General features: G+C 31.2%; 53 protein-coding genes, 1 other RNA gene and 2 pseudogenes. 36 read left to right on the forward strand and 20 right to left on the reverse strand.

What is annotated here, in order from left to right; all coding sequences use genetic code 11:
- Positions 1-851, forward strand: a pseudogene (gene prfC, locus O9267_RS04450) (peptide chain release factor 3); the annotation flags it as partial.
- A 191-nt stretch (positions 852-1,042) separates the two neighbouring features.
- The gene (locus tag O9267_RS04455; protein WP_298176489.1) at positions 1,043-1,198 is read left to right on the forward strand and encodes a hypothetical protein; all 156 of its coding nucleotides are present in this window, start codon (positions 1,043-1,045) and stop codon (positions 1,196-1,198) included.
- Between the two features lie 82 nt (positions 1,199-1,280).
- Here O9267_RS04455 and O9267_RS04460 read toward each other — a convergent pair whose 3' ends face one another.
- From O9267_RS04460 to O9267_RS04490, 7 genes are all read right to left on the reverse strand, one after another.
- The gene (locus tag O9267_RS04460) at positions 1,281-2,351 is read right to left on the reverse strand and encodes an endonuclease (RefSeq protein ID WP_298176491.1); all 1,071 of its coding nucleotides are present in this window, start codon (positions 2,349-2,351) and stop codon (positions 1,281-1,283) included.
- A 2-nt stretch (positions 2,352-2,353) separates the two neighbouring features.
- Entirely contained in the window at positions 2,354-3,553 is a 1,200-nt protein-coding gene (locus O9267_RS04465; RefSeq protein ID WP_298176494.1) for an endonuclease, read from the reverse strand.
- A 3-nt stretch (positions 3,554-3,556) separates the two neighbouring features.
- A complete protein-coding gene (locus tag O9267_RS04470) occupies positions 3,557-4,660 on the reverse strand; it encodes an endonuclease (RefSeq protein WP_298176497.1) in 1,104 nt (367 codons plus the stop codon).
- 6 nt (positions 4,661-4,666) lie between these two features.
- Positions 4,667-5,881: a methyltransferase domain-containing protein gene (locus O9267_RS04475; RefSeq protein WP_298176499.1), complete on the reverse strand. Its 1,215-nt coding sequence runs from the start codon at positions 5,879-5,881 to the stop codon at positions 4,667-4,669.
- Positions 5,882-5,988: 107 nt separating this feature from the next.
- Positions 5,989-7,959, reverse strand: coding sequence for a KUP/HAK/KT family potassium transporter (locus tag O9267_RS04480; protein WP_298176501.1), 1,971 nt, complete (start codon positions 7,957-7,959; stop codon positions 5,989-5,991).
- A gap of 99 nt (positions 7,960-8,058) precedes the next feature.
- A complete protein-coding gene (locus tag O9267_RS04485; RefSeq protein ID WP_298176504.1) occupies positions 8,059-8,970 on the reverse strand; it encodes a metallophosphatase in 912 nt (303 codons plus the stop codon).
- A 10-nt stretch (positions 8,971-8,980) separates the two neighbouring features.
- Positions 8,981-9,757, reverse strand: coding sequence for a 5'-nucleotidase (locus O9267_RS04490; protein WP_298176506.1), 777 nt, complete (start codon positions 9,755-9,757; stop codon positions 8,981-8,983).
- A gap of 47 nt (positions 9,758-9,804) precedes the next feature.
- Between O9267_RS04490 and O9267_RS04495 the strand changes: the two genes are divergently transcribed.
- The 14 genes and pseudogenes from O9267_RS04495 (at position 9,805) to O9267_RS04560 (ending at position 25,127) form a co-directional block, all read left to right on the forward strand.
- On the forward strand, positions 9,805-10,323 hold the full coding sequence (locus O9267_RS04495; RefSeq protein WP_298176508.1) for a hypothetical protein: 519 nt from the start codon (positions 9,805-9,807) through the stop codon (positions 10,321-10,323).
- Position 10,324: 1 nt separating this feature from the next.
- Positions 10,325-11,206 (forward strand): 4-hydroxy-tetrahydrodipicolinate synthase, encoded by an 882-nt coding sequence (gene dapA, locus O9267_RS04500; protein WP_298176510.1) that lies wholly within the window; start codon positions 10,325-10,327, stop codon positions 11,204-11,206.
- A 126-nt stretch (positions 11,207-11,332) separates the two neighbouring features.
- Positions 11,333-12,127: an outer membrane protein assembly factor BamD gene (gene bamD, locus O9267_RS04505; protein ID WP_298176513.1), complete on the forward strand. Its 795-nt coding sequence runs from the start codon at positions 11,333-11,335 to the stop codon at positions 12,125-12,127.
- Between the two features lie 9 nt (positions 12,128-12,136).
- The gene (locus O9267_RS04510) at positions 12,137-12,454 is read left to right on the forward strand and encodes a DNA-directed RNA polymerase subunit omega (protein WP_298176515.1); all 318 of its coding nucleotides are present in this window, start codon (positions 12,137-12,139) and stop codon (positions 12,452-12,454) included.
- Positions 12,455-12,458: 4 nt separating this feature from the next.
- On the forward strand, positions 12,459-13,670 hold the full coding sequence (coaBC, locus tag O9267_RS04515) for a bifunctional phosphopantothenoylcysteine decarboxylase/phosphopantothenate--cysteine ligase CoaBC (RefSeq protein ID WP_298176517.1): 1,212 nt from the start codon (positions 12,459-12,461) through the stop codon (positions 13,668-13,670).
- The gene (locus O9267_RS04520; protein ID WP_298176520.1) at positions 13,660-14,547 is read left to right on the forward strand and encodes a DUF4835 family protein; all 888 of its coding nucleotides are present in this window, start codon (positions 13,660-13,662) and stop codon (positions 14,545-14,547) included. The genes coaBC and O9267_RS04520 overlap by 11 nt, the downstream gene beginning before the upstream one ends.
- Positions 14,548-14,563: 16 nt before the next feature.
- The gene (recN, locus tag O9267_RS04525; protein ID WP_298176523.1) at positions 14,564-16,216 is read left to right on the forward strand and encodes a DNA repair protein RecN; all 1,653 of its coding nucleotides are present in this window, start codon (positions 14,564-14,566) and stop codon (positions 16,214-16,216) included.
- A 69-nt stretch (positions 16,217-16,285) separates the two neighbouring features.
- A complete protein-coding gene (gene fabV, locus O9267_RS04530; protein ID WP_298176525.1) occupies positions 16,286-17,476 on the forward strand; it encodes an enoyl-ACP reductase FabV in 1,191 nt (396 codons plus the stop codon).
- A 216-nt stretch (positions 17,477-17,692) separates the two neighbouring features.
- A complete protein-coding gene (locus O9267_RS04535; RefSeq protein ID WP_298176528.1) occupies positions 17,693-20,497 on the forward strand; it encodes a T9SS type A sorting domain-containing protein in 2,805 nt (934 codons plus the stop codon).
- Positions 20,498-20,597: 100 nt separating this feature from the next.
- Positions 20,598-21,587 (forward strand): annotated as a pseudogene (locus O9267_RS04540) (glycosyltransferase); the annotation flags it as partial.
- A 27-nt stretch (positions 21,588-21,614) separates the two neighbouring features.
- Positions 21,615-22,190, forward strand: a complete 576-nt coding sequence (gene coaE, locus O9267_RS04545) for a dephospho-CoA kinase (RefSeq protein ID WP_298176773.1) — start codon at positions 21,615-21,617, stop codon at positions 22,188-22,190.
- Between the two features lie 71 nt (positions 22,191-22,261).
- A complete protein-coding gene (locus O9267_RS04550) occupies positions 22,262-23,845 on the forward strand; it encodes a HAMP domain-containing sensor histidine kinase (protein ID WP_298176531.1) in 1,584 nt (527 codons plus the stop codon).
- Positions 23,846-23,852: 7 nt separating this feature from the next.
- Positions 23,853-24,557, forward strand: coding sequence for a response regulator transcription factor (locus tag O9267_RS04555; RefSeq protein ID WP_298176533.1), 705 nt, complete (start codon positions 23,853-23,855; stop codon positions 24,555-24,557).
- Between the two features lie 210 nt (positions 24,558-24,767).
- Positions 24,768-25,127, forward strand: a complete 360-nt coding sequence (locus O9267_RS04560; protein ID WP_298176535.1) for a hypothetical protein — start codon at positions 24,768-24,770, stop codon at positions 25,125-25,127.
- Here the strand turns inward: O9267_RS04560 and O9267_RS04565 are convergent.
- On the reverse strand, positions 25,119-26,078 hold the full coding sequence (locus tag O9267_RS04565; RefSeq protein ID WP_298176538.1) for an ion channel: 960 nt from the start codon (positions 26,076-26,078) through the stop codon (positions 25,119-25,121). The two genes, O9267_RS04560 and O9267_RS04565, sit on opposite strands and share 9 nt — an antisense overlap.
- A gap of 55 nt (positions 26,079-26,133) precedes the next feature.
- Here O9267_RS04565 and nhaA point away from each other — a divergent pair, with 55 nt between their 5' ends.
- The 3 genes from nhaA (at position 26,134) to O9267_RS04580 (ending at position 28,551) form a co-directional block, all read left to right on the forward strand.
- The gene (gene nhaA, locus O9267_RS04570; protein WP_298176543.1) at positions 26,134-27,285 is read left to right on the forward strand and encodes a Na+/H+ antiporter NhaA; all 1,152 of its coding nucleotides are present in this window, start codon (positions 26,134-26,136) and stop codon (positions 27,283-27,285) included.
- Positions 27,286-27,405: 120 nt separating this feature from the next.
- On the forward strand, positions 27,406-27,777 hold the full coding sequence (locus tag O9267_RS04575) for a hypothetical protein (protein ID WP_298176545.1): 372 nt from the start codon (positions 27,406-27,408) through the stop codon (positions 27,775-27,777).
- A gap of 165 nt (positions 27,778-27,942) precedes the next feature.
- Positions 27,943-28,551 (forward strand): YkgJ family cysteine cluster protein, encoded by a 609-nt coding sequence (locus tag O9267_RS04580; RefSeq protein WP_298176548.1) that lies wholly within the window; start codon positions 27,943-27,945, stop codon positions 28,549-28,551.
- 37 nt (positions 28,552-28,588) lie between these two features.
- Here O9267_RS04580 and carB read toward each other — a convergent pair whose 3' ends face one another.
- Positions 28,589-31,441, reverse strand: a complete 2,853-nt coding sequence (carB, locus tag O9267_RS04585) for a carbamoyl-phosphate synthase large subunit (protein ID WP_298176551.1) — start codon at positions 31,439-31,441, stop codon at positions 28,589-28,591.
- A 239-nt stretch (positions 31,442-31,680) separates the two neighbouring features.
- Positions 31,681-31,842, reverse strand: a complete 162-nt coding sequence (gene rpmH / locus O9267_RS04590) for a 50S ribosomal protein L34 (protein ID WP_008464848.1) — start codon at positions 31,840-31,842, stop codon at positions 31,681-31,683.
- Between the two features lie 168 nt (positions 31,843-32,010).
- Between rpmH and O9267_RS04595 the strand changes: the two genes are divergently transcribed.
- Entirely contained in the window at positions 32,011-32,526 is a 516-nt protein-coding gene (locus O9267_RS04595; RefSeq protein WP_298176554.1) for a DUF2892 domain-containing protein, read from the forward strand.
- Between the two features lie 72 nt (positions 32,527-32,598).
- Here O9267_RS04595 and O9267_RS04600 read toward each other — a convergent pair whose 3' ends face one another.
- Both O9267_RS04600 and O9267_RS04605 read right to left on the reverse strand, forming a co-directional pair.
- Entirely contained in the window at positions 32,599-33,492 is an 894-nt protein-coding gene (locus tag O9267_RS04600) for a lytic transglycosylase domain-containing protein (protein ID WP_298176558.1), read from the reverse strand.
- Between the two features lie 53 nt (positions 33,493-33,545).
- Positions 33,546-34,205 (reverse strand): alpha/beta hydrolase, encoded by a 660-nt coding sequence (locus tag O9267_RS04605; RefSeq protein WP_298176561.1) that lies wholly within the window; start codon positions 34,203-34,205, stop codon positions 33,546-33,548.
- A gap of 79 nt (positions 34,206-34,284) precedes the next feature.
- Between O9267_RS04605 and O9267_RS04610 the strand changes: the two genes are divergently transcribed.
- Positions 34,285-34,596, forward strand: coding sequence for an N-acetyltransferase (locus tag O9267_RS04610; protein ID WP_298176564.1), 312 nt, complete (start codon positions 34,285-34,287; stop codon positions 34,594-34,596).
- 94 nt (positions 34,597-34,690) lie between these two features.
- Entirely contained in the window at positions 34,691-35,032 is a 342-nt protein-coding gene (locus O9267_RS04615) for a hypothetical protein (protein ID WP_298176567.1), read from the forward strand.
- Between the two features lie 55 nt (positions 35,033-35,087).
- Here the strand turns inward: O9267_RS04615 and O9267_RS04620 are convergent, their stop codons facing one another.
- On the reverse strand, positions 35,088-35,960 hold the full coding sequence (locus O9267_RS04620) for an SDR family oxidoreductase (RefSeq protein ID WP_298176569.1): 873 nt from the start codon (positions 35,958-35,960) through the stop codon (positions 35,088-35,090).
- A gap of 159 nt (positions 35,961-36,119) precedes the next feature.
- Between O9267_RS04620 and O9267_RS04625 the strand changes: the two genes are divergently transcribed.
- Entirely contained in the window at positions 36,120-36,497 is a 378-nt protein-coding gene (locus O9267_RS04625) for a helix-turn-helix domain-containing protein (protein WP_298176572.1), read from the forward strand.
- A gap of 41 nt (positions 36,498-36,538) precedes the next feature.
- On the opposite strand, the gene mtaB is transcribed toward O9267_RS04625, so the two are convergent.
- The 3 genes from mtaB to O9267_RS04640 all read right to left on the reverse strand — a co-directional run bounded on the left by mtaB (position 36,539) and on the right by O9267_RS04640 (position 39,553).
- Positions 36,539-37,867, reverse strand: coding sequence for a tRNA (N(6)-L-threonylcarbamoyladenosine(37)-C(2))-methylthiotransferase MtaB (mtaB, locus tag O9267_RS04630; protein WP_298176574.1), 1,329 nt, complete (start codon positions 37,865-37,867; stop codon positions 36,539-36,541).
- A 123-nt stretch (positions 37,868-37,990) separates the two neighbouring features.
- Positions 37,991-39,166 carry a GlmU family protein gene (locus O9267_RS04635; RefSeq protein ID WP_298176577.1) on the reverse strand — a complete coding sequence of 392 codons (1,176 nt, stop codon included), beginning with the start codon at positions 39,164-39,166 and terminating at the stop codon, positions 37,991-37,993.
- Between the two features lie 135 nt (positions 39,167-39,301).
- Complete coding sequence (locus O9267_RS04640; RefSeq protein WP_091477071.1) at positions 39,302-39,553, reverse strand: type B 50S ribosomal protein L31; 252 nt, start codon at positions 39,551-39,553, stop codon at positions 39,302-39,304.
- A gap of 226 nt (positions 39,554-39,779) precedes the next feature.
- On the opposite strand from O9267_RS04640, the gene O9267_RS04645 reads away from it, so the two are divergent.
- The 9 genes from O9267_RS04645 to O9267_RS04685 all read left to right on the forward strand — a co-directional run bounded on the left by O9267_RS04645 (position 39,780) and on the right by O9267_RS04685 (position 48,462).
- Entirely contained in the window at positions 39,780-40,310 is a 531-nt protein-coding gene (locus O9267_RS04645; RefSeq protein ID WP_298176582.1) for a DUF4199 domain-containing protein, read from the forward strand.
- Positions 40,310-41,263: a glycosyltransferase family 2 protein gene (locus O9267_RS04650; RefSeq protein ID WP_298176584.1), complete on the forward strand. Its 954-nt coding sequence runs from the start codon at positions 40,310-40,312 to the stop codon at positions 41,261-41,263. The genes O9267_RS04645 and O9267_RS04650 overlap by 1 nt, the downstream gene beginning before the upstream one ends.
- Positions 41,264-41,382: 119 nt before the next feature.
- Positions 41,383-41,880: an ORF6N domain-containing protein gene (locus O9267_RS04655; RefSeq protein ID WP_298176587.1), complete on the forward strand. Its 498-nt coding sequence runs from the start codon at positions 41,383-41,385 to the stop codon at positions 41,878-41,880.
- 128 nt (positions 41,881-42,008) lie between these two features.
- On the forward strand, positions 42,009-43,736 hold the full coding sequence (locus O9267_RS04660) for a phospho-sugar mutase (protein ID WP_298176589.1): 1,728 nt from the start codon (positions 42,009-42,011) through the stop codon (positions 43,734-43,736).
- Between the two features lie 26 nt (positions 43,737-43,762).
- Positions 43,763-44,248, forward strand: coding sequence for a tetratricopeptide repeat protein (locus tag O9267_RS04665; protein ID WP_298176591.1), 486 nt, complete (start codon positions 43,763-43,765; stop codon positions 44,246-44,248).
- Positions 44,249-44,297: 49 nt separating this feature from the next.
- Positions 44,298-46,127: an ABC transporter ATP-binding protein gene (locus O9267_RS04670; RefSeq protein WP_298176593.1), complete on the forward strand. Its 1,830-nt coding sequence runs from the start codon at positions 44,298-44,300 to the stop codon at positions 46,125-46,127.
- Positions 46,128-46,164: 37 nt separating this feature from the next.
- On the forward strand, positions 46,165-46,866 hold the full coding sequence (locus tag O9267_RS04675) for a hypothetical protein (RefSeq protein ID WP_298176596.1): 702 nt from the start codon (positions 46,165-46,167) through the stop codon (positions 46,864-46,866).
- An 80-nt stretch (positions 46,867-46,946) separates the two neighbouring features.
- Positions 46,947-47,777: a helix-turn-helix domain-containing protein gene (locus O9267_RS04680; protein ID WP_298176599.1), complete on the forward strand. Its 831-nt coding sequence runs from the start codon at positions 46,947-46,949 to the stop codon at positions 47,775-47,777.
- A gap of 310 nt (positions 47,778-48,087) precedes the next feature.
- A complete protein-coding gene (locus O9267_RS04685; protein ID WP_298176602.1) occupies positions 48,088-48,462 on the forward strand; it encodes a nuclear transport factor 2 family protein in 375 nt (124 codons plus the stop codon).
- Positions 48,463-48,594: 132 nt separating this feature from the next.
- Here O9267_RS04685 and O9267_RS04690 read toward each other — a convergent pair whose 3' ends face one another.
- The 3 genes from O9267_RS04690 to O9267_RS04700 are packed head-to-tail and all read right to left on the reverse strand — an operon-like array spanning position 48,595 to position 53,554.
- Positions 48,595-49,308, reverse strand: a complete 714-nt coding sequence (locus tag O9267_RS04690; protein ID WP_298176604.1) for a hypothetical protein — start codon at positions 49,306-49,308, stop codon at positions 48,595-48,597.
- A 40-nt stretch (positions 49,309-49,348) separates the two neighbouring features.
- The gene (locus tag O9267_RS04695) at positions 49,349-51,859 is read right to left on the reverse strand and encodes a carboxypeptidase-like regulatory domain-containing protein (protein ID WP_298176607.1); all 2,511 of its coding nucleotides are present in this window, start codon (positions 51,857-51,859) and stop codon (positions 49,349-49,351) included.
- 6 nt (positions 51,860-51,865) lie between these two features.
- A complete protein-coding gene (locus O9267_RS04700; RefSeq protein WP_298176610.1) occupies positions 51,866-53,554 on the reverse strand; it encodes a M23 family metallopeptidase in 1,689 nt (562 codons plus the stop codon).
- A 190-nt stretch (positions 53,555-53,744) separates the two neighbouring features.
- Between O9267_RS04700 and O9267_RS04705 the strand changes: the two genes are divergently transcribed.
- From O9267_RS04705 to rny, 4 genes are all read left to right on the forward strand, one after another.
- On the forward strand, positions 53,745-54,035 hold the full coding sequence (locus O9267_RS04705; RefSeq protein ID WP_298176613.1) for a hypothetical protein: 291 nt from the start codon (positions 53,745-53,747) through the stop codon (positions 54,033-54,035).
- Positions 54,036-54,039: 4 nt separating this feature from the next.
- Positions 54,040-54,333, forward strand: a complete 294-nt coding sequence (locus O9267_RS04710; protein WP_298176615.1) for a cell division protein ZapA — start codon at positions 54,040-54,042, stop codon at positions 54,331-54,333.
- Positions 54,334-54,384: 51 nt separating this feature from the next.
- A non-coding RNA gene (ssrS, locus tag O9267_RS04715) (6S RNA) lies at positions 54,385-54,491 on the forward strand.
- Between the two features lie 49 nt (positions 54,492-54,540).
- A complete protein-coding gene (gene rny, locus O9267_RS04720; protein ID WP_298176617.1) occupies positions 54,541-56,103 on the forward strand; it encodes a ribonuclease Y in 1,563 nt (520 codons plus the stop codon).
- A gap of 58 nt (positions 56,104-56,161) precedes the next feature.
- On the opposite strand, the gene O9267_RS04725 is transcribed toward rny, so the two are convergent.
- Entirely contained in the window at positions 56,162-57,649 is a 1,488-nt protein-coding gene (locus tag O9267_RS04725; RefSeq protein ID WP_298176620.1) for a PAS domain-containing protein, read from the reverse strand.
- Positions 57,650-57,671 lie beyond the last annotated feature (22 nt).

A 57,671-nucleotide genomic window follows, 5' to 3' on the forward strand; every position in this document is an offset into this window, starting at 1 on the left:
CTCTTCAACCTGTTTTCTTTGGTTCAGCTTTGAATAATTTTGGAGTTAGAGAATTGCTTGACTGTTTTGTAGAAATTGCTCCATCGCCACGACCAAAAGAATCTGAAACAAGATTGGTAAATCCTGAGGAAGAAAAAATGACAGGATTTGTGTTCAAAATCCATGCAAATATGGATCCCAAACATAGAGATAGATTGGCTTTTGTGAAAATTGTTTCGGGAACATTTGAAAGAAACAAACCTTATTTACACGTGCGTCAGAATAAGAATTTGAAATTTTCGAGTCCAAATGCATTTTTTGCTGAAAAGAAAGAAATTGTAGACATCTCCTACCCTGGTGATATTGTAGGATTGCACGATACAGGAAATTTTAAAATTGGTGATACGCTAACAGAAGGTGAAATTATGAGTTTTAAAGGAATTCCGAGTTTTTCTCCTGAGCATTTTAGATACATCAATAATGCGGATCCATTAAAAGCTAAACAACTAGATAAAGGAGTTGACCAGTTGATGGATGAAGGTGTTGCGCAGTTATTTACACTCGAAATGAACAATCGAAAAGTTATTGGAACGGTTGGAGCATTGCAATATGAAGTAATTCAATATCGTTTAGAACATGAATATGGTGCCAAATGTACTTACGAAAATTTCCCTGTTCACAAAGCTTGTTGGGTAAAACCTGATGATGCAAAAAATGAAGAATTCAGAGAATTTGTTAGAATAAAACAAAAATTCTTAGCAAAAGATAAATACAATCAATTGGTGTTTTTAGCCGATTCTGATTTTACTATTCAAATGACACAGAGTAAATTTCCAACAGTAAAATTATTTTTTACTTCAGAATTTGATTAATATCGGCATAGATTTTGTAAGAAATCATTAGTTTTTTGTTACTAAATTATTAGATTTTAATTAAATAACAAAAAATATTTCGCGAATTAAAAAAATGATTAGTACATTTACACCCAAATAAAACAATTAAGACAATGAAAAACAATTTATTCAAGCTATATATCCTTGGTTTTTTTATACTAACTGATTTTATGGTATTTGCACAGCCAGGAGATGATACTGTTGATGGAGGCTTAGAAGGAGATGATACTCCTCCTGTTCCTGTAAATGGAAAATTAATATATTTAGGAATAGCAGGACTTTTGTTTGCTGTTTATACTTATAGAAGAAATAAGAAAGTTGCCTAACTAGTATCTTTTTAAGCATAAAAAAAACGCTTCAATTAATTGAAGCGTTTTTTTTATGTAAAACTATTTTGCGTTTCTTGATTTAATTTACAATCACTTTCTTAACAATCGACTCATTTTCAGAAGAAAGTTTTAGTAAGTAAAATCCTTTTGGTAAGTTTTCTAATGTATAAGCATTATCGATTAAAACTGGATTCTCAATTTTTTGGATTAATTGACCGTTAACAGAAATCAATTCAATATCATCGATTGATGATTTAGTTGAAATTGAGATTTTATTATTATTTGTTGGGTTAGGAAAAACAGCAATATCAGAAGTCCAATCAAATTGTTCGTTTAAAAGATATATGTTTGGCCATCTGTTTTGAGCAACTGGTCCACCCCAAATTAATGTTGCCAAATATGGATTATCAATAAACGGATTTCTATTTCCTTGTCCATAAGTATTTGAAGAATTTCCTAAATAAGTATTTCTAACATCTTCATATTGAGAAACTGGATCTTCTGCGTTCCATTGTAACAATAAACTTGTCATATTAGAATCAGTACCAACAGTAGAACCCGTTGAAACAAAAGTAGGCAAACATTGACTTCCATATCTTAAGTACATATACATAACAATTCTTGCTGCATCACCTTTCCATTCATCTCCAGGGTACCAATTTGCTCCAACTGTAGCAGAATTTCCACTTCCAGCAGCATACAATTTGTTTCCTCTTTCACCATTTCTTTGAACATCACAAGCACGTAACATTTGAGCATCAGCTCCAGGACCAGATTGCCCCAAATCTGGATTACCTAGTGATTGCGCAAACATGTGTTCTCTATTCCAATCACCAACAGCTCCACCATTACTATTTTTGCTTCTAGTTCTATCATTAGTGACATTTGCATCTGTTCCATTCTCATAACCATATACTAGTAGAACATTTGAAGAATTTGTTGGATCTAAATCAACAATCTTAAGTGCATTCCAAACTTCAGAATAAGATAATTGGTTGGTATGAGTACTTGTTATCTTGGTTGCAAGAGCATTTTTTAAAGCAGTTCCAGTTTGATTCCAATTGAAGCTATTGTAATAAGGTGATGCTGGAGCACCATTTTGAGCAAATGAGCTTATTGTAATTAATAAAAGTGCAATTATTTTTTTCATAATTAATTAATTATAATTTTTTTAGTTATTGATTCATTATTTGAAGACAATTTCAAGAAGTAAAATCCTTGAGGTAAATTTTCTAATGAATAAGTATTATTATTTGAACTAGGATTTTTAATTTGTTGCATCAATTGTCCATTTATACTAATCAAATCAATTTCATCTAAAACAGTTTCCGATTCTATAATAATTCTATTATCAACGGCTGGATTAGGATAAACTGAAACAGCAGAAAGTAATTCGAAAGTTTCTGTTTGTAATGGAGAACCCCAAATTGTAGCAACCCATTCTGGATGGTCAACAAAAGGATTTCTGTTGCTTTGATGGGTATATATTCTATTGTTTATTGCTATTTCTCTTGCGCTAACAGGATCATTTTGATGCCAAGTTTTCATGATGCTTAGAAAAGTAGGATTCAAACCTTGACTTGCACTACCGTCAAACATAGCTTTAGCTGTAGTATTTGAACAAGTTGAATACATTAGTGGCAAAACGTCTTCGTAACGCGTTACAAAATATAAAACAGCTCTTGCAACATCACCTTTAAACTCATCAATTGGTTCAAATACATTACCAGAATAGCCTGCCGAATAACCACTGTTATTGTTAAATCCTATTTTAGAAATATTAGAAGTATAACATGGTAAATTTGTTGGAGAATATGAAGGTCCATCACCTCCAGCACATGGATTCAAGTTAGTTGCATATATTCTGCCAAAAGGTAAATTTCCTCTCCAAGCATTTACTCTTATATCTGTTGGAGGAATAAAATGTGCATCGTTTTTAGCATAATATGCCACACTATTAATCGAGGTATTAATTCCAATACTAATAAAGTAAGGTTCAAAAAAACTTTCTGGTATTAAATGCTCTCTATTATAACAAAGTCCTTCATAGGAAGTAGTAGTAGAACCACATTCTAGTAACGTAGAATTATAATTGGTAAAATCAATTTCGTCAATTTTTTCAGAATAAATATCTAAAAGAGAGCCATCATTTTCATAGTAATTATCTCGGTAAGCTGAATGAGAATATAAACTCCACAATGAATTATATGATTTTGGAATATAATTTTTTAAGATAATATGCAATTGAGATTTTAATGCAAAACCAGTACCTGTAGCAGAATCATAATATCCATTAGGAATTTGGGCTATTGCACTTGTTGAAAACAATAAAAAAATGATTATTCTTTTCATAATTTAGTTGACAATTACTTTTTTAGTTATTGATTCATTATTTGAAGACAATTTTAAGAAATAAAATCCTTGAGGTAAATTTTCTAATGTATAAGTATTATTATTTGAAGTAGGATATTTAATTTGTTGCATCAATTGTCCATTTATACTTATCAAATCAATTTCATCTAAAACAGTTTCTGATTCAATTGTAATTCTGTTATCAACTGCTGGATTAGGATAAACTGAAATAGCAGAAAGCAATTCGAAAGTTTCTGTTTGTAATGGAGAACCCCAAATAGCTGTAACCCATTCTGGATGGTCTATAAATGGGTTTCTATTGTGTTGTCTTGCACTAATGGCATTATTTCTATCAATTTCTCTTTGATTTACAGGGTCTTGATTATGCCAAGTCAATAAAATATTTTTGAAAGTTGGTGTAAATACTTGAGTTGACGAACCGCTTTGAAACATTGCATAGGAATTTCCCCAAGTAGTTATAACGTTCTCATATCTAGTGGCAAAATAGAAATACATTCTAGCAATATCTCCTTTGAATTCATCTATTGGTTCAAAAACAGTTCCTGAATAACCTGCTGCGTATCCTGTATTAGAAGCAGAACCAAGCTTTGAACCGTTTTGAGTTGTTGTCGATGCAGTTCCTACTTTTCCATGAGGATAGTTACTTCTCCAACCATTGACTTTACCATCAGTTGGTGTGACAGAATGTGCATCAGAAACCATCGGAGAATTTGAATTAAAAACGGATTGTGGAATGATATGCTCACGGTTATAACAATCACCTTCAACAGCATAATTACCACATCTATCGCCTGAATTTGTAGCTGAATAATTATATGAATCTGTACCACTAGGCTTTTCAGAATACATATCTAATACAGTTCCGTCATTTTCATAATAATAATCTCTATCAGAAGTTAAATAAGTTGTATACAAACCATCATATCCTCCACTAGAAATTGTCGATTTAATTATATTATACAGTTGTGTTTTTAATGTATAGCCAGTTCCTGTAGCCGTATTATAATAAGTTGCAGGATAATAAGGTGTTTGAGCAAAACCAATTGTAACGCTCAAAAATAAAATTAATGAGAAGATTTTTTTCATAAAAAACTATAATTTTCTTTCTAATAATGCCATATAAAACCCATCAAAACCAGATTCAGAGGCTAATACTTTAGAATCTTTTACAAATGTAAAGTTTTTTCCATTATCCGTACTTAAGAATTTCTTAATTTGTTCCTGATTTTCAGATGGTAAAATAGAACAAGTTGCATAAACTAATTTTCCGCCTGGCTTTACAATTCTAGAATAACTTTCTAAAACTTCAGCTTGCACTTTTTTGATGTTATCTATAAATTCTGGTTGTAGTTTCCATTTACTATCAGGATTTCTTTTTAGAACTCCTAATCCACTGCATGGTGCGTCAATTAAGACTCTATCGGCTTTTTCGCAAAGCTTTTTGATAACTTTAGTTGAATCAATTATTCTATATTCAATATTAAAAGCTCCGTTTCTTTTTGCTCTTAACTTTAATTGCTTTAGTTTGCTTTCATACAAATCCATTGCGATTAATTGTCCTTTATTTTCCATCAATGATGCCATGTGAAGTGTTTTTCCACCTGCTCCAGCACAAGTGTCAACTACTCGCATTCCGGGTTGTACATCAAGAAAACGAGCTACTAACTGTGAAGAAGCATCTTGAACTTCAAAAAAACCTTCTTTGAAAGCATCTGTCAAAAATACATTGGCTCTTTCTTTCAACACCAAAGCATCTGGTTGATCTTTTAGAAATTCTGTTTCAATGTTTAAATCCATTAGGATTGCACGAAGCTTTTCCTTAGTGGTTTTCAAAGTATTTACTCTTAAAATAACTTGTGCTTGTTTGTTTTGTGCAGCCAATTCTTTTGTCCAAAGTTCTTCGCCCAATTCTTTTACACCCAATTCATCCATCCAATCTGGAATAGATTCACGGAAAGTTCGGATTTTTGACAATTCATCAAATTTTCCTTTTATTTTTCTTTCAGGAGTTCCTTCTAATTGTCTCCAATCGGGAATAGGATAACCACGCAAAACTGCCCAGGTGGCGAACATTCTCCATAAATCATCTCTGTCATAAGGCTCTTTCACAGCAGCAATTTCGGCATACAAACGTTTCCAACGAACAACTTCGTAGATGGTTTCTGCCACAAATTTTCTATCGGAACTTCCCCAACGTTTGTCTTTTTTCAAAGATCTTGCTACTACTTTATCGGCATATTCTCCTTCATTGAAAATCGCGTTCAATGCATCAATTGTAGTGTAAACTAAATTTCGGTGTAATCTCATTATTTTTTAATCAGCCTGTAAAGGTATTGCTTTTTTCTAGAAACAAAAAAAGTATTCTTTAAAACCATTTTGATATTAAAGAATACTTTTTACTATTTTATCATTTATTAGTGAGTCTCAATTCTTCTCATCTCAATTTTTTCGGGAGCATGAAGCACTAAAGGAAATTGTTCAACTTTTACAGAACTACTGTCTAATCCGAAGCCTTTCTCTTCAGACAAACTGAATTTTTTTAAGAAAAAATATGCACTCATTACTGTATTTTCAAAGAAAGTTAAATCGCTATCGTTTGACAAGAATTTCTCAGAAAGTACAAATTTGAAATCTCCAATAATATTATTCTTGTTCAATGATTCATAACGACTTGTAATATCTACCTCGCCACGTTGCACCATTTCTTTCAAGACTTGTTTGAACATTAAATTGATTTTAGTAGCTTCTCTAAAACCAAGGTAAAAATCAATTCTATAAATATCATCAGGAACAATTTCTGTTACTTTATATTCTTTTTTATAAGGCTCACTCAAAATATTAACGTGAACAAACCAATATAAATCGGCTCTTTTGGGTCTTTTTTGCAATATAGAATACATTACTTTTTCTTCTATTTCGTCGCTTCGCATTGAGTTGGTCATATAAACTAAATGTGTTGCATATTTTGGAATTGATAAATCAACACTTAATTCAGCTAATACTTTTTTGTAAGTGTCAATTTTAACTATTTTGGTATAATTTTTACTAATTTGTTTAGCTAAAAACCAAGTAGCCATTATTGAAATTAAAATTACGGCAATAATTAAAGTAACAAAACCACCATGCAAGAATTTAGTAACGTTGGCATATAAAAAGCTAAATTCAATCAACATATAAAGTGTTATCAAAGGAATGATATAGTACATTTTTACACGCTTCATTATTAAATAGAAATTCAGTAAAATAGTAGTCATAATCATTGTTAGAACAATTGCTAAACCATAAGCATGTTCCATATTACTTGATTCTTTGAAATACAAAACGATACCAATACAACCAACTAATAATAACCAGTTTATTGAAGGAATATATAGTTGTCCTTTTTCTTCAGTTGGGTATTTGATTTTTGCTTTAGGCCAAAAATTTAATCTTATTGCTTCATTTATTAAAGTAAAAGAACCACTAATTAAGGCTTGAGAAGCAATAACTGCGGCAAGCGTTGCAATCACGACTCCGATTGGTTGAAACCATGTTTCCATTATTAAATAAAATGGATTTCCGTTTTGTCCACCAAGTTCCTGAAGTGTTTTTCCTTCATGAGAGATAAGGTAAGCACCTTGTCCAAAGTAATTCAAAAGCAACATTATTTTCACAAAAATCCAACTAACACGTATGTTTTTTCTTCCACAGTGACCCATGTCTGAATATAAAGCCTCTGCTCCTGTTGTACAAAGAAAAACGGCTCCTAGAACAAAAAATCCCTCTGGATGTACTGATAATAATTTGTAAGCATAATATGGATTAACCGCTTTTAAAACTTCAAAATTTCCAAAAATTTGAATACTTCCTAGTATACCAAGCATAGCAAACCAAACCAACATCATTGGTGCAAAAAACTTACCTACTAACTTGGTTCCATATTGTTGAATTATAAATAGTATTATCAAAATAACTATAACAATCGGAATTGTATTAAGTTCAGGTTTGAATATTTTTAAACCTTCAACCGCGGAGGAAACCGAAATTGGTGGTGTTATTATTCCATCGGCCAACAGTGTACTTCCACCAATAATTGCTGGAACTATCAACCATTTTATCTTTGTTTTTTTGACCAATGCATAAAGAGCGAAAATTCCACCTTCTCCATGATTATCTGCACTTAATGTAATAATAACATATTTTAGTGTTGTTTGAAGTGTTAATGTCCAAAAAATACAGGAAATTCCACCTAAAACAATATCGGCAGTTATAGCATACTGTCCTAAAATGGCTTTCATTACATATAAAGGAGAAGTTCCGATATCGCCAAAAATAATTCCTAAAGTTACTAATAATCCAGCAGTAGAAAGCTTGCTATGAATGTTTTGTTGGCCGTGTGAGCTCATATTATCTATTTAAAAAAGAATGCAAAGTTATTCATTTTAACAATTTGTTATAAAAAAAGCACCGAAAATTTCGATGCTTCTCGTTAAACTATTTTTATTTTAAACAATTATCGATTTTCCTGAAGAAGATTTTGACTTATCTGTATCAAAATAAAAGTCAATTCTTCCTAAATTTATTCCGTAACAACCAACCTGATTTACTAATACATCTTGGTTATCAAGGTTTTTAACAATAGTTGGTTTGTCTAAAAATGTATGAGTATGACCACCAATAATCAAATCAATATCTTTTGTCAAGGCTGCCAATTTCAAATCCGAAATTTTATCTGGTTCATTTTTATATTGGTAACCTAAATGCGACAAACAAATTACTAAATCACATTTTTCTTTTTTTCTCAAAGTCGAAACTATGTCTTGTGTAATTTCTAGTGGATTATTGTAAACCGTTTCTTTGTAGTTTTTTTTGTCAACTAGACCGTCAAGCTCTACTCCTAACCCGAAAACGCCAACTTTTATTCCGTTTTTAATGAAAATTTTATAAGGTTTTACGATTCCGTCAAGAACAGTATTTTTAAAATCATAATTAGCCGAAACAAAATCGAAATTGGCATTGTGTAATTGTGAATAAAAACCATCTATTCCGTTATCAAAATCATGATTTCCCATGGTTGCCAAGTCGTATTTCATCATACTCATCAGCTTAAATTCTAATTCGCCACCATAATAATTAAAATAAGGTGTTCCTTGAAAAATATCGCCGGCATCAAGCAATAATACATTGTCGTTTTCTTTACGAATACTTTCAATTATAGCAGCTCGTCGAGAAACGCCACCCATATTTGGATTTCTTGGATGATCAGCAGGAAATGGATCAATGTAACTATGAACATCGTTAGTATGCAATATCGTCAAATGCTTTATTTCGTTAGATTTGAAACTACTAATGGATAATCCCAACCCTAATAAAGTTGCGCTTGCAGCCGTTTTTTCTATAAATTCTCTTCTTTTCATAGTTTTGGATTTATTCTTTAGTAATTCTAATGTCATTTACAACCGGAATTGTATCAACGTCTTTAAAATAATCAATTAATACATTTCTGAGTTTGTAATCTAAATCATAACGAGCAACTCCTTTTTTGAAGAAAACCATATTGTCACCACCATTTGCAAGATAATCGTTAGTTCCAACATAATAAGTTGTCTCTTTTGAAAGCGGTTTTCCATTTACAAGTATGTTTTTTGCTTTCTTATCAACTGTTATTGTAAAAGTCATTCCCGATAATGGATGCGGTTTTTTTTCAGCAATAAAATAATCAACCATTTCTTGTACTTGTTCGCCTTTTAAAGCTACAACAACCAAGCTATTTTCAAAAGGCATAATTTCGTATGCTGTTCGTGTTGTCACGTTTCCTTTTGGCAAAATGGAACGAATACCACCATTGTTTAATAAAACAAAGTCAATTGATTTATTTTCTCTTTTGTTAAAAACAAAATTTCCTTTGTCTTTGGTAACATCTGCAAATAAATTCCCAAAAGTTGATTGCCATTCGCCAGATTTATCTAAAGTTTCTGGAGCATAAGCTAAAACGGCACTTAAATCTTTTTCGATATTATCTCTGTAAGGTTTTATATAAGCTTCAATTTCAGTAGATTGACCTAAACTTTCGGTTACTGGAATTTTCTTTCCTTCTATTTTGGTTACGAACTCTTTTTGCGGTTGGCAAGAAAATAGAAATAAAAATGTTAAGAATAAAACAAAATTCTTTACTACCACGTTATAGTTTTTTAGATTTACCATCTGAAATGAGACTTATTTAATTAAATTTGTAGCTCAACAAAAATACTATGTTTTTAAATCAATTAAAGGATTTTTTAATAAAAAATAAAGTTAAGAAAAGGTTATCAAATGTAACACCTGATTTTAACTCAAATCCTATTAAAACAGTCGGAATTATTTTTGATGAGACCCATTTTGAAAAAAAAGTTGCGATATTAAATGAGTTACTAAAAAAAGGAATTCCTTTAGAAAAAATTAGCGTTTTGATATTCAATACAATTGCTAAAAAAAATCAAGCATTTGAACATCCAACATTCAGTCCAAATGATTTTACACTGGGTGCTAATTTTAAAAACCCTGATGTAAATGAATTTATTTCAAAGAAATTTGATTTGTTAATTAATTATTATAACATTGAAAAAGCACCTTTATTGCAAGTTTCTAATCTTTCAAAAGCAAGTTTTAAAGTAGGTTTTTCTGCTGTTGACAAACGAATCAATCATTTTATGATAAATACAACAACCGATAATTACAAAGTTTTTATCGATGAATTATTCAAATATTTAAAAATACTTAACAAAATATAATATGCAATCATTAGTAGGAACAGGTGTTGCACTAGTTACGCCGTTCAAAAAAGATTTTTCAGTTGATGTGGAAGCTTTACAACGCATCGTAAATTTTCAAATTGATAACGGAATTGATTATCTAGTCGTACTTGGAACCACAGCTGAATCGGCAACCTTGAGTCAAGATGAAAAAGAATTAGTTATCAAAACTATCGTTGAAACCAACAACAAAAGACTTCCATTAGTTCTTGGTGTTGGTGGAAATAATACAGCAAAAGTTGTAGAAGAGTTGAAAACAAGAGATTTATCCGATTTTGTCGCGATACTTTCAGTTTCTCCTTATTATAACAAGCCAACGCAAGAAGGAATTTACCAACATTTCAAAATGATTGCCGAAACTTCACCAATTCCAGTAATTTTATATAATGTTCCTGGAAGAACAGCTAGTAATATGTTGCCATCGACCGTTATAAGATTGGCAAATGATTTCAAAAATATCGTTGCCATTAAAGAAGCTGCTGGTGATATTGTGCAAGCTATGAAGTTAATTCAAAATAAACCAAAAGATTTTCATGTAATTTCAGGAGATGACATGATTACTTTACCAATGGTTTTGGCTGGTGGAAGTGGCGTTATTTCTGTTATTGGCGAAGGTTTTCCAAGACAATTTTCAGACATGGTAAGACTTGGATTGCAACGTAAAACAGACGAAGCTTATCAATTGCATTACCTATTAGCAGATAGCATCGATATGATTTTTGAACAAGGAAATCCAGCCGGAATTAAAGAGATTTTTCGTTCATTAGGATTATCTGAAAACACAGTTCGTTTACCGTTAGTTAATGTAAATGAAGATTTAGCAAATCGATTGGCTTCATTCGTAACTAAAATAGGAAAATAAGAACAAAATTAAATTAAAAATTGGTGCTTCAAAAATATATTTTGAAGTAGAAAAATTAATGTCTAAATTTGCAGTTGATTTTGAAATAGCTGTAAGTGCCTAAAATCAAGAAATCTAAACAAAATAATGAAGAAATTTTTATCAATATTGATCATTTTAGTTGTATTCAGCTCATGTAGCGAATATCAAAAAGCATTGAAAAACGAAGATGTCGGTGCTAAATTTGAAGCTGCAACTAAACAATATGAAAAAGGGAAATACGCCAAAGCGATTAGACTTTTTGAGCAAATAGCACCAGCTTACAGAGGAAAACCGCAAGCAGAGAAAATGTTTTATATGTATTCACAATCGTATTATAAAACAGAACAATATTATTTAGCAGGTTATCAATTTGAAAGTTTTGCATCAAGTTATCCAAAAAGTGAAAAGTTAGAAGAAGCAGCTTTTTTAGGAGCAAAAAGTTATTCAATGTTGTCTCCAGTTTACAGTATTGATCAAACTGATACAACTAAAGCTATCGAGAAATTACAATCATTTATTGATACTTACCCAAATTCAACCTATTTAGAAGAAGCAAATGCAGTTTTGAAAACGTTAACTGGTAAAATTGAGAAAAAAGTTTTTGAAAACGCAAAACAATATAACACCATTTCAGATTACAAATCAGCAATAATTGCACTTGATAATTTTATTGCAGATTTCCCTGGAACACCTTATAAAGAAGAAGCATTATATTATAAATTAGATTCAGCTTACAATTTGGCAATAAACAGTGTTCCGTCAAAAATGCAAGAACGCCTTGAAAATGCTAGATTAGCTTATTCTGGTTTAATGAAATTTAATGCCAACACGACAAGAAAAGCTAAAGCAGATAATATGTTAGCCGAAATAGAAAAGAATTTACAACAATTTCAAAAATAAATTAAAGTCATGGATTTAAAAAAGACGAATGCTCCAGTAAACACAATCACTTATAATAAAACAACGATTGAAGAGCCTACTGGAAATGTGTATGAAGCAATCACAATTATGGCTAAAAGAGCAAACCAAATTAACTCTGAAATTAAAAAAGAATTGACAGAGAAATTGGAAGAATTTGCAACTTATAATGATAGTTTGGAAGAAGTATTCGAAAACAAAGAACAAATTGAAGTTTCTAAATTTTACGAAAAACTTCCAAAACCGCACGCACTAGCTGTTCAAGAATGGCTAGACGGAAAAATCTATCACAGAGATTCTAACAAATAAGAACATGTCAGTTTTAAGCGGTAAAAAAATAGTGCTAGGAATTTCTGGTGGAATTGCCGCATATAAAACAGCTACATTAGTTCGATTATTTATAAAAGCAGGTGCACATGTCCAAGTGATAATGACACCTGCTTCTAAGGATTTTGTAACACCACTTACACTTTCTACTCTATCCAAAAATCCAGTTCATTCTACATTTTATAATGAAGATGATGAGAATGCACAATGGAATAACCACGTTGAGTTAGGACTTTGGGCAGATTTTATGCTTATTGCTCCTGCAACTGCCAATACTTTATCTAAAATGGCTAATGGCAATTGCGACAACTTACTAATTGCTACTTATTTATCGGCTAAATGTCCAGTATATTTTGCTCCAGCGATGGATTTGGACATGTACAAACATCCGTCAACATTAGCTAGTTTTCAAGCTTTGAAACAATTTGGCAACATCATGATTCCTGCAGAAAGTGGCGAATTAGCAAGTGGTCTATCTGGCGAAGGTCGAATGGCTGAACCTGAAAACATAGTGGCTTTTCTTGAAAAAGATATTGAAAGCAAATTACCTTTAAAAGGAAAAAAAATACTAATTACCGCTGGACCAACTTATGAAGCAATCGATCCAGTTCGATTTATAGGAAATCATTCCACTGGAAAAATGGGCTTTGATATTGCTGAAAGTGCCGCGAATAAAGGCGCCGAGGTGATTCTTGTATCTGGACCAACACATCTTTCAAATAAAAATTCTTCTGTGAAAGTTGTTAGAGTGACATCTTCGCAAGAAATGTATGAAGCTTGTCATACTTATTACGAATCGGTAGATGTTGCTATTTGTGCCGCTGCTGTTGCCGACTACAAACCAAAAAATATCGCTACTCAGAAAATAAAAAAGAGTGAAGCTGCGTTTACTATTGAATTAGAAAAAACAAAAGACATCTTAGCTTCGTTAGGACAACTAAAGAAAAATCAATATTTGATTGGCTTTGCTTTAGAAACTGAAAATGAAATAGAAAATGCCATAGCGAAAATTCAGAAAAAAAACTTAGATTTGATAGTTTTAAATTCTTTACAAGATGAAGGCGCAGGATTTGGAAAACCAACAAATAAAGTAACATTTATTTCAAAAGATTTATCCATTGAACCAATGCCGTTAAAATCTAAAGAAGAAGTAGCGACAGATATTCTCAATAAAATTATTACGCATTATGAAAAATAAGATTTTATACATTTTCCTATTCTTAGCAAGTTTTGTAAATGCGCAAGAGCTGAATTGCATTGTTACGGTAAATTCAGATAAAATAACAACTACAAACAAGCAAATTTTTCAAACACTACAAAGATCTTTAACCGATTTTGTTAACAAAACTAGTTGGACAGGAAGAGAACTTTCACCAAATGAAAAAATAAATTGTTCCATGTTTATAAGCGTTTCTGCTCAAGACAATGATTTATTTACGGCTACTATTCAGGTTCAGACTTCACGTCCAATTTATAATTCAACTTATACTTCATCCATTTTTAACTATAATGATAAAGAGTTCACTTTTAATTATACTGAATTCCAAAATCTAAATTACAATCCAAATTCATTTGATTCAAATCTAGTTTCTGTTGTGGCATTTTATAGCGCAATGATCATCGGTATTGATGCTGACACTTTTGCCTTAAATGGTGGAACTGAATACCTAGAAATAGCTAGAGAAATTGCTAATGTTGCACAATCAAGTGGTTACGCTGGCTGGACTCAAGCTAAAGGAAATAACAATCGCTATTCTTTGATAAACGACATGCTTTCTAACACTTATTCTCCTTATAGATTGACTATGTACCAATATCATTTGGAAGGTTTAGATACTATGACCAAAGACATGAAAGCTTCAAAAGAAAAAATTAAAGCGGCCATTGCAAAAATGAAAGAAGTACATAATGTGCGTCCGAATGCTTTTATAACCAGAACTTTTTTTGATGCCAAAACAGATGAAATTGTTTCTATCTTTTCTGGTGGACCAAGTATCACAATTACAGATTTGGTTGATGATTTGAACAAAATTTCTCCGCTTAATTCAAGCAAATGGGCTTCCATTAAATTTTAGTTTTACCTATTTCCAAATGATAACTTCTCTTTCGATAGAAAATTTTGCATTGATTGAAAAATTATCAATCCAATTCTCAGATGGTTTTTCAACTATAACGGGAGAAACTGGTGCTGGAAAATCAATTCTTCTTGGCGCATTAGGATTGGTTCTTGGAAAAAGAGCCGATTTAACTTCGCTAAAAAACAAAGAAGAAAAATGTATTATTGAAGCACATTTCTTTATCAAAAATTATAATTTAAAGTCATTTTTTGAAACCAATGATTTGGATTATGAAGACGAAACAATCATTCGTAGAGAAATTTTGCCTTCTGGAAAATCAAGAGCATTTATTAATGATACACCTGTAAATCTTCAGGAATTACAAGATTTAAGCCACTATTTGATCGATATTCATTCGCAGCATCAAACACAAGAACTCTCAGACGATGTTGTTCAATTTCAAATAGTCGATTCTGTTGCTTCTAATGCAGATTTGATTTCGGAATATAGTTTGGTTTTAAAAGAATACAAAAAATTAAAATCGGAGTTAAAATCGAAAATCGAATTATTGCAATCGGTTACCAAAGAACAAGATTACAATACATTTTTATTAGAAGAATTACTTGCAGCTAATTTAAAATTGGGCGAACAACTTGAACTTGAAACGCAATTTGAAAAATTAAACAACGTTGAATTCATAAAAGAAAATCTTTCCAAATCGTTAGCATTAGCCAATGATGAACCATTTGGAGCAATTCTAAACTTGAAAGAAATTAAAATTGGACTTCAAAAAATTGCTGGCTTTTCTCCAGAATACAATGAACTTCATGAAAGAATAACAAGCGTTGTTATTGAATTTGATGATATTCAAAAAGAGCTTGAAAATCTTTCAGAAACAATTTATGGAAATCCTGAAGAACTTGAATTAATCAATCAAAAATTGCAATTAATTTATGCTCTTCAAAAAAAACATCAAGTAAATACGATTGAAGAATTACTTGAAATTCAAAATCAACTAGATAGCAAAGTTGTTTCTGTAACTACATTAGAATCAGAAGTAGACACAATTACTAATGCAATTTCAACTAAAGAAAATGAATTAGATACTTTAGCAAAAAACATCCATACTAAAAGAGCCGAAGCAATTCCAGTTTTAACCAATAAACTAGCCTCTATTTTAGAACTATTAGGAATGGCAAATGCTCGATTTAATATTCAATTGAATGCTAAAGATGATTATTTTGCTAACGGAAAAGATGAAATTCAATTTTTATTTTCTGCAAATAAAGGTTCCGATTTTGGTTTGCTAAAAAAAGTAGCTTCTGGTGGAGAAATGTCAAGAATTATGTTGGCAGTAAAATCAATTTTGTCACAATATTCAAAACTTCCAACTATCATTTTCGACGAAATTGACACAGGAGTTTCAGGTGAAATTGCTCACAAAATGGGTGAAATCATGAAACAAATGAGTACAACCATGCAGGTTTTTGCTATAACACATTTACCACAAATTGCAGGAAAAGGAAGCGAGCACTTTAAAGTTTATAAAACTGTAAAAGACAATCATACGCAATCCGAATTAAAGTTACTTACTCAAGAAGAACGAATTACAGAAATTGCACAAATGTTATCGGGTGCCAACATTTCTGAATCGGCATTAAATCATGCCAAAGAACTTTTAAATTAAAAAATTGATTTATATTTGCTTTACAAAATTTAGAAACTAAATTTTCAAACGACAAAATTATTTTACATTATGATTATAGAACCAAGAATGCGAGGATTTATTTGCTTAACAGCTCATCCAAAAGGCTGTGAACAAAGCGTTAAAAATCAAATTGAATATGTTAAATCAAAAGGAACAATAGATGGCGCAAAAAAAGTGTTAGTTATTGGAGCTTCAACAGGATTTGGTCTAGCCTCAAGAATTACAAGTGCTTTTGGTTCAAATGCTGCTACTTTAGGTGTTTTCTTTGAAAAACCTGCAGCTGAGGGAAAAACAGCAACACCAGGTTGGTACAATTCTGCTGCTTTTGAAAACGAAGCTCACAAAGCTGGATTATATGCAAAAAGCATCAATGGTGACGCATTTTCTAATGAAGTAAAGCAAGAAGCTATCGACATCATAAAAGCAGATTTAGGTCAGATTGATTTAGTAATTTATAGTTTAGCATCGCCAGTACGTCTAGATCCTGCAACGGGAATTTTACACCGTTCAGTTTTAAAACCAATTGGGCAAAAGTTTACTAATAAAACAGTTGATTTTCACACAGGAAAAGTTTCTGAAATTTCAATAGACCCATGTAATGAAGAAGACATTGCAAACACCGTAAAAGTAATGGGTGGAGAAGATTGGACTTTATGGATTGAAGCTTTGAAAAAAGAAAATTTATTGGCAAAAGGAGCAACAACTATCGCTTATTCATATATCGGACCAGAAGTTACCGAGGCAGTATATAGAAAAGGAACAATAGGAAGAGCAAAAGACCATTTAGAAGCAACTGCGTTCACAATTACAGATTCTTTAAAAAACCTTGATGGAAAAGCTTATGTTTCTGTCAATAAAGCTTTAGTAACACAAGCAAGTTCTGCAATACCAGTTATACCTTTATATATATCATTATTGTATAAAGTTATGAAAAATGAAGGAGTTCACGAAGGCTGTATAGAGCAAATTCAACGTTTGTATCAACAACGTCTTTACACTGGAAATGAAGTTCCAACAGATGATAAAGGAAGAATCCGAATTGACGATTGGGAAATGCGTGATGATATTCAAGCACAAGTATCCAAACTTTGGGCAGAAGCAACAACAGAAAATCTTGAAGAAATTGGTGATTTAGAAGGTTACAGAAAAGATTTCTACAACTTATTCGGGTTTGGATTTGACAAAGTTGATTATCTAGCTAATACTGACGAAATGGTTCAAGTTTCAAGTATTTCATAAAAAAATATTATACCACAATTCTAAAAGCATCATTTTTATAATGATGCTTTTTTTATGAAAAAAATTAATGGTAATTTAAAAATAGAAAACATTTATTACGCATATTCTTGCGTTTTGAGGTATTTTTCTGCGTTTTATCGAATTTTTTTTTTTTTAACTTTCATAAACAAACATTTTTTATATATTGCAGACTATTAATCTAAATAAAAAACTATGATGAAAAAATTTACTCTTTTCGTTGCAATTTTGTTGGGTTTCCTAACGAATAGTAATGCACAGATTGGATTGTTGGAGACATTTAATGCCTCTACAACTATCCCAACGGGTTGGACAAACCCCAATTTTTATGCAGTTTCTTCTGCACAATCTTGTAATGGAAATTCTGTAAGGAAAAATTTATATAGCAGTGCTACTACTGCTGTACTAACAACACCTAACTATCCTGGCGCTTCAAATGGAACAGATATTACCTTTTCATTTGATTACAAAATAGTTAACTGGTCAGCTGCAACAGAAGCAACACCAGCAGGTTGGGGAAGTTCAATAGTTGAAGTTTCTACAGATGATGGTGCTACTTGGCTTCCTCAATACACAATTGATGATTCAAACCACGTAGTTGCAAACACATGTGCAAACGTATCTTTTACAATTGCGGCTGCAGACGCTCCAGCAGGATCTGATCTAAAATTTAGATTCAGAAACACATGGTTGGCTGGTGATTACTATTTTTATATTGATAATATTTCTGCTTCTCAAGTTACTGCTTCACCTCCAAATTGTGATGCAGCATTAACTTCTCCTGCTGATGGAGCAAGTGATGCAAACATTTTTGGAAACATCACATGGAGTGCTGCTACAGGTGTTGCAACTGGTTATAATTTAACTGTTGGAACAACTCCTGGTGGTTCAGACGTTTTAGCAACTACAGATGTTGGTAATGTTGGTGGTTATGCTTTAGGAAGTTTAAATTTTGAGACAACTTATTACATTAGTATTGTTCCTTATAATACTAATGGTAATGCAACTGGTTGTACAGAGTACAGTTTTACAACTGTTCCTGCTCCAGCACCAGGTAACTTATGTGAAAATCCAATTGTAGTTACTCTACCTTATGAAACTACAGATGACACTGCAAATTATGAAGATATATATTACGAAGGTTCACCAGGATCAAGCTGTGGTTCAACATCTTCATATTTAGGAGGAAATGATGTAGTTTATGCTTATACTGCTACAGCTGATGGTTCAATAAACGTTAATTTAACAACAACAGAAACTTATGTTGGTCTTTTCGCTTACGCAAGTTGTTCTTCAATTGGAAGTAGCTGTATTGGTGGTGCGGTTAATGGTTTTGCAGGTGGTCCAGTTTCATTAATGGAATTTCCAGTTGTTTCAGGACAAACATATTATTTTGTTATTTCAACATGGCCAGCACCTCAAACCGCTCCTTATACTTTAAGTATTGTTGAAAATACATGTACAAATGCAACTGCTACTTATACAGTAGTTTCTGATTGTGCTAATGGTGAGCAGTTCTTAGTAGATGTTGACGTTACAAGTTTAGGTACTGCAACTTCTTTAACAGTTACTGACGACCAAGGTAGTGCTCCACAAACTGTTTCTGCTACTGGTGTTGTTCAATTTGGACCATATCAAAATGCAACTCCTGTTGTATTTACTGTTTCTAATGACCAAGATTCAAATTGTGTTATTACAAGCCCATCAACAACTCAAGCAGTTTGTCCTCCAGCTAATGATTTATGTTCTGGTGCTATTAATTTAGGATTAGAAACTTCTCCATTAGATGGAACTACTGTAGGTGCTACTAATAACAATGTTCCAACATGTGGTGGAACTACTGCTGCACCAGATGTTTACTATTCTATATCTGTACCTAGTGGTTCAACACTTACTATTCAGCAAACTGCAAATAGCTACGATTCAGTAGTTAGTATGTTCTACGGAGACTGTTCAACTCCAACAGCAATTACATGTTATGATGATTCTGACACACTTACAACTACTTGGGCAAATACAACAGGCTCTGATCAAACTGTATATTTTGTAGTTGATGGTTATGCTGGTACATCTGGAACGTTTACATTAGCTTGGTCAGTTCTTGCTTGTTCAAATGCAACAGCCACATATACTGTTGTTTCTGATTGTGCAAATGGTGAGCAATTTTTAGTAGATGTAAATATTACTGATTTAGGTACTGCAACTTCTCTTACTGTTAGTGATGATCAAGGTAGTGCAACACAATCTGTTTCTGCAACTGGTGTTGTTCAATTTGGACCATATCCTAACGCAACTCCTGTAGTTTTTACTGTTACAAATGATCAAGATTCAAATTGTGTAATTACAAGTTCTGCACAAAGTCAAGCGGTTTGCCCTCCTGATTGTTCACAAGCAACTGTTGTTGATTGTGATACTGAAACAGTTGCAGATTTTGTAGCTGGATCAGGTGCTTGGAATGTTAATGCTTGTGGTTTCTCAACACCTGGTATTGAAAAAATATATTCATTTACTGCACCAGCTGATGGATCATATAGTTTAGAAGTTACAGCTGCCACTGGTGGTTATGTTGATTACTATTATAAAGAAGCAAGTGGATCATGTGATAATACCGGTTGGACGTGTATTGACGATATTTCTTTAGCTGTCACAGCAACAATTGGAACACTTACATCTGGAACTGAATATTTAATTTTATTAGATTCTGAAGGAACAACAGCAAGAAATCAAACATTTAAAGTTGTTTGTCCAGTTTTAGCAACAGATACTTTTGATAATGCTAATTTTAAATACAACCCTAACCCAGTTGTTGATGTGTTAAATTTATCATACAACAAAGCTATAACAAGTATAGCAGTTTATAACTTAATTGGTCAACAAGTAATTGCTAAAACAGTAAATGCTAATATGTCTCAAGTTGACATGTCAGCTTTACCAACTGGTACTTATATGGTTAAAGTTACTTCAAACAATGAAGTTAAAACTATAAAAGTGGTAAAACAATAATTTTAAACTTACCTCTTTAGATTTTTTAAAATCCGTCTCGTTGTTTTGAACGAGGCGGATTTTTTTTATATTTGTTAAAATTATTAAACTCGAACAATACATGCTTTTTTCTATAATAATTCCAGTTTTTAATAGACCTGATGAGATTGATGAACTTTTAAAAAGTTTATTACTTTCAACATACAAGAAAGACTATGAAATAGTAATTATAGAAGATGGTTCAACAGAAAAATGTGAAAATATAATTGAAAAATATAGTAAAAAACTAACTATCTCATACTACTTTAAACAAAATTCTGGACCTGGTGATTCACGTAATTTTGGTATGAAAAAAGCAAAGGGTGATTATTTTATCATTTTTGATTCTGATTGTATCATTCCAGAAAATTATTTGACAAATGTTGAAACTCAATTAAACTCAAATTATGTTGATTGTTTTGGAGGAAGTGATGGTGCATTGAAAACATTTACGTCTATTCAAAGAGCTATTAATTTTTCGATGACATCATTTTTAACAACTGGTGGAATCCGCGGTGGTTCTGAAAAAATTGACAAGTTTCAACCTCGCAGTTTTAATATGGGTATATCAAAAAAAGCATTTATTGCATCAAATGGTTTTGGAAATATACATCCAGGTGAAGATCCCGATTTAACCATCAGATTATGGAAATTAGGTTTCGAAACAAAACTTTTTAAAAATTGTATTGTTTTTCATAAAAGAAGAATTGACTGGGAAAAATTTGAAGTTCAAGTTTCTAAATTCGGAAAAGTTAGACCTATTTTAAATAGTTGGCATCCAGAATATGCTAAATTTACCTATTGGTTTCCATCATTATTCATCATTGGATTTTTTGCTTCTATCCTATTGTTAGTCTTTGCAATCGATTTACCTTTAAAACTTTATTTCATTTATTTTTTATTAATTTTTCTTGTTTCAAGTTTTCAAAATAGAAATTTACTAATTGGTTTGTATTCAATAAAAGCTGTTTGGAAACAATTCTACGGATATGGATTGGGGTTTATAGAATCATTTGTAAAAATCAATCTTCTCAAAAAAAATCCTGAAGTTGCCTTTCCTGAGTTATTTTTTGATAAAAAAAACATAGTCACCAAAATAATTGGCTTAACAGGTGGTATTGGAAGTGGAAAAACCACAGTTGCTAACTATCTTCAATCTCAAGGAATTCCAGTTTATGTTTCAGATATAGAAGCCAAAAAAGTGATGGAGTTTCCAGATGTTATTGAAAAAATAATTTTCATTTTCGGAAAAGCAATAACAAATGAAATAAATGGTCTTGACCGAAAAAAATTAGCCGAAATTGTTTTTAATGATCCTGAAAAATTAAAACAACTCAATTCAATTGTACATCCAGAAGTAAAAAAACATTATGAAAACTGGGTTCAAGAGCATAAAAACTATTTATTTGTAGTAAAAGAAACAGCCATTTTATTTGAAAGTGGAAGTTATAAAGATTGTGATGTCGTAATAAATGTAACGGCTCCATTAGAAACTCGTATTCAAAGAGTTATAGAAAGAGACAAAACTACTCGCGAAAAAGTTTTGAGTAGAATAAAAAATCAAATTTCTGACGAAGAACGCAACTCCAAAAGCACCTATGTCATTGAAAACATTGATTTAGATACAGTAAAAACAAAAATTGATGAAATTCTTAAAACATTGACAATTCAATAATTTTTTGTATTAATGTTAATGTTTGGTTAATCTATTCCTACGGTATATGTTAAAATCTTAAATTTGTACGTATGAATAAATTATTCTTCCGGTTACTAGTTCTATTAATGAGTTTATCCTTAATAGGGATAATAGTAGTTCAAGTGTATTGGTTCAATACTTCTTTTAAAAATAACGACGAGCAATTTCGTTTTCATGTTACTCAAGTAATAGGAAATGTTGCAGAAAAGCTTCAAAAAGAAGAAGCATATAGTTTTATCGATAAATACAAAAAACTAAAAGATAGTATTGGTAAAGATCCTGAAAGAAGCGATTTTCTAGAATTTGGTTACTATCAACGTAATTCTAAAACCAACGAAACTATAATTTATTCAAATAACATTATATCAGAAGATTTCAATTTATCTTCTACGCTCTTTGATAAAAAAATTGACAGTTTAAAATTAAAAAGTTTTTCTAGCAATCGAACTACTGAGATTTACAATAATAAAAAAATTGATAATTCTAGTATTCAACATAAAATTTCACCTGATGTAAAAATTCAGAAAACTGGTAACATGGCTATTTTAGATAATGCTCAATTTGAAATTTTCTTCAAAGATATAGCTGCATCAAAACCAATTCAAGAAAGAGTTTCAGTTGAAAAATTAAGAGGTTTGTTAAAATTTTATCTTGATGAATACGATGTAAAAACACCTTTTGAGTTTGGAATATACAGTAATGGGTTAGCTACTAAAATAAAGTCGGAAAATTTTCGTTATGAAAAGACGAATACATCATCGATTCCAATTTTTACTGATAATGAAGGAAACAACAAATACCAATTAATGGTAAGTTTCCCTCAAAAAAAGAGGTTTTTATTTTCAGAATTAATAGGAATTACAGTTTTGTCAATAATATTTACATTAATTATCATCATTGCTTATTCTAGTGCTTTAAGTCAACTGATAAAACAACGTCAAATTTCTGAAATCAAAACCGATTTCATTAATAATATGACACACGAATTTAAAACACCAATTGCTACCATTAATTTAGCTCTTGATGCCATAAAAAACCCAAAAGTAATTGACGACCATGAAAAGGTTAAACGTTACTTACAGATGATTAGAGACGAAAACAAACGAATGCATGCACAAGTTGAAAACGTTCTAAGAATATCTAAATTAGAAAAGAAAGAATTAGAAATAACCAAAAATAATAATAACGTTCACGATATAATAAACGAAGCTATTGAACACGTTAACCTTATTATTGAAGATAGACAAGGAAAAATAACAACCCATTTAGAAGCAAAAAGAACATCTGCATTATTGAATGATGTACATTTTACAAATGTGTTAGTTAATATTTTAGATAATGCAATTAAATACTCGCCAAACAGCCCAATTATAGATGTTTTTACTGAAAATGTAAAAGATTTTATAATAATAAAAATAAAAGACGAAGGTTCAGGGATGAGCAAAGTAGCTCAAAAACGAATTTTTGAAAAATTTTATAGAGAACATACTGGTGATTTACACAACGTAAAAGGACACGGATTAGGTTTATCTTATGTCAAAAGGATTGTGGAAGATCACAACGCACAAATTTTCGTAGAAAGCGAAAAAGGAAAAGGAAGCACATTCATACTTAAAGTACCCCTAATAAATTAACAAACCTATGGAAACAGAAAATAAAAAAATATTATTGGTCGAAGACGATCAAAACTTTGGCGCTATACTCAAAGATTATTTATTACTAAATGATTTTGATGTTGTATTAGCAAAAAACGGCATGGAAGGATTTGAAAAATTCAAGAAAGACACCTACGATTTATGTATTCTTGACGTAATGATGCCATACAAAGACGGGTACACTTTGGCTAAAGAAATAAGAGAAAAAAACAAAGATGTGCCAATCATATTTCTTACTGCAAAATCAATGAAAGAGGATGTATTGAAAGGATATAAAGTTGGTGCAGATGATTATCTAAACAAACCTTTTGATTCAGAAGTGTTGTTGATGAAAATTAAAGCAATTATTCAACGTAAATCTTCTGAAGTCAAAAACGAGCCTGTGAAATTTGAATTTCAAATTGGAAAATTCCATCTTAATTCAAAACTACGTTTCTTAACTTTTCAAAACGATGCGCCAATTAAGCTTTCGCCAAAAGAAAACGAATTGCTAAAGATGTTAGCTATTTATGAAAATGATTTAATGCCGAGAGAATTAGCATTAACCAAAATTTGGAGAGATGATAATTATTTCACTTCAAGAAGTATGGACGTTTATATTGCCAAATTGAGAAAATATCTTAAACTTGACGAGAATGTAGAGGTCTTAAATATTCACGGTGAAGGTTTTAGATTAGTAATAAAAAAATAATTTTATAAAAAAAATTAAAAAAGATGCTCTCAAAAGCATCTTTTTTTTGTTTATATTTACACTTAATTATCTAAAAGTGTAACTTAAACGATTTTATATGCACTTTGTCGATAATATTTCCTACAGCATTATATTTAATCTAGTTTTGTCATCCAAATTAGAAACTATGATTTCCCCAAAGTCAGCGTTTCTTTCTTAAAACCTACAATTATGAGCAATAAAGTTAAATTCAGTTTTTCAAGTTTATTATCATTTCCTACTTTTTTATTATTTGTTATGTTTAGCTGTGCTTCTATGAATGCACAAACTAAAGATGTTACTTCACCATCTAACATATCTGTAGCAAATGGAGAAAATAATAACTCAATTTCAAAAAGTGATGCTTCTGCAGAAACTAACTTTCAATTTGTTTCTTGGTTTATGGGAACGAAACAAACTATAAAAGAAGAAGGTGTTTTAGATAAAGCTTCTGCAAAGAAAATGTTTATCAATGCAAGAATTGCTCCTAATAGAATTCTTATGAAAGCATTTCTTAAAAAAGCTCAAAATCAATTATCTACTTTAGCTTAAAATTACTTTCTCAAAAGTATTAAGTTTATCAATATGAAGAATGGTCTTTGTATCATTATCATTTCGTGTAAACATAGGAACAAACTTTGCTCCATAAACTATTTCGTCAAAAACGTATGAAGTTCGTTTAACTACTGTATTACTAAACATATCATCAAACGCTTTTACAAAAACGATAATCTCTCCAACACTATTCCTGAATTCAGCTTCAGAAAAACCATAAAAAGGACTTGTTTCGGTTATTGGATGCACTATTGTCCAACTAAGATTAAGCAAATTCACATGGCTCATTTCTAAATCTAAAAAGAAAAACTTATTGGTAATTTTACCATTTTCTTCCATTTGCAAACCCAGGGTTACTTTAGCTTCAACATCTGTTAGATTGGCATTTTTGTATGGTGTAATTCGCATCATCAAAGCTTTTCCATTATTATAAGGTGCAATAATAGCGTTTTCAGAAAACATAATATGCGCTTTGGGCTTGCTAAATCGACCATAAAACAAACCTGTCGCAATTGCAAAACTTAATAAACCAAACAATGCCTCTACAGCAGCTGTAAAACTTGCCGTGAATCCACTTGGGCTAATATGTCCATAACCAACAGTAGTATACGTTTGAATACTAAAGAAAAAAGCTTGTCCAAATTTATCAGCCAATGTATAAACTCTAGCTCCTTGCAAATGTTCAATGCCGTTGAGTAAATACAAGCTTGCAAAAAAACAGTTGACTAAAAAGTAAAACAAAACTATAATTAAGAAAAATTTCCATCTAGGAATATTCAACATTGTATGATACCAGCTTATACTGTCAAATAAACCAATTCCTGATTTTCGAACGTTAGCATTTCCATTTTTAGTAATAAAACGCCCACCATAACTTGATGCATTGCTTCCAAAACCTGTATTCGTTTCAGCTTTTGCTTTTGAGTTTATTCTCTTTAAAAATGCCATTCCATAATTTTTTCGTAAATTTATAACTTTTAAAATTATTATTTCTGCCAAACAAATGAAGCCATCAAAATTATTTAAATCATTTTTTGAAAATGAAAAAACAGCAGGGATTTTATTACTAGTTTGTACTTTAGTTTCAATTTTACTTGCAAATTCATCTTTTCAAGATGGTTACATTCATTTTTGGGAATCTAAAATTGGTGGTTTTTCTATTGAACATAGTATAAATGATGGTTTAATGACCCTTTTTTTCTTGATGATAGGATTAGAACTTGAAAGAGAAATCTATATTGGAGAATTATCGAGCTTTAAAAATGCCATTTTACCTTTTTCAGCTGCAGTTGGAGGAATAATAATTCCCGCTTCAATTTATTTTTTCATCAATAAAGGCACTCCCTTCGCAAACGGAATTGGAATTCCAATGGCGACAGATATCGCTTTTGCTATTGGAATATTATCATTGTTGGGAAGTAAAGTTCCAACTTCACTCAAAGTATTTCTAACCGCTTTGGCTGTAATAGATGACTTGGGAGCAATACTTGTTATCGCCATTTTCTATTCAAAAGGAATCCAAATGAATTATTTACTCCTTTCGTTCTTAGTGTTTGGCATATTACTACTAATGAACAGACTAAAAATTTATAAACTTTGGCCTTATCTTATTGGTGGTGCATTAATGTGGTTTTTAATGTTAAATTCTGGAGTTCATGCAACTATTACAGGTGTATTAGTAGCTTTTGCGATACCTTTTGAAAACGGTGAAGAAAGTTCTATATCCTACAAACTGCAACATTTTTTGCATCGACCAGTATCATTTTTAATTCTTCCTCTTTTTGCTTTAGCTAATACGGCAATTAAAATCAATTTAACCTCAACCGAAACACTTTTTACAACTTATACATTAGGAATCTTTTTTGGGCTATTAATTGGAAAACCAATTGGTATTTCATTATTTTCATTTATTATGGTCAAGTTTAAAATTGCCGAACTTCCAAGTGATTTAAACTGGAAACACATTATTGGAACTGGTATTCTTGGCGGCATAGGGTTTACTATGTCAATATTTATTACACTTATAGCTTTTGATAATCAAATCATTATAAATAACTCCAAATTATTTATTATTCTGGCCTCTACAATTTCAGGAATTGTTGGACTACTTTTTCTAAAAGCGGTTTTTGCCAAAAGTATCGACATAGTTGAATAAAATAACCTAAAAAAAATACCCTTTTAAACACTTGTTAAATGTTTGATTATAATTTAATTTATTTATATATTTACAATTAAATTTTCATTTAATAGTCAATTTATATAACATTTAATCATTATGGATAATTTTGAATTCATATTCGATTCTTCTACAAATATTTTATATAAGAATTATTTTGGTAAGATTAATATGGATGACATATATAATTCATGGCATTATGCATTTGAAAATAATCTCATTCCCCAAAACACCAAAGGTTTCATATTAGATTACCGAAAAGCCTCTTTCGACATTGATAGTAAAAAATATAAAAAAATTGTTTCTTTTTATAAAAAAAATATCTCCTTTTTTAAAGATAAAAAAATTGCAGTGATTACTAATAGTTCAAAAGATATTGTAATTCCTATTTTAGTCGAACAAAAAGACAAAGGTTATTCTTCAAAACCTTTTAGCACAGTTGAAGCGGCTATTCGTTGGATTCATATATAAAAACTTCTTATACTATCTTACTTAATTTTCAAATAAAATGCTTTTTTATTGAGAATTATGCGCTTCAATACATTTAAAAAATTTTTTTTAACAACAATTTAAATCACAAATAAAACCCTATTAAGCCATAAGCCATTTTTATAAGCGTACATTCGACAAAAATTAATGTCAATAGAAAGCAAAGTAAGATTGGTTGAACTGCTGTTTGATCGACTTGAAAATGAAATTACCGATTTCAAATCGCAAACAAACTTGCATTGTCTTTCTGGTTGTGGTAAATGTTGCACCAAACCCGATATTGATGCTTCTCCTTTAGAGTTTTTGCCTTGGGCATTTCATCTTTTTTTGAATGACAAGGCCGAGTTCGTATTAAATACGCTCAATGAAACAAAGATTTCTAATTGTCATTTATACCAATCTCTAACATTAATTGACAGCCCAAATGGCAGTTGTGGCAACTATCGCTATCGCGGATTAATATGTCGCCTTTTTGGTTATGCCGCCAGCCGAGATAAATTTGGAGAATTGAAATTAGCTACTTGTAAAATCATAAAAGAAAAACAACAAGAAAACTTCAACAATACTGAAGAAGCCATTAGTAAAGGGCTTTATGTGCCAATTTTCACCGATTACTACATGAATCTAACCCAAATAGATTTTAGATTAGGCACAACAATGTTACCAATAAATGAAGCTTTAAAAATAGCTATAGAAGAAGTTTTACACTATTATGCTTATAGACCATTCCCTAGTGGATTGGGAAATATTGCTTGAGTAAAAAACAGAATCCCGACTTTCATCGGGATTTTTTCTATTTACTCAAATACATTTTTCTTCGACTATACAATTCGTAGAATTGATCGTCTTTTAAATCGTCTATAAACAAAATACTTTCACCTGTCGATTTCATTTCGGGTCCGAGTGCTTTGTTTACATCTTTAAACTTACTGAAAGAGAAAACCGGTTGCTTAATCGCATAACCTTTCAACTGCGGATTGAACGTAAAATCGGTTACTTTATTTTCGCCCAACATTACTTTGGTTGCATAATTTACATAAGGTTCGCCATACGCTTTTGCAATAAACGGAACCGTTCTCGATGCTCTTGGATTAGCTTCGATAATGTAAACCGTATCGTCTTTTATAGCAAATTGAATGTTTATCAAACCAACCGTTCTTAAAGCCAAAGCGATTTTTTTTGTATGATCTTTTATTTGTTGCATTACAAACTCACCCAAATTAAATGGTGGCAAAGTCGCGTTAGAATCACCTGAGTGAATTCCGCAAGGTTCGATGTGTTCCATAATTCCTATGATGTACACGTTTTCTCCATCGCAAATAGCATCGGCTTCTGCTTCAATTGCTCCATCAAGATAATGGTCAAGTAGTAATTTATTTCCAGGAATCGATTTCAATAAATCAATTACATGTTCCTCTAATTCTTGTTTGTTGATGACAATTTTCATTCCTTGTCCACCCAAAACATACGATGGACGAACCAACAACGGAAAGTCTAAACTATCTGCTAATTTTGAAGCTTCGTCAGCACTTTCAGCAATTCCGAATTTTGGAAATGGAATATTTAATTCGGTTAAAAGTTCTGAAAAACGTCCTCTATCCTCTGCTAAATCTAATGCATCGAATGAAGTTCCAAGAATTTTGATTCCGTATTTAGATAATTTTTCTGCAAGTTTTAAAGCGGTTTGTCCACCAAGTTGAACAATAACTCCTTCTGGTTTCTCGTGGCGAATGATGTCGTAAATGTGTTCCCAAAAAACAGGTTCGAAATACAATTTATCAGCTGTATCAAAATCGGTAGAAACAGTTTCAGGATTACAATTAATCATAATCGTTTCGTAACCGCATTCTTTAGCAGCTAAGACTCCGTGAACACAAGAATAGTCAAATTCAATTCCTTGCCCAATTCTATTTGGACCAGAACCTAAAACCACCACTTTCTTTCTATCGGTTACAATACTTTCGTTGTGAACGTATCTTTCGCCATTTGCTGTTTGAATTTCAGCTTCAAAAGTCGAGTAATAGTAAGGAGTTTTTGCTTTAAATTCGGCTGCGCAAGTATCCACTAGTTTATAAACACGCTTAATGTTCATGTCATCACGCAATTTATAAACCTGACTTTCTAAACAACCCAACATGTGCGCTATTTGTCTGTCGCCATAACCTTTTTGCTTTGCTTCAAGTAATAATTCTTTTGGCAAAGTATCTATTTTGTAGTTTGTGATTTCTCTTTCTAACAAATACAATTCTTCGTATTGTTTCAAGAACCACATATCAATTTTAGTGATTTCGTGAATTCTACTCAACGGAATTCCCATCGCAATAGCATCGTAAATTACAAAAACTCTATCCCAACTTGCGTAAGTTAGTTTCTCAATAATTTGTTCGTAGTTTTTATAACCTTTTCCGTCTGCTCCTAGTCCATTTCGTTTAATTTCAAGCGATTGTGTTGCTTTGTGAAGCGCTTCTTGAAACGAACGACCAATTCCCATAACTTCACCAACCGATTTCATTTGAAGTCCCAAAGTTCTGTCGGCACCTTCAAATTTGTCGAAATTCCAACGTGGAATTTTTACGATAACATAATCTAAAGTTGGTTCGAATAAGGCTGAAGTTGATTTTGTAATTTGGTTTTGAAGTTCGTCTAAGTTGTAACCCAAAGCTAGTTTCGAAGCGATTTTTGCAATTGGATAACCAGTAGCTTTTGATGCCAAAGCTGATGAACGAGAAACTCTTGGATTGATTTCGATGGCAACAATATCTTCTTTTTCATCTGGTGAAACGGCGAATTGCACGTTACAACCTCCAGCAAAATTTCCGATAGAACGCATCATCAGAATTGCCATATCACGCATCTTTTGGAACGTTGTATCTGATAAAGTCATTGCAGGTGCAACAGTAATTGAATCACCAGTATGAATTCCCATTGGATCCATGTTTTCAATCGAACAAATGATTACAACATTGTCGTTTTTATCGCGTAAAAGTTCTAATTCGTATTCTTTCCAACCTAGTAAAGCTTTATCAATCAATACTTCGTGAATTGGTGACATTTCTAAACCATAAGTTAGTTTTTCGTCAAATTCTTCTTTGCTGTGTACAAATGCTGCTCCAGTTCCACCAAGTGTAAACGATGGACGAATTACTAATGGAAAACCAAATTCTTGGGCAATTTCTTTTCCTTTTAAAAACGAAGTTGCTGTTTTTGCTGGCGCTGCAGGAATTCCAATTTTTTCTAATAACTGTTTGAACTGTTCGCGGTCTTCAGTAATATTGATTGCATTTACATCGACACCAATCATTTTTACATTAAAGTCTTGCCAAATTCCTTTTTCGTCTGCTTCTAAACAAAGGTTTAAAGCAGTTTGTCCGCCCATTGTTGGAAGAACAGCATCAATTTGCGGATGCTCTTTTAGAATCTGGATAATTGATTTGGTTGTCAATGGCAATAAATAAACATGATCGGCCATACTTGGGTCGGTCATGATGGTTGCTGGATTGGAATTGATAAGGATTACTTCAATTCCTTCTTCACGAATAGAACGTGCCGATTGTGAACCTGCATAATCAAATTCGCAAGCTTGCCCAATAACGATTGGACCTGAACCTATGATTAAAACCGATTTGATTGAATTGTCTTTTGGCATTTTTGTAGTTAGTTTGTTGTTGAGACAAGTCATGACTTGTCTGTACTATTGTTGTTGTGTTAGATATAGCCCTAGCCCTGATAGCAGTGGAAATCCTTTTTAATTTTTCTTTAAAATTAAAAAGATTGCAACGAATAGCAGGAAATAGCTCCTAAAACTTATTAAAATTTATAAACAAGGTTTAAAAAAAAGCCGCTACTAATAAAAGTAACGGCTTTATGTTGATTAATTACTAATCATTATTTTTTGTGTCTTGGTTCAGAAGATACAGTTAACTTATGTCTTCCTTTAGCTCTACGACGCGCAAGGACTTTTCTTCCATTTGCAGAAGCCATTCTGTCCATAAATCCGTGCTTATTTCTTCTTTTTCTTTTCGATGGTTGAAACGTTCTTTTGCTCATTGCTAATTATCTTTAAAAATCTTGATTTATTTTGTACTTATAGTTTACAAAGACTGTCTTTGTAAAACCGAGTGCAAATATACAAAGTCTTTTTTTTCTGGCAAGTAGTTTTTTAAAAATATTTTAAAATCCTTTTACTATCTTTGCAATCAAATAAAAACACCCATTATGTTTCACAGAAATATCAAACTAATTATTGCTGGACTTATTATAATTACTGGCATTTGGCAAATGACGGAAGGTTATATTGGCAATGGAATTTTCCTTATTATATTGTCGGCTCTTCCTATTTTTCTTTACTTTAAAAACGAATTTATCCTTTTGGCGTTCCTAAAATTGAGAAAACAGGACTTTCCTGGTGCTCAAAAATGGCTAGCTTACATCAAAAATCCGGAAACGGCTTTGGTTCAAAAACAACAAGGTTATTTTAATTATTTACACGGAATTATGTTATCGCAAACGAATTTGACACAATCGGAAAAATATTTCAAAAAAGCGATTGAGTTAGGTTTGAATATGGATATGGACTTAGCTGTTGCAAAATTGAATTTGGCTGGATTGGCAATGACTAGAAGAAGAAAATTGGAAGCTACCAACCTTATTAATGAAGTAAAAAAACTTGACAAACAAAATATGCTTGCCGATCAAGTAAAGATGATGAAAGAGCAGTTGAAGAAGATTTAGTTTTCAGACAACAATAACATATTAAAAAAAAGTTCGCGATTGCGAACTTTTTTTATTTTTACTACCAACTGATTAATATCCTTCTGTTGGGATTTCGATTTCGTATTTTTTCTTGTTTGGATTTAGCAATTTTGTGTCTCTTAACCAAGGATTGTGAATTTTTAAAATCTTGTAATTAATTCCTTGACCAATTGCAAAGCTTGCTAAATTCGTGATTGACGAATCAACTTCAACTTTTTTGGTTGGAATGTAATTATAAAGTTCTTCACTAGAAATAGTAAAACCAAAATTTGCTGGAGTTTTCATAATTTCCTTCAATGCTAAAATTCGGAAAACGTATCTTGATGTTTCTTCATTTAGCAATAAATCGTAATAACTTGAAACTCTTTGACTTTCAATTTGTTTGTTTACACCAGCCGTTCCACCATTGTACGCTGCTGCCGCTAATGTCCAATTTCCAAATTTTTCTTTGGCTTGAATTAGGTATTTACATGCTGCTTCAGTTGCTTTTTCAAGATGGTATCTTTCGTCAACGGTTTCTGTAACTTCCATTCCGTTTTCTCTTGCTGTTGCAGGCATAAATTGCCAAATTCCTCTTGCACCAGCAGGCGAAACAGCATTAGTCAAATTACTTTCGATTACAGCCAAATATTTAAAATCATCTGGAACTCCATACTTTTTTAGAATTGGTTCCATGATTGGAAAAATTCTATTTGCTCTTTTAATAATTAAAATTGTAGAAGAATGTAAATTGGCATTTACTAGTAATTCTCTATCAAAACGTTCTCTAACATCTGAAATGTTTAAAGGTGTATTTTCTCCAGCAAAATCAACACTTACTGGAAAATATTGTGTCGTTCCTTGGCGTGTAATAGCGTTTTTTGTTTCTGTTGAAACGGAATGAATTAACGCACCACTTACCAAAAGCAATCCTAAAATCAATCCTATTTTGTTTCCTCTGTTCATAGTTTGTCTATTTTGTATTTGGTAAACATACAAAAATCGAGCCGAAAGCCAAATTATTCACCTAAAATTATTTTGGGCAAATTGATATTAAACCATTTGTATTTATTTAAAATCATGGAGTGCGTTCCGCCTTTAACATTGATAAATTGTTTAATATTCTTGGCTGGAAAAACCTCATCGGCGTCACCATGAATGTGAATTATTTCTGGATCGATTTTTATTCTTTTCCAGCAAATCATTTGCTCTATTGCCCAGTCTAAATAGCTTTTATTTCGCATGTGAAGATACTTTTCGTAAAGCTTTAATTTCTTTTTTAACATGTCTCCAAAAGCGTATTTGGTTAGCAATTCAACATCTTGCATCAAACCTGTTGGCAGTAGTTTATAGGCTTTTGTAGATTTAGCTATTTTCATTCTGTTAGGTAATTCAAGATTACAACGAACGCTCGAAATAATAATTACTTTTTTAGGATTTAGAAATTGTTTCATTTCTTGTACTAAAACACCTCCAAACGATACGCCAATTAGAACTGCATCGTCATGAATTACTTTTTCAGCCATTCGTTTTGCATAACTTTTTAGCGATTCATTTCCGATGGGAAGCACCCATTCTAGTAGATGTACTTCAAAAGTTTCTGGTGGCAAATTGATATATTCAAAAATGGTTGGACTTGCCGCTAATCCAGGCATGAAGTAAACGGGAATTTTAGACATATTTTAGTTGATTCTTTTAGTAAAACCAGTTTATTATACTTAATTTTGCATAAAATTAAATAATTAAAATGAATTGGCTATGGATGCAGCAGAATTATTAGAAAAATTAGAAATTAAAGACAACACTTTCGCTAGACAATTTGAAACACTTGTAGATGGGAAAATGGTTTCGGTTGAATATTCTTTTCAAGAAAAAAAGATTTTTTTAACGCGCTTAAATACATTTGATGGTTTTGATAACGAAGAATTCATCAACACTTTTTTGAAAAACATCATGGAAATTGCATACGAACGTAAACTAAAAGTAGTTCCTATCCTTCCAAAAATTGCCTTATTTTTTAGAAAAAACACAATTTATAGAGATCTATTGCCTCCTGGAATTAAGATATAATTTTTTGAAATTCCAAAAAAAAACAAAAATTCCAAATTCCAATATTTAAAAACTTGGGATTTGGAATTTTTAGTTGAATTAGTATCTTTATCAAATGAATTCTGAAGAACTTAATTCCGCCATTATTTTATTTTTTGAAAGTATTGAAAAATACTATGGATGCAAAACAGAAATTACCGAAGGCTTGTTTTCGGAATTAGATGATTTGGATGCCAATTTAACCACATGGAATTTATCAGAATTTGATTTAACTCGTTCAGCTTATCGCAATAATGGCAATCGATTTATGTTTGAAGGCGACAAAATGTACTATGAAATTTCAGGTGAAAGAATAATTGAATTCAAACAACCTGGTAGAAATAAATTTGAATTTATTGAGCAATATAGCGAAACCGTTTTTAGAATTACTAAGATTCGATTTCATTATAAGTATTGATTAAAAGAATTTTGGGCAAAAATGAATTACTTTCACCCAAAATATCAATATCTCTTTACGAATATACTTTTTCTAAAAATTGTTCAACAGAAACAGGTTTTCTTCCAATTATTGTTTGAATAAAATTGTTAGTTTCCGTAAACTCACCTTGTTTAAATGCTTCTGCAAACCCTGCAAACATTCCAATAAATTCATTTGGCACGCCAGCATCTAATAATGTTTTGCTATATTCTTCTTGTGTTGGAGAAACATAAGAAATTACTTTTCCAGAAATTTTAGAAATTATAGTTGCTATTTCACTAAATGTAATTGTTTCTTCGTTAGTGACGTCATAAAATTTATTCTCGTGACCATCAGAAGTTAAAAGAACAGCTGCTAATTCTGCCATATCATTTCGTAACGTAAAACCAATTTTCTCATCGCCAGCAGGAAAATATAAAACACCTGATTCAAGAAGATTTTCACCAGCAAACATTGGAATAATATCAGCATAAATTGCATGTTTCAGAATTGTATATTTAATTCCCGATTCCTTAATGAGGTTTTCTGTTTTTAGATGTGCATCTGTTATAAAAGCAATTGGAGAAGTTTGTGTTTCATTTTTTCGCATAAAGCTTGTATAAAAAATATGCTTAACTCTTGATTCTTTTGCTGCATTTACAACATTTGTGTGTTGACTCAATCTTTTAACAATATCTGATCCAGAGACAAAATAAAGTTTTTCGACATCTTTAAAAGCGTCAAGCAATGAATTATAATTATCATAATCTCCTACTCTAACGTCAATTCCTATTGCCTTCAATTCTTGCACCTTTGAACTATCTCTTACCAAAACAGCAATGTTAGCTATATCAGCCCTTTTTGACAAATAAGTTACAACATCTTTACCTAAACTTCCGGTTACACCAGTTACTAAAATTTTTCCCATTTTATTTTTTTTATGATTAATTTAATTTAATTTCGCTAACAAATAGAATGTTAGTTACTTTTAGTTAGCAAAAATGCAATAGTTTGAAGAACCAAACAAGAAGGTACTAAAAAGTCAAAGACTAACCTTAATGATACTATTATTGAAAATCAAATGATTATGATTGAAAAAAAAGCAAAAATAAATGATTGGAATATTCAAGATTGTCCTGTAAGAACAGTTTTAGATAAATTTGGAGATAAATGGTCAATATTAATTTTATTAATACTAGGTCAAAACACTAAAATGCGTTTCAATGAACTTAATAAAGAAATTGACGATATTTCGCAAAAAATGTTGACCGTAACTTTAAGAAGCTTAGAAGCGGATGGATTGGTAAACAGAACTATTTATCCAGAAATTCCTCCTAGAGTTGAGTATGAAATTACACCTTTAGGAAAAAGTTTGGTTCCACATATTGATACTTTAAGTAAATGGGCTATAGAAAATTTAAATACAATAAAAGCTTCTAGAAAAAAATTTGAAAGATCAAAATAAGAAAGCTTATCTTATATAACAGACAAGCTTTTAAAATTTATCTAAACCTCAACATTCAAAAACTCCAATCTAACACTTCCATCTTCATCAATTTTTGTCAAATTAATTTCGTGTAAAGTATTTACTAACTCTGGATTCCAAGGCGTTTTTACCTTTACATAATTTTCTGTAAATCCGTGAATGTAACCTTCTTTGTTTTCACTTTCAAATAAAACGGTTCTTTTGGTTCCGATTTGACTTTCGTAAAAAGCACGACGTTTTTTAACCGACAAACCTCGTAACATTTTGCTACGTTTGTTTCTAACATTCATTGGAACAACATCAGGCATTTCGGCTGCTTCAGTATTATCTCTTTCGGAATAAGTAAAAACATGTAGATAGGAAATTTCCATTTCGTTCAAGAAATTATAAGTTTCCAAGAAATGTTCGTCAGTTTCACCAGGAAAACCGACTATAACATCAACACCAATACATGCGTAAGGCATAACTTCTCTAATTTTTGCAACTCTATCAGTATAAACTTCTCTAAGATAACGACGTTTCATTTTCTTTAAAATCTCGTTACTTCCACTTTGCAACGGTATATGAAAATGTGGCACAAATGTTCGGCTTTTTGAGACAAATTCGATGGTTTCGTTTTTCAACAAATTAGGTTCGATTGATGAAATTCGCAAACGTTCAATTCCTTCCACTTCATCTAAAGCCTTTACCAAATCTAGGAAAGTATGTTCATGTTTTTTGTTACCAAACTCACCTTTTCCGTAATCTCCAATATTTACGCCTGTTAAAACAATTTCTTTTATTCTTTTTTGAGAAATTTCAGAAGCATTTTTCAAAACATTCTCCAAAGCATCACTTCTAGAAATTCCTCTTGCTAGCGGAATTGTGCAATAGGTACATTTATAATCGCAACCATCTTGCACTTTCAAAAAAGCACGTGTTCTGTCGCCAAAAGAATAACTTCCAACATAAAAATCGGCTTCTTCAATTTCGCACGAATGAATTTCGCCCAAATCATTTTTGGACAAATCGTTCAAATAATCGGTAATTTTGAATTTTTCGGTGGCACCTAGAACCAAATCAACGCCATCAACAGATGCTAATTCTTCAGGTTTTAGCTGTGCATAACAACCAACTGCTGCAACAAATGCTTTTTCGTTGAGCTTCATTGCTTTTTTTACAATTTGCTTGAATTGTTTATCTGCATTATCAGTTACCGAGCAAGTATTGATTACATATATATCGGCAATTTCTTCAAAATCAACGCGTTCAAAACCTTCGTCTTGAAAATTACGTGCAATTGTAGAGGTTTCTGAGAAATTCAACTTGCATCCTAAAGTGTAGAATGCTACTTTCTTTTTGTTTGTCATAAGTAAACTCAATTGATGAAATCGTTGTCAAAAAATTGAGAATGCAAATTTAAATAAAATAGCCACAGATTCACAGATTTTTATAATTATTTTATCTGTGAATCTGTGGCTAAAAAAATTAAACTACTCTTTTCTATATTTTTTAGTTTCTTCAAAAACGTGTTCTAAAATTTTGGCATCTTCTTCGGTAAAGTCAACATGGCGTCTTGACATTACAATTTTTGCCGTTTGAAAAGCTTTGTTGGTCATATAAGTTGTGAAACCCGAAGCACCACCCCAAGAAAAACTTGGCACAAAATTACGAGGAAAACCAGAACCAAAAATATTAGTTGAAACTCCGACAACTGTTCCAGTATTGAACATGGTGTTGATACCACATTTGCTATGATCACCCATCATTAGACCACAAAATTGCAATCCTGTTTTGGCAAAGTTTTCGGATTCGTAGCTCCAGAGTTTTACTTCTTCGTAATTATTTTTCAGATTTGAATTATTACTATCAGCACCGATATTACACCATTCTCCTAAAACAGAATTGCCTAAAAACCCGTCATGACCTTTGTTAGAATAACCCATTAAAACGGAATTATTGACTTCACCACCAATACGACTATGAGGCCCTACAGTTGTTGCTCCATAAACCTTGGTTGCTAATTTTACTTGTGCTTCTTCACATAGTGCAAAAGGGCCACGTATAACAGAGCCTTCCATGATTTCAGAATTTTTTCCTATATAAATTGGACCTGTCGAAGCATTCAAAGTCACATATTCTAGCTTTGCTCCTTCTTCGATGAAAATATTTTCGGGTGCAATTACATTTACACTTTTTGGGATTGGTTGCGAAGTTCTATCTTCTGTAATTAAATCAAAATCTTCACGAATAGCGGCATCATTTTTGGCAAAAATTTCCCAAGTATGCTCAACTGTCAAACATTCTTGATTGAATTCTATAATTTCATATGAATCAAAATCTACTTCGTCTTGAGTTTCATTTGTATAAAACGCAACTACTTCATCACCTTTGAAAATTGCTTGGTTTTTCTCTAGATTTTTTACCAATTCGGATAAAATTTCATTTGGTAGAAACGAAGCGTTTATCATTACATTTTCTTCCATTTCAACCATTGGATATTTTACTGAAAGATATTCTTCTGTTAAAGTTGTGGTGGTTGAACCTAAATATTTTTCCCATTTTTCACGAATGGTTAGAATTCCGATGCGAATATCGGCTACAGGTCTTGTGAATGTAAAGGGTAATAATGCGTTGCGAACGGTTCCGTCAAAAAGTATGTAGTTCATTTTAAAAGTTTAAAAGTTTAAAAGTTTAAAAGTTTAAAAAAACTGATAAAACTCTGTTCAAAGTTACAAAGTTTATTGCATAAAAAAAACCTTCCAAAAAATTGAAAGGTTTTTAAATATTTGAACACTAAAAGACTATTTAACGTGTTTAGCGTATTTAGTTTTGAATTTATCAATACGTCCTGCAGTATCAATAAGTTTAGATTTACCTGTGTAAAAAGGGTGAGACGTTCTAGAAATCTCCATTTTAAATACTGGATATTCTACACCTTCGTGTGTGATTGTTTCTTTAGTTTCAACAGTAGATTTAGTAATAAAAACATCTTCGTTAGACATGTCTTTGAAAGCAACTAATCTGTAATTTTCTGGGTGTACACCTTTTTTCATTTTTGTAAATCTTTATTTGTTATGAAGTAGTTTGTCTTGATGCTTTTAAAATCAAAAGGTATCAACTCACTACAACTTTTGTTATTTCAATTTTTATTTGAGAGTGCAAATTTACAACTATTTTTTAATATTCAAACTAAACTGTAACTTTTTTTAATTCTTAACATCTTACCGTAGTAATAATGGATTTGTTATATTTGTAGATTAATTTAAAAACGATAAATTTATGAATGAAATAGTAAAGAAAAATGCTGTAAATTTTGGTTTAATTTCTGCAGCTATAGCTATCATTGTAACTTCACTCATGTATGCAATTGACTTAAAGCTTTTTGTTAACATGTGGATTGGGTTTGGATTACTAGCCGTTTGGATTATAATTGGAGTGCTTTTATTAAATAAATGTAAAAGAGAACTAAACGGACAACTAACCTTTAAAGAAGGTTTTACGGCTTACTTTATTTCAGCGCTAATTGGAATTGCTATTTCTACTCTATTCAATATTTTCCTTTTTAACTTTTTTGACACAGAAGCCAAAGATATACTTACAGAGCATTTAGTTGATTTTCAAGTCGGTATGTTAGAAAAATTTAATACTCCAAAAGCACAAATTGCAGAAGCTGTGAAAACTATCCGTGAAAATTCGCAATTTTCATTAAAAGGACAATTATTTGGATTTATGCAAGCATTAGTTGGCGCAATAATTTTTGGTTTAATTTTAGCAGCAATTCTAAAATCTAAAAGTAAAGACGTTTATTAATGAACTTATCCATTGTTATCCCATTATTAAACGAACAAGAATCGTTACCCGAGTTGCACTCATGGATTGTTAAAGTGATGATTGCCAACAATTATTCCTACGAAATACTTTTTATAGACGACGGAAGTACTGATGATTCATGGCAAACAATTTGTGACATTTCAGCAAAAGATTCGAATGTAAAAGGCATTCGATTTATGAAAAATTATGGCAAATCACAAGCGTTACATGCTGGTTTTGCCAAAGCGCAAGGTGATGTCATCATTACCATGGATGCCGATTTACAAGATAGTCCAGACGAAATTCCTGAATTATTTGAAATGATTACTAATGGTGGTTACGAACTAGTTTCTGGCTGGAAAAAGAAACGTTATGATCATGTGGTAACAAAAAACTTACCTTCAAAATTATTCAATTGGGCTGCTCGAAAAACATCGGGCGTGCAACTAAATGATTTTAATTGTGGACTGAAAGCCTATAGAAATATTGTTATAAAAAACATTGAAGTTTCTGGCGAAATGCACCGTTATATTCCGGTTTTGGCTAAGAATGCTGGTTTTACTAAAATTGGTGAAAAACCAGTAATACATCAAGCACGAAAATACGGCGAATCTAAATTTGGAATTAATCGCTTTATTAATGGTTTTTTGGATTTGATAACTATTTGGTTTTTGTCTCGTTACGGAAAAAGACCTATGCACCTTTTTGGAGCAGCAGGTGTTTTAATGTTTATAATTGGATTTTTGGCAACTGGATTTATCATTGCAATAAAATTAATCAAACTATATTCTGGATTTGAAACGATATTGGTTACAGATAATCCGTTGTTTTATATTGCCTTAACATCGATGATGATTGGGACACAATTATTCTTAGCAGGATTTTTGGGAGAAATTATTTTGCGTACTAAAAATAATGAGGAACGATATAAGATATCAGAAACATCAAATTAGAAAATTTTATAAATTAAAAAAAACAAAACCTTTATAAGATAATGAATACAATAAAATCTTGAGGTCAAAATTTGCGACCTCAAGTTGAAAAAATAAATATAAAATTAAAACTATACGCCATGCAACATTTAGAAATTATTACACAAAAAATTTATGAAATTAGAGGGCAAAAAGTAATGCTAGACTTTGATTTAGCGGAACTTTATGGAACAGAAACTAAAAGATTAAAAGAAGCTGTCAAACGGAATATTAACAGATTTCCTGAAGATTTCATGTTTGAGTTGACTAAAAATGAATCCGATTCTTTAAGGTCGCAAATTGCGACCTTAAAGAATGGAAGAGGCCAACATTCAAAATTTTTGCCTTTTGCTTTTACGGAACAAGGAATTGCAATGCTTTCGAGTATTCTAAATTCTGAAAAAGCTATTGAAGTTAATATTTCGATAATAAGAGCTTTTGTAACTTTTAGACAATTTTCGCTTTCTTATGCTGAATTGAAAACTAGAATTGAAGAAATAGAAAATCAGTTTCCAGACATCTATAAAGCACTAAATTATTTGGTCGATAAAGATAAAACAACGAGCGATAACAAAGAAAGAACCAAGATTGGTTACTGATTCTTACAGAATGACAAATGAATACAAATAGGCTTAGCCCCGATTGAAGTGGAAATTCTTTCATTTTTTTCTTTAAAAAATGAAAAATTGTAACGAAAAGCGGGAAATAGCTTCAAAAATAATATATAATGAAAATTGAACAAAACATTTTAGACAAAGTAAATGAATGGTTAACACCAACATTTGACAACCAAACGCAAGAATCAATCAAAGAAATGATGACTTCGGCTCCAAAAGATTTAGAAGAAAGTTTTTATAAGAATCTTGAATTTGGAACAGGCGGAATGCGCGGCGTAATGGGCGTTGGAACCAATAGAATAAACAAATATACACTTGGAAAAAACACACAAGGTTTATCAAATTATATGATTAAATCGTTTCCTGGCGAACAACTGAAAGTTGCTATTGCTTACGATTGCCGTCATAATAGTGATACATTAGCAAAAGTCGTGGCTGATGTTTTTTCGGCAAATGGAATTCACGTTTATCTTTTTTCAGATATGCGTCCAACACCTGAATTGTCTTTTGCTTTGAAATATTTGAATTGCCATGCTGGAATTGTTCTAACGGCTTCACATAATCCACCAGAATACAATGGCTACAAGGTTTATTGGCAAGATGGTGGGCAGTTAGTGCCACCTCAAGATAAAGAAATTATTCAGGTAATTGAAGCTTTGAATTATAGTGAAATTAAATTTGAAGCCAACGAAAATTTAATTGAATATATTGATGTTGCTATTGATGAAGCTTTCGCAAAATCGACTGTAGAAAATGCAAGTTTCAACACACCAACTGCTGCAAAAGAAAATTTAAAAATTGTTTATACTTCGTTACACGGAACTTCTATAAAAGCAATTCCAGGCGTTTTGGCAAAAGCTGGTTATACTGATGTGAATATTGTTCCTGAACAAGAAGTACCAAATGGCGACTTCCCAACAGTAAAATCTCCAAATCCGGAAGAACCTGAAGCGCTTACAATGGCATTAGCTTTGGCAGATAAAATTGGTGGTGATATTGTAATTGGAACTGATCCTGATTCGGATAGATTAGGCGTTGCTGTTAGAGACAATGATGGAAAAATGATGTTGCTAAATGGTAATCAAACCATGGTAATCATGACTGCATTCCTTTTAGAACAATGGAAACGGGCTGGAAAAATTACTGGAAAACAATTTATAGGTTCAACGATTGTTTCAACTCCAATGATGTTAGAATTAGCTTCGGGTTATGGTGTTGAATGCAAAGTGGGATTAACGGGTTTTAAATGGATTGCAAAATTCATCAAAGATTTTCCTGAATTGGAATTTATTGGCGGTGGTGAAGAAAGTTTCGGATTTATGGTTGGTGATGCTGTTCGCGATAAAGATGCCGTTGCTGCTTGTTTGTTAGTATGCGAAATTGCCGCTCAAGCAAAAGCATCAGGGACAACTTTATATAATGAATTATTGAATTTATATGTTGATTTCGGATTTTACAAAGAACATTTAATTTCGCTAACCAAAAAAGGAATATCAGGAATGCAAGAAATAACTCAAATGATGATTGATTTGAGAGAAAATCCTATGAGTGAAATCGATGGTCAACGCGTTATTTGCATTGAAGATTATGACAATTCGACTTCACGCAACTTGATTACAAATGAAGTGGAAACTATAAATATTCCCAAATCGAACGTGTTGATTTATTATCTTGAAGATGGTTCAAAAATCTGTGCTCGCCCTAGTGGAACTGAACCAAAAATAAAATTCTATTTTAGTGTAAACGCACCATTAGACAAAGTTGAAAACGCCAAAGAAGTGGAAAAACAATTAGACCAAAAAATTAAGAACATTATAGCAGCAATGCAGTTGAAATAATTTTTCTTTTTTAAAGCTAATTTTATATGAGTAAAAGTTTTCCAATATCAAGACAAATTTCTTGGATAGCAATAGTAATTCACTTATTACTTCTTATACTATTTTTTATTATTAGCGCAATAATTTTTCCTGGCAAAATCAATTATAGCTTTATTTTTTTTATTTTAATTTCGTTATTGTTAAAATTTTCAATAGCTAGTGATCACAGAAAAGGTATTTCACTTTTCAAAAAAGGTAAATACCTTGAAGCAATTGAAAACTTTGAAAAAAGTTATTTGTTTTTTAAAAATAATAGTTGGTTAGATAATTATAGATTCATTACATTATTAAGTTCTTCAAAAATTAGCTACAAAGAAATTGCATTAAACAATATCGCTTTTTGCTATGCACAACTAGGAAATGGTCAAAAAGCAAAAGAATTTTATGAAAAAACTTTAACTGAATTTCCAAATAGTGGAATTGCAAAAGCTGGAATAAACATTCTTAATGCTGGTCAAAATACAATTAATTAAAAACATTCTATAAAAGATTATAAACTATAGCAGCAATGCAATTGAATTAATGAAAAAAATAATAGAGAAACTTAAGCCTTATATTTTACCATTCAAAAGTCATGTTGTATGGAATATTATCTACAATATTTTATATGCACTTTTTGGAACATTGTCATTTGTTACACTAATACCCATGATGAAAGTGTTGTTTGATAAAACAACCAAAGTAACCGAAGCTCCCAAATATACTGGCATTACGGAATTATTCAATTACTTAGAAGGTTCTTTTTATTATAAAGTAACACAACTAACAGAAAATGGAAATCCACAAATTGCGCTTTTGTATGTAGTTGCCTTGGTTATTGTAACTTTCCTATTGAAAAATCTAGCTGGTTATTTGGCTTCTTATCACATGATGCATCTTCGCAATGGTGTTATGGCGAGCTTAAGAAATGTAATGTATAACAAAATAATTGACTTACCAATTTCCTTTTATTCTGAAAAAAGAAAAGGTGATGTCATGGCTAGAATGCTTGGCGATGTTGGAGAAGTTCAAAATTCTTTTTTTATGCTTTTGGAGCTTATCATAAAAGAACCATTGACCATTGTTTTTTCCATTATAATGATGTTTACTTTTAGTTGGAAATTAACCCTTTTTGTTTTCATTTTTATTCCAATTTCTGGATTAATAATTTCTAGAGTTGGAAAAAATCTTAAAGCACAATCACTAAGCGCCCAAAACGAAGGTGGCTATATGATTTCGTTAGTAGAAGAATCTTTATCTGGATTAAAAGTAGTGAAAAGCTACAATGCTGAAGGAATTTTCAAAAATAGATTCCAAAATTCGGTTAATAGATTATTGAATTTATCTAATAAAATTGGAAAGAAAAACAATTTAGCATCGCCGCTAAGTGAATTTTTAGGAATAATCACTATTGCAGTCTTATTATTATATGGTGGTACTTTAGTTTTGATTGACAAATCATTAGATGGAACTGTTTTTATATCCTTTATGGGATTGGCTTACAACATATTAACTCCAGCAAAAGCTATTTCAAAAGCTTCTTATGCAGTAAAAAATGGTATTGCGGCAGCCGAACGTGTTTTTGAAGTTTTAGAACAAGAAAATACAATTGATTCTAAAGAAAATGCCTTTGTGAAAAGTACATTTGATGATAAAGTTTCTATTGAAAACATTAACTTTAGATATGGCGAAGAAAATGTATTGAAAAACTTTTCAATTGAAGTTCCAAAAGGAAAAACAGTTGCACTTGTTGGTCAATCAGGTTCAGGAAAAAGTACCATTGCTAATTTACTTACTCGTTTTTATGATGTAAATGAAGGAAGCATCAAAATTGATGGAACCGATGTAAGAGATTGGAATATTCATTCGTTAAGAGGACTGATGGGATTGGTAACACAAGATTCTATACTATTTAATGATACTATAAAAACTAATTTACTAATCGGAAAACCTGATGCATCTGATGAAGAAATCATTGAAGCATTAAAAGTTGCCAACGCCTACGAATTTGTAAAAGATTTGCCAAACGGAATAGAAACTAACATTGGTGATGCCGGCGGAAAACTTTCTGGTGGACAAAAACAACGTTTGTCAATTGCAAGAGCGGTGTTGAAAAATCCACCGATTATGATTTTGGACGAAGCAACTTCTGCATTAGATACTGAAAGCGAAAAATTTGTACAAGTTGCCTTAGAAAATATGATGCAAAATCGAACATCTATTGTGATTGCGCACCGACTTTCTACAATTCAAAAAGCAGATAACATTGTGGTAATGCAAAAAGGCGAAATTGTAGAACAAGGAACGCATGCCGAATTATTGGCCAAAGACGGAATGTATTCTAAACTAGTAATGATGCAAAGTTTTGAGTAAATCTTTCAAAAAAGAGAGTTTTAAATAATTTTAAAAAATGTATACTCACAATCCAAATATTACGCTTCCTGAAAATCCTGATACGATTGTCTGGAAATACTTGGATTTGTCAAAATTTTTGGATTTGCTTTTGGCAAAAAAACTCTTCATGTCGCGTTCAGATAAGTTTGAAGATCAATACGAAGGAACTTTTAGCGAACCAACTTTTGAGGAAATAAAACGTCTTTCAGACAACAATCCTGAGTTCTTGGATTTTTATAAAACACATCGTGAAAAAGTAGTGGTAAGTAGTTGGCATATAAACGAATATGAATCGTTTGCTATGTGGCAAATTTTTACTCAAAACAGTGAAGGTTTGGCGATTCAATCTACAATTGGACGCTTGCAAAAAGCTTTAGAAGTTGAAAAAAACTTCAAACAATACATTGGTCAAGTCAATTATATCGATTACAAAAAAGAATACATCCCGTTTGATGATATGTTTTTTCCTTTTTTATTCAAACGAAAAAGTTTTCAGTACGAACGTGAAGTTAGAATTGTAGGCGATTTATCAAATCAAGAAATAAAAATCAATGATGGTTTGAAAATTGATGTAGATATTAATCAATTAATTGAAAAAATCTACATTCATCCAAAATCTGAAAACTGGTATAAAAAACTAGTTATCGAATTGGTTGACAAACTCGGATTTGATTTTGAAATAGAAAAATCAGATTTAGAAAGTGATATTTTGATTTAGCAATCATTTACAATTTGGTAAGTTTTAACTTTTAGATATGATAAATTTATCTAAATTTACGAAACTATATTTCACACCAATTGAAAATAAAATTCTTCAAGCCAAAATCTGAGATTCTTCAAAAATACATTGAAGGCTACTATTTTTTAACCAATACAAAAGCAGATTTACCTATAGAATATTATACGTTTCCTAACAATTATAGTATAGTTTCTATTATCGAAGATTCTGAAGTTTTGTTTTCAGAAAATATAGCTGTTATAAAAGAGAAAAAAGGGCATCCTTTAAATTCAGACTTAATTTGTCATTACAAAAAACCAATCAAATTAAGATATGAAGGAAATATTAATGAAATTACATTTTATTTCAAACCACTTGGTCTCAATGCTTTTTTAGAAAAATCTTTGTGCCATTACACGAATGATTTTTTTGCAAATTTCATACCTTTTGACGATTATAAAGAAATATTTGTCGTCATAATGAAAGAAAATGATTTAGACAAAAAAATAGAATTGATTGAAAGTTATTGGTTGTCAAAACTAAAAGAATTTCAACATCCTTTTTTACATCAAATTATTGAAGATTTAAAAGATACCCAAAGAGACTATTCTATTTCAGATTTGGCTAAGAAATATAGTATTACACGCCAAAATCTGACGAAGCATTTCGAATCAAATTTATGTAAATCGCCTTCAGATTTCAAAAAAATTCAACGTTTTAGAGAAGCTTTAAAATCACAAATAAATAGTAAATCAAAAAATAATTTAACCGAATTAAGTTATGATATGCTGTTTTACGATCAATCACATTTGATTAAAGATTTTAAATCACTAACGGGACTTACTCCTAAAAAATTCTTCAAAAATTTATCGCCACAAGAAGATGGTCAAATAAATTGGTTATTTGTCTAAGATTCCATTTTTACAATTTTTAGATAATTAGTATAAGTAATTTTACTAAAAAAATAACAAATCCAAATTTTGTCATGATAAATTTAGTTATAAAAATCGTAGTTACTGCAATAAAAGTTGTGGTAAGTTGTTTGTTTTAAATCTTACTTAAAAACAGAACCATATTATATTCAAAATCATCAATCAATTTTCGAATAGTAGTTTACAGTGACATTTAATTTTAAATCCAAAATCAGTTATGAGAAAAATTTTATTTTTATTGATTACGCTTTCACTAATTTCATGTACGAATCAATCTAAAACGACGAATATGAAATCTACAGAAAATGAAAAACTTGTAAAAACCTATTTTGAACATTTCAACAATCACGATTGGAAAAAAATGGCAGAAATGTATACTGAAACTGCCGATTTTAAAGATCCATCATTAGGAGTTGGAATTGTAAAACAAACTCAACAGCAAACTAGTAAGAAATATTCGGAACTTAACAAAATATTTCCAGATTTGAAAGACGAAGTAAAAGCAGTTTATCCATCTGGAGACAATCATATTGTTGTAGAATTTATTTCAACAGGAACTGCTCCAGATAATTCAAAATTTGAATTGCCAATTTGCACTATTTTTACCATCAAAAACGGAAAAATAACTAAAGATTTTACATATTATGACAATTTTGAAGAGTAAATAAAGTTATATGAAAAAAATATTACTATTTTTATTAGTTACATTCGCAAAATTCTCACAAACCAAAAACGAAAAAATCAAAATTATCTTAATGGGAACTTTTCATTAAGGAACAACTAGTGTTCGAATAACCTAAATTGGTGAATAATCTTGAAATTTCCAATCTTTTGAACTCAAATCAATAAAGTGATAATGAATAATATCATTTTTGTCGAATTCACCGTTTTTATTGGTATCTTCAATACTTCTGAAGTATAAACGATTTTTAGATTCCACTAAATTCCAGTCAATCAATTCCATTAATTCTTCTGAAACTTTTGTGAAAGATGTGCCATCAATTTTGCTCAAATACAAAGATTTTATGTCGCTTGAATCTAACTTATCGTCTTTATTAGTATCCATATCGGCTAGAACATATACTAAAATTTGATTTTTAGTTTTGTCTGCAATTGATTTTAAATAAGTAACTCGTTCAATCAAAACGGGTTTATCGGTTAAAACTCTTAACGAATCAGATCCAATTTCTTGAAATTTAAAATTACTCAAATAACCTGTAATTTCATTTTCACTCGAATTAGATACTGTAAAACTTTCTCTTTCTGAACCAGAATAACGTGATTTTGAAACACCATCGGCAACGCTAAACTCACCAATTGGGTGAATCAAAACATTTGTTCCTTCCATTTGAATTGGCAAATCAGCTAACAAAATTTTAGGAGCATCTGTTTTAACTTCCGCTTTTTGCTTTGAAGAATCGTAGCTAACTTTTGGTTTTGTTACTTCTTCTTTGCAACTAACTAATACTGTTGCTAATGCTATAAAAGTATATTTGAATATGTTTCTCATTTAAATAGAAAATTTATAAGTCAAAAATAATGAAATTTTTCTACAATCTCGCGGTCAACTTAATATTAAAAACTCTAGTGGTCATATAGTTGGGAATTCCGTATTGATTTTTGGTGTAAACATCTCTAACCCACGTATTCGTGATGGCATTTTGATTATTAAAAAGATTAAAAATTTCAAATCCAGCTGATAAATCTTTAAAGTTTTTCAACCAATGACCATCTCTCCTATTTTTGTTGTTTTCGGTAAAAACATACGAAAATCCAGCATCAGCTCTTCGGTAATCTCTTAGTCTATTTTGGTATTCATAAACATCGGCATACGATGGTGAACCGCCTGGAAGACCTGTATTATAAACTAGGTTCAAATACATTTTCACACTTGGAATATTGGGCATATAATCTTGAAATAATATAGCAAATTTCAATCGCTGATCGGTTGGACGTGCAATATCTCCTCTATTATCGATGTTTTCTTTTGTTTTTAGATAACCAAAACTTAACCAAGACTCGGTTCCGGGAACAAATTCGCCGTTTAGTCTGAAATCTAATCCTTGGGCAAATGCAACCGCATTATTGTTGGCTGCATAGCGAATTCTAACATTTTCAATAGTGTACGGATTTACATCGGTCATTGATTTGTAATAAGCTTCCGAAACCAACTTGAATGGCCTATCCCACATTTTGAAACTATAATCGTTACTCAAAACAAAATGAATAGATTTTTGTGCTTTTACATTTGGATTTACAAGTCCATTTTTGTCGCGTAGTTCCCTGTAAGACGGTGGTTGATAGTACAATCCTGTAGCAAATCTAAAAATCATATCCTTCTCCCAATCAGGTTTTATGGCAAATTGCGCTCTTGGAGTAATTACAGCTTGAGTATTTGTATTACTTCCTGAAAATTGCCATAAAATTACTCTTCCATTTCTGTCCAAATCATCTACTGGAATTTGCCAAGCATGCATTCTAACTCCTGCATTATACCAAACATCACTTGAACCTATTTTGTCTTTCAAACTCCATTGAGCGTAACCCGATAATCTATTTATTACAGCAAAATTTTTGGCTCTAACGCTTTGATAGGGAACTAATGGCCCAGTATAAGGATTATAAGGTTGGTCATTATCAGGTAAATCGATTATTGGCGGATTTATAGAAAAACCAGCAGAATCAATCACTTCCCATTCAACAATTCTATCACGAATATCCTCGCGAGTATATTTGAAACCCCATTCTACTTGATGTGATTTTATATCATGATTTCCTTTGACTTCGGCATTTACAATTACTGCATCCAAATCGTTTCGAGCATGATTTAATTGAGTTCCAATTGCACGACTGTAGGTTACATCTCCAAAGGTTTCAGAACCTAAATTTCCATCAACTTCGCCTAATGCATACGCAGCAAAAATGTCGAAATATTCTTGTTCTTGTGTGTGATATCCAGATGTTATAAACTTGAGTGTGAAATTTTCATTGACTTTGTGAACTGCTTTTAATGCTCCAAAAAGTGTAGTGTATTTATCTTTTTCTTGTCCATCATAAAGAACTTGTAAAGCTATTGGCTCGTCTATTGTTCCAAAATTAGTTTGGCGAGATAATGGTTTGTAGTTGTATTTATTTTGAGAAACATTTCCTAAAAAACTCCATTGCCATTTTAGCGAAGGTGTAAAAGTAACATTGGTTTGGATATCGGCAAAAGTCGGTCTAAAATCGGTTTCGGTTTCTTGACTGTTTACCAGCAAACTATTATCGCGATAACGAACACCGGTAATAGCTGACCATTTTTGATTTTTAGAAACAGCATCTACGGCAACACTTCCTCCAAGAAGACTTGCTTCGGCTGCTGCTCCAAATTTTGAAGGTCGACGGTACGTAATATCTAAAACAGATGATAATTTGTCACCAAATTTAGACTGAAATCCACCTGCAGAAAAGTCAACATTTTGAACCAAATCAGAATTGGTAAAACTTAAACCTTCTTGTTGACCCGAACGAACTAAAAACGGGCGATAGACTTCAATATCATTTACATAAACCAAATTTTCATCATAATTTCCACCACGAACCGAATATTGTGTACTCAATTCGTTATTAGAGTTTACACCTGGAAGTGTTTTGATAATATTTTCAATTCCCGCATTTGCACCAGGAATTCTGCGAATAACTTCGGGTTCAATAACAGTTATTCCTTGAATTCTTTTTCTATTATTAGACGTTACGATGACTTCGCCAAGACCTTCAGCTTTGTCATTCATTACAATATTGAGTTCATAATCTTCATTGGGTTTTAGCTCCACATTAATCGTAACTTTTTTTAGAGAAGTATGACTAAACACCAAACTCACTTTTCTATTAGCAGGAATTAGTAGTTCATAAAAACCAGTTTCATCAGTAATTGTATTTTTAAAAGCAGAACTAACATTCACGTTATCAACAGGATTACTCGTTTCGTCAAGTATAATTCCTTTTACTCTAGCCGTTTGAGCAAAAGACAGAAATCCGAATAATAAAAAAAGTATGGGAATAATTTTAATTGAATTTTTCAAGGCGTATTATTTAGTTTTTTTTCTTTTGAATGTAGTTTCAAATGTAGTTGAATTTCCAACATTATCTGTAACAATTACTTTTAAAATATTGTCACCATCTAAAACGAAATTATCATCAAAAAAGTGTGTGATTTTATTATTTTTAGATTCATATTCAAAAAGAATCCACTTTCCATTCAAAAATGTTTTATAAGAATTGATACCAGATAAATCATCACTTATTCTTAACTGAATAGATTTAGAAGTTACTAATTTGCCTTCAATTGGTTTTGCGATTGTGATTTTTGGGGCTGTAATATCTTTAGCAAGTGTGAATTGTCCCAAACTTCTTGTTCTACATGAAAAAGTATTTCCGTTAACTTTTGTCGAAATATAACCTAGTTTTTTTCCGTTACGAGTAGCAATAAACATTTTCTTTTTCTGTTCTGCAGTTGTCGTTTTGTCTTCTATTGAAATTGTAAAATTAGAATGCACTGGCACAGAATCATCGTGCAAAATAAGGTCATTTCCATTTACATCAAATTTTAAATAAAAATCTTCATAAAAAGTATTGGCTGGAAAAAAAACAGACACATTATCTTTTTCAAAACTTGAATCATTTTTATATTTTACAAAATATTTTGTCTTTTTAACATCATCAGAAATTAAAGCAGGTTTATCAGAATACTCAACAGGAATAGTTACAACCGTACTGTTATTATTAAAATCTGATACTTCTAAATGTTCCGTTTGAGAAAAGTTTTGAACCACATTAAAAATTCCGCTATCTTCATTTTTTTCTATATTACTTAAACCATAAGGTTCTTTCATAAACAACTTTTGAACTCTTTGTTTACTGGCTTTATATCTTGGATAATCAATAAAAGTATTTACATATCTTGCTTCATCAAAAACTATTTCATCAAATTCATAACCATAAACCAATTTACCATTAGAAAGTAACTGTGTTCTAAAAACGCCGTTTGAATTAAAAGAAACATCATCAGTATCATAAGAGCTTACACCAAATCCAATTCTTCCATTTGCTAATACTTTATCTGAAAGATATGTTCCGTCTTTTTGCAAAGTCAAACCTAATATTACTGGACGCATTGACTCATTTACTATCGAACTATCATCAATAGGATAAGCCAAAAGACTTGATATTGTAGGCTTTTTTGAATCTTTAATATCAAAACCAAAATAACTTGGGTTTATAACTTTTTCAGTGTAAACATTTCTAATTTCAAAATGCAAATGTGGTCCTTCTGAACCACCCGTATTTCCTGAAAAGGCAATTAAATCACCTTTTTTAACAACAAGCTCATTTTGTTTTGGAAAAACTTCAATTTCATATTCTTTTTGTTTGTATTGCTCGGCAACAATATAATCCTGAATAGCTCCCGATGCTCTTTGCAAATGCCCGTAGACAGTAACATAACCATTAGGATGCGTTATATAAATAGCTTTTCCATAACCATAAATAGATATTTTTATTCTCGAAATATATCCATCGGCGCAAGCATATACTTTTTGCCCTTCAACTTTATTCGTTTTTAAGTCAAATCCTGCATGAAAATGATTTGGACGTAATTCACCAAAATTTCCAGATAATTGCATTGGAATATCCATTGGTGGTCTAAAATAATCTTTAGGATAAAGGTTTTGAGCTGTAACGCCCACTGAAAACAAAACAAAAAAGACAACGAATTTCATAAAAAAATATTTTGGCTAAAATAAGGAAAAAAGTTAAAACCCTAAAAAAAGTGATTTCGCAACATAAAACACTTCTATACAAATAGTTAAAAGAAATAAATTTAGAAATTTGAAATATTTTTCAAAAGTATTGGTTTAATTCAATCATAATACTAACTTTGTAGAGATAAGTTAAAGAACTTTGCAATAGATGAGTGAAATTGTAGAAATTATTGATACTCTTGAGGAAAGACTAAAAAAACTAGTACAAAAGTTAGTTATTTTAGAACAAAAAAATTCCGAATTAAGTCAAGAGTTGAGTAAAGCTACAGTGCTTTTTAAAAATCAGTCACAACAGATTGAAGAATTAAAAAAGCAAAACGAATCACTAAAAATTGCGAAATCTTTGCTTGGCAGTGACGAAAATAAAAGAGATACAAAGCTTAAAATAAATTCATTAATTCGTGAAATTGATTACTGTATAGCACAACTAGCAGATTAAAATTATGGACGAAAAGCTTAAAATCAAAATATCAATTGCAGACAGAGTTTATCCGTTAACGGTTGCTATGTCGCAAGAGGAAGGACTAAGAAGTGCTTCTAAAAAAATTGATGCAATGATGAAGCAATTTGAAGAAAATTATGCTGTTCGAGATAAACAAGATGTATTGGCAATGTGTGCCTTGCAGTTTGCTTCTCAACTAGAACAAAAACAAATTGATACTACTATTGATGGCACAGAAACCATTGCTAGAATCAAGAAAATTAATGATTTATTAATCAACTATCTCGATAAATAATACGTTCTTTACATTAACTAAGATACTGCCTACATTAGTTTTATTTGGTAAACTCAACACTAACAATTTAGAATGAGCAAATCATCGTTACTATAGCAAGCCAATTAAGTTTGGAAGCTTGAACAGCGAGTTAGCTCAAAACTTGTATATCCGAGTTTATACAATCCTCTAATGTAGGCTTTTTTATATATAAATTTTAACTAAATTATGGACATTTTAACAATAATTATTTCGGGAATAGTAGGCATAGGAGCAGGATTTGCAATTGCAAAATTTATGGAAAAAAGCAATGTTTCTAACATGGTAAAAAACGCCAAAAAAGAAGCAGCATCTATCTTAAAAGACGCCAATCTTGAAGCTGAAAATATCAAAAAGGATAAGATTCTTCAAGCCAAAGAAAAATTCATCGAACTTAAATCAGAACACGAACAAGTAATACTTGGTAGAGATAAAAAAATTGCTGAAGTTGAAAAAAGAGTTCGAGATAAAGAATCTCAAGTTTCAAGCGAATTAGCAAAAGCTAAAAAAATCAACGACGATTTTGAAGCCAAAACACTTGAATACAATTCAAAAATTGAAGTGCTTGACAAGAAACAACAAGAAGTTGAACGCATGCACAAAAGCCAACTGAATCAGCTAGAAGTTATTTCTGGTTTATCTGTTGATGAAGCAAGAGAACAACTAGTTGAAGGATTAAAAGCAGAAGCTAAAACCCAAGCGATGTCTCATATCCAAGACACGATGGAAGAAGCTAAGCTTACTGCACAACAAGAAGCTAAGAAAATCATCATCAATACCATTCAAAGAGTTGGAACAGAAGAAGCCGTTGAGAATTGCGTTTCTGTTTTCAATATCGAATCTGATGATGTAAAAGGTAGAATTATTGGTAGAGAAGGAAGAAATATTAGAGCAATAGAAGCGGCAACTGGTGTAGAAATCATTGTTGACGATACTCCAGAAGCAATTATTCTTTCTTGTTTTGATCCTGTTCGTAGAGAAATTGCTCGTTTGGCATTGCATAAATTAGTTACTGACGGACGTATTCATCCTGCAAGAATTGAAGAAGTAGTTGCCAAAACTGCTAAACAAATTGATGACGAAATCATCGAAGTTGGTAAACGTACAGTTATTGACTTAGGAATACACGGTTTGCATCCTGAATTGATAAAAGTTGTAGGTAGAATGAAATACCGTTCTTCTTACGGACAAAATTTATTGCAACACTCACGTGAAGTTTCTAAACTTTGCGGTATCATGGCTGCCGAATTAGGGTTGAATGTCAAATTAGCTAAAAGAGCTGGTTTACTTCACGATATTGGAAAAGTGCCAGATACAGAAAGTGATTTGCCACACGCATTATTAGGTATGCAATGGGCCGAAAAATATGGCGAAAAAGAAGAAGTTTGTAACGCTATTGGAGCTCACCACGACGAGATAGAAATGAAGTCTTTATTATCTCCAATTATTCAAGTTTGTGATGCTATTTCGGGTGCAAGACCAGGTGCAAGACGTCAAGTTTTAGACTCTTATATTCAACGTTTGAAAGACTTAGAAGAAGTTGCTTACGGATTTAGTGGTGTAAAAAGTGCTTATGCTATCCAAGCTGGTAGAGAACTTCGTGTTATTGTAGAAAGTGAAAAAGTTTCTGACGATAACGCTTCAAGTTTATCATTTGAAATTTCACAAAAAATTCAAACAGAAATGACTTATCCAGGACAAGTAAAAGTTACTGTAATTAGAGAAACTAGAGCTGTTAATATTGCTAAATAATTTAACAACAAAGTATAAACTAAAAAACCTGAGCAAGAACTCAGGTTTTTTTATATGATTACTTTTTGAAATAAATTTTAAAAGTAGATCCTTTATTTACTTCACTTTCAACTTCAATTTTTCCTTGTAACGTTTCTATTTGATTTTTTGTGATATGAAGTCCAATTCCACTTGAATCTTTGTGTCTATGAAATGTTTTGTATAAACCAAAAATTGCATTTCCATGTCGATTTAAATCAATTCCTAAACCATTATCACTAACTGAAATTATTTTATAATTTTCATTTTCAGTATAATCAAAAATTATTTTACCTTTTACATCAGGATTTGAATATTTGATAGCATTAGAAGTTAAATTTAAAAAAACGCTCTCTAAATAAGCTGGATTAAATTTCACTGTTACTTGGTCAGAAATATTGTTTACAATTTTGATTTTATTTTTGTGAATATCATCTGTTAACACACTAAAAGTTTTGTATAAATAATCATTTACATTCAATTCAACTTTTTCAGTATCAGAATTATTTTGAACCCTAACCAAGTCAACTAAATTATCTATTGAATCAGACAAATCCTTTGAAACAGTTTTAATCAACGCTAAAAATTCACCATTTTCAATTAATCCTTCTTCATTCATTTCGATTAAGGATTTAAAATTATTGGTATGATTTTTTAAATTATGAGTAACAATATGTGCAAAATTAAGCAGTTTATTTTTTTGATTATTTACCAATTCAAGTGTTTCAAGAAGGTTTTCTTCTCTTTCTTTTTGGGCGCTTACATCAGTATGCGTTCCTACAATTCGCAATGGTTCGCCGCCATTATCGCGCAAGATTACTTTTCCTCTATCTAAAATCCATTTGTATTTTCCATTACATAAAATTCGATGAAAGGTTTCATAATAAGGCGTTTTTTGTTCAAAATGCTCTTTAATATTTTTAAAATAAATTTCTCTATCATCAGGATGAACACGTTCGTCCCACTTTTCTGGGTTAGAAATTAGGGCTACATCATTATTATCTATTTCAAGAATTTTTAAAGATTCGGGTGAATAATAAACTTCATTGGTAACAAGATTCCAATCCCAAACACCAACATTAGTAGCCATATTGGCAAAATGACTTCTTTCTTCATAGGCTTTAGTATTTTCTTCATCAATCTTCATTTGAGTAATATCTTCTAAAACCCCTATAAAAGTGATACTTTCACTATCATTTTTTTTAGGATTTGCTGAAATTCTTACCCATTTTTCACCTTTGGTTGGTAAAAATATTTTATAATCAAGTTTCCATTCAGAAACAGTTTCAATTGAATGATTGAGACTTTCATCAAATCGAATCAAATCCTCAGAATCAGATTTTCCAGAAAAAACAATTCTTGGATTGACAATTGTAGTATCATGAGAAACTTCAAAGAAATCAAAAATCTCATCACTTATATAATCAAAAAGAATTGAATTATTTGGGAAAACAGTAAATTGAAAAAACAATTTATTCAATTGCTTAATTATTTTTCTTAAAACTTCATTTTCGGTTACTGCGCTCATCTCTTTAATTTATACTTCTAAA

This window comes from Flavobacterium sp. (assembly GCF_027531705.1).
In the GTDB taxonomy this organism is placed as follows: domain Bacteria; phylum Bacteroidota; class Bacteroidia; order Flavobacteriales; family Flavobacteriaceae; genus Flavobacterium.

Bases quoted from the DNA above. Each gene is read 5' to 3' on its own strand.
- O9267_RS04455 (WP_298176489.1), top strand. From the start codon at position 1,043: ATGGTATTTGCACAGCCAGGAGATGATACTGTTGATGGAGGCTTAGAA.
- O9267_RS04460 (WP_298176491.1), bottom strand. From the start codon at position 2,351: ATGAAAAAAATAATTGCACTTTTATTAATTACAATAAGCTCATTTGCT.
- O9267_RS04465 (WP_298176494.1), bottom strand. From the start codon at position 3,553: ATGAAAAGAATAATCATTTTTTTATTGTTTTCAACAAGTGCAATAGCC.
- O9267_RS04470 (WP_298176497.1), bottom strand. From the start codon at position 4,660: ATGAAAAAAATCTTCTCATTAATTTTATTTTTGAGCGTTACAATTGGT.
- O9267_RS04475 (WP_298176499.1), bottom strand. From the start codon at position 5,881: ATGAGATTACACCGAAATTTAGTTTACACTACAATTGATGCATTGAAC.
- O9267_RS04480 (WP_298176501.1), bottom strand. From the start codon at position 7,959: ATGAGCTCACACGGCCAACAAAACATTCATAGCAAGCTTTCTACTGCT.
- O9267_RS04485 (WP_298176504.1), bottom strand. From the start codon at position 8,970: ATGAAAAGAAGAGAATTTATAGAAAAAACGGCTGCAAGCGCAACTTTA.
- O9267_RS04490 (WP_298176506.1), bottom strand. From the start codon at position 9,757: ATGGTAAATCTAAAAAACTATAACGTGGTAGTAAAGAATTTTGTTTTA.
- O9267_RS04495 (WP_298176508.1), top strand. From the start codon at position 9,805: ATGTTTTTAAATCAATTAAAGGATTTTTTAATAAAAAATAAAGTTAAG.
- dapA (WP_298176510.1), top strand. From the start codon at position 10,325: ATGCAATCATTAGTAGGAACAGGTGTTGCACTAGTTACGCCGTTCAAA.
- bamD (WP_298176513.1), top strand. From the start codon at position 11,333: ATGAAGAAATTTTTATCAATATTGATCATTTTAGTTGTATTCAGCTCA.
- O9267_RS04510 (WP_298176515.1), top strand. From the start codon at position 12,137: ATGGATTTAAAAAAGACGAATGCTCCAGTAAACACAATCACTTATAAT.
- coaBC (WP_298176517.1), top strand. From the start codon at position 12,459: ATGTCAGTTTTAAGCGGTAAAAAAATAGTGCTAGGAATTTCTGGTGGA.
- O9267_RS04520 (WP_298176520.1), top strand. From the start codon at position 13,660: ATGAAAAATAAGATTTTATACATTTTCCTATTCTTAGCAAGTTTTGTA.
- recN (WP_298176523.1), top strand. From the start codon at position 14,564: ATGATAACTTCTCTTTCGATAGAAAATTTTGCATTGATTGAAAAATTA.
- fabV (WP_298176525.1), top strand. From the start codon at position 16,286: ATGATTATAGAACCAAGAATGCGAGGATTTATTTGCTTAACAGCTCAT.
- O9267_RS04535 (WP_298176528.1), top strand. From the start codon at position 17,693: ATGAAAAAATTTACTCTTTTCGTTGCAATTTTGTTGGGTTTCCTAACG.
- O9267_RS04550 (WP_298176531.1), top strand. From the start codon at position 22,262: ATGAATAAATTATTCTTCCGGTTACTAGTTCTATTAATGAGTTTATCC.
- O9267_RS04555 (WP_298176533.1), top strand. From the start codon at position 23,853: ATGGAAACAGAAAATAAAAAAATATTATTGGTCGAAGACGATCAAAAC.
- O9267_RS04560 (WP_298176535.1), top strand. From the start codon at position 24,768: ATGAGCAATAAAGTTAAATTCAGTTTTTCAAGTTTATTATCATTTCCT.
- O9267_RS04565 (WP_298176538.1), bottom strand. From the start codon at position 26,078: ATGGCATTTTTAAAGAGAATAAACTCAAAAGCAAAAGCTGAAACGAAT.
- nhaA (WP_298176543.1), top strand. From the start codon at position 26,134: ATGAAGCCATCAAAATTATTTAAATCATTTTTTGAAAATGAAAAAACA.
- O9267_RS04575 (WP_298176545.1), top strand. From the start codon at position 27,406: ATGGATAATTTTGAATTCATATTCGATTCTTCTACAAATATTTTATAT.
- O9267_RS04580 (WP_298176548.1), top strand. From the start codon at position 27,943: ATGTCAATAGAAAGCAAAGTAAGATTGGTTGAACTGCTGTTTGATCGA.
- carB (WP_298176551.1), bottom strand. From the start codon at position 31,441: ATGCCAAAAGACAATTCAATCAAATCGGTTTTAATCATAGGTTCAGGT.
- rpmH (WP_008464848.1), bottom strand. From the start codon at position 31,842: ATGAGCAAAAGAACGTTTCAACCATCGAAAAGAAAAAGAAGAAATAAG.
- O9267_RS04595 (WP_298176554.1), top strand. From the start codon at position 32,011: ATGTTTCACAGAAATATCAAACTAATTATTGCTGGACTTATTATAATT.
- O9267_RS04600 (WP_298176558.1), bottom strand. From the start codon at position 33,492: ATGAACAGAGGAAACAAAATAGGATTGATTTTAGGATTGCTTTTGGTA.
- O9267_RS04605 (WP_298176561.1), bottom strand. From the start codon at position 34,205: ATGTCTAAAATTCCCGTTTACTTCATGCCTGGATTAGCGGCAAGTCCA.
- O9267_RS04610 (WP_298176564.1), top strand. From the start codon at position 34,285: ATGGATGCAGCAGAATTATTAGAAAAATTAGAAATTAAAGACAACACT.
- O9267_RS04615 (WP_298176567.1), top strand. From the start codon at position 34,691: ATGAATTCTGAAGAACTTAATTCCGCCATTATTTTATTTTTTGAAAGT.
- O9267_RS04620 (WP_298176569.1), bottom strand. From the start codon at position 35,960: ATGGGAAAAATTTTAGTAACTGGTGTAACCGGAAGTTTAGGTAAAGAT.
- O9267_RS04625 (WP_298176572.1), top strand. From the start codon at position 36,120: ATGATTGAAAAAAAAGCAAAAATAAATGATTGGAATATTCAAGATTGT.
- mtaB (WP_298176574.1), bottom strand. From the start codon at position 37,867: ATGACAAACAAAAAGAAAGTAGCATTCTACACTTTAGGATGCAAGTTG.
- O9267_RS04635 (WP_298176577.1), bottom strand. From the start codon at position 39,166: ATGAACTACATACTTTTTGACGGAACCGTTCGCAACGCATTATTACCC.
- O9267_RS04640 (WP_091477071.1), bottom strand. From the start codon at position 39,553: ATGAAAAAAGGTGTACACCCAGAAAATTACAGATTAGTTGCTTTCAAA.
- O9267_RS04645 (WP_298176582.1), top strand. From the start codon at position 39,780: ATGAATGAAATAGTAAAGAAAAATGCTGTAAATTTTGGTTTAATTTCT.
- O9267_RS04650 (WP_298176584.1), top strand. From the start codon at position 40,310: ATGAACTTATCCATTGTTATCCCATTATTAAACGAACAAGAATCGTTA.
- O9267_RS04655 (WP_298176587.1), top strand. From the start codon at position 41,383: ATGCAACATTTAGAAATTATTACACAAAAAATTTATGAAATTAGAGGG.
- O9267_RS04660 (WP_298176589.1), top strand. From the start codon at position 42,009: ATGAAAATTGAACAAAACATTTTAGACAAAGTAAATGAATGGTTAACA.
- O9267_RS04665 (WP_298176591.1), top strand. From the start codon at position 43,763: ATGAGTAAAAGTTTTCCAATATCAAGACAAATTTCTTGGATAGCAATA.
- O9267_RS04670 (WP_298176593.1), top strand. From the start codon at position 44,298: ATGAAAAAAATAATAGAGAAACTTAAGCCTTATATTTTACCATTCAAA.
- O9267_RS04675 (WP_298176596.1), top strand. From the start codon at position 46,165: ATGTATACTCACAATCCAAATATTACGCTTCCTGAAAATCCTGATACG.
- O9267_RS04685 (WP_298176602.1), top strand. From the start codon at position 48,088: ATGAAATCTACAGAAAATGAAAAACTTGTAAAAACCTATTTTGAACAT.
- O9267_RS04690 (WP_298176604.1), bottom strand. From the start codon at position 49,308: ATGAGAAACATATTCAAATATACTTTTATAGCATTAGCAACAGTATTA.
- O9267_RS04700 (WP_298176610.1), bottom strand. From the start codon at position 53,554: ATGAAATTCGTTGTCTTTTTTGTTTTGTTTTCAGTGGGCGTTACAGCT.
- O9267_RS04705 (WP_298176613.1), top strand. From the start codon at position 53,745: ATGAGTGAAATTGTAGAAATTATTGATACTCTTGAGGAAAGACTAAAA.
- O9267_RS04710 (WP_298176615.1), top strand. From the start codon at position 54,040: ATGGACGAAAAGCTTAAAATCAAAATATCAATTGCAGACAGAGTTTAT.
- rny (WP_298176617.1), top strand. From the start codon at position 54,541: ATGGACATTTTAACAATAATTATTTCGGGAATAGTAGGCATAGGAGCA.
- O9267_RS04725 (WP_298176620.1), bottom strand. From the start codon at position 57,649: ATGAGCGCAGTAACCGAAAATGAAGTTTTAAGAAAAATAATTAAGCAA.